The following is a 56,483-nucleotide window of genomic DNA, read 5'->3' as shown; positions in this document are numbered from 1 at the left end:
ACTTTGAGCATTCCTGTTTCATTCTCTACACCCACTTATTCACAGTAATATGTTTTCTAGAAAAACTCCAGTTTTCAAGATGGATGAGGTTTAAAACCCTCAAGCAAAAGTTTAAGCTGGTAATTATCTCAAATGTCGATGACGATCTCTTTGCTTTCTCGGCAAAGCATTTGGAGGTTGAATTTGACCAGATAATCACAGCAGAACAGGCAAAAAGCTACAAACCCTCCTTAAACAACTTCAGACTGGCTATTGAGAGAATCGCTTTGCCGCTAGAGCAGATATTACACGTTGCTGCTAGTGTATATCACGATATCGTTACAGCTAAATCTCTGGGACTATCAACAGTCTGGGTAAACCGTCGAGCAGAGCAAAAAGGAGTTAGCGCCACAGGATCAGCACTAAGTCAACCTGACTTAGAAGTGCCTGATTTAAAGACTCTCGCTGCTTTGAGTTACCCGAAACAATACTGAGCAATAAGTGCTGAATGCCTAGCATTGTTTCGATGAGGATTTGTTGTTACAAAACGAAATAGGGATTGCAAGATAGATTGATTCTGCCTTACTCTGGAAAAACTACTACGTCAGTTTGACGCCACGTTCGTCCTTGTTTTAAGGGCGACGCGCAAGGGACGGGTGACCGAGACTGCGTCTCGTAGAGAAGCCGAAGCCTTGACTTTTGACTTTTGCTGATGCTCGTACCAACGCTCTGCTTCTGGCTCCCCAGGATCAGTGCCTGCTGATAAACTTGTTCAATAAAACACTTTGATAGCCTAAAACGATGAAAGCATCTGCTAATTTCGACTTTGAAGACGAGAAATTCAATGCACCGCCTTCTCAAGTCATCCCCTGGTGTCAGATGATTAATCCTCGGTATGGCACAGATGGTATGCAATCCCACGGTTTGGCGATTAAACTGGATAATGCCAATGCTGTCGGCTTTGTACCAGATGATAATTGGCAGCAAGTGGAGCATGAATTTAGCTCTGGAGTTGAAACGGTCTTTATTACCACTAGTCCACACTTGGTTATAGTGCGTCGCGGGCCATTGTCTGTCAAAGACCGGGAAAGTGGTCTAAAACTGGGTACGCTCAAAGAAAATTATGATGCTTTTTTAGCCGACAAACTTAAATTTAAAACCTTTACTCGCTATCTAATTTTTATAGTGGGTGAGAATAAAAAGTTTTTACATGAATCACCACTACAACTAACTCTTAGTGGTGCTGCCGGAGCGAGTTTCAGCAAAACCTACTGCGAATATCAACAAGGCAAAGTAGTTAGTGGATTCGTTGCTGAACTAGAAAAGGCTTATGCTGTTTACCGCAAGCAACCGTTGACACCAAAAGGTCCTTTGTTCCACGCTCACGGGATTTTTTGCCCGATAATTGAGTGTGAAGAAAGAGGTATTGAACCAAATACAGTTCTGGTAGCTTCAACTGTAGAATACAAACATCCCACGGTAGGAACTTTAACACAATATTTAATTGCTTCGGATTCTCTTGAGTCTGCAATGATTTGCAAGACTTTTGAAGAATACAAAGATTTTGGGAAGGAACCTGTAAAATCAGAAACGTCTAAATTGGCAATGGCAGGAGTTTCCAACTCTTACGTTTATGCTGATGAAGATGATTTTGCTTATCCACCCTATTAGGGAGAGTGAGGAGTGAGGAGTGATGAGTTTTGAATTAATAACTCCTAACTCCTGTACAGACGCGATTAATGAGCCAGCGCGTTGCGGGGGTTCCCCCCGTTGTAGCGACTGGCGTCGCGTCTCTACTCCTAACTTTATTCCTTGAGCAGCAAATAATATAGTGAACCATTGCCGCCTGTGATGCCAGCGCGATCGCCTGCTAGTTTACCAGACCCCATGAAATAATCCACCCGGCCCGGGCCTTTGATGGCGCTTCCTGTATCCTGGTCTAGCACAAAGCGGCTGACAGTACGCCTCTCTAGTTTGCCACCACTGACAGGATAGGGAAATGAGTTATGAATCAGGGCTAGCGCTCCCGGTGGCATGAGAGACTTATCTGTAGCAATAGAACGTTCTGCTGTCACTGGCACATGAATACAGCCTGTAGCTGCGGTACCACCAGTTTCTTGAAAGAAAATAAATCGTTTCCAGCGTGGCAGATAATTGCTCAACTCCTGCGGCCGTCGCCGGAAGAAAGCAGTCATCCGTGGCAGTGTCAATCCATCTAGTGGCAGTTTGCCATCTTTGGCTAGTTCTTTGCCGATACTAGTCCACGGGTAATCAGTTCCACCTGCATAGCCAACTGACGTTGTTTTGCCATTAGTTAACTTAATTTGGGCAGAACCTTGGATATGTACCATGTATGCGTCAAAGCGATCGCGAAACCAAAGCAGTTCTAAACCGTGCAACTTGCTTTTATTCCCTTTTAAACCATCCTTCCCTTCCAAATCAATTCGTTTTGGGTGGGGTTTAGGCCATTGGCTGAAATCAGGTGGTAGCCTATAAAGAGGATACTTATATATTGAAGTCCTGACACGGCTAGCGGTGTAAACAGGCTCATAGTAAGCAGTAAACTTAACAGTACCCTTGCCATCATTGCCCACAGACTGGTAGAAGACAAACTCACGGCGGACAGCGGCTTGTAGTTGCGCTGCTGACTTAGAACCGATAACCAGTTCGCGGAAACGTAGCAAACTCGTGCGGACGCGATCAAGGGTAATTTCCTTAACTGGATAATTTTGATATGCTGCGATCGCGTCATTCTTTGTTAAGTAAAGCAGACTGTTGTCAATGGAAGCCAACAACGCATTGCGGTCGCCTGTTTTACCTGTTTGACCCCAAATTTGGTCATCCCAACCCAGGCAAGTCTGCCGGAGCGTACAATCGGTTCCAATAGCAATTGGTTTTAGCGGTGGCGTTACCTCAGGAGTAGTTGGTATTGGCAAAGGTGGGAGATCAGGAGTAATCGGTATTGGCAACGGCAATAAGTTAGGAACCTGAGCAACAGCCGACCAGAGAGGGTTTACAACGGCAATTCCCAAACTTAAGGAAAGCAAAGCAAGGGTTTTTCTTATCATTTAGTTGAATCTCTCAACACTGGAACTAAAAATGGGTTCTACGCGGATTGCCACGATCCGAGCGGGTCTTACTACCATATACTCCCCTTGAATATTTTTAATCGGCACGCTAATAAAGTCATTAGAAGCAGACTTTGGTACAAGTTCGCCGCTATACCACTTCTGAAACTCTTGAATAGTAGGAAAACGTACTTCTTCCCGGTGACCACTTTCCAGTAGGAGGTATACAGCATATTCATTTGCAGTTCTAGCCATAAGGTTGAATCATTTCAAAAACATTCAACCCATTGTTAACCACGTAACCCCCGAATGAAAAGGGTAAGCATACGGGAGCAGAGGGGCAAGAGAGAACAAATGCCAAGTGCCCAATTGGCTCAATGACTCTTCACTCTAGACGGCTAATTTTTTAACCAGTTCCTTAAAAAGTGTAAGTTTACGTTAGCTCTTGTTTGACACTCTCCTCTTGCTAGAGAGGGGATTCTAATTTCATCTAGCTACATGCTGAACCAGGCTTTCGCTTTTTTCGAGTAGAGGTTGCTAGTCCATTAGCGTTACTTTGGATGTGCCCCATCCTAGCGATGCCGCGATTAAGAATATTCACATCTCTATGCAAACTACACCCATAACTGTGCTTATGGGTGTAGTTTGCATAGAGGGCTGTTTACTCTTTAGCACCTTGGATGAGATCAGTCAGTTCCGGATATTTGCAAGATAGTTTAGCTGATTAATTCACCCATTTGTGGGAGGTAATTCACAAGCCAATAAGTGTACTTTGATTATAAGCATACCAACACAAGATGGTTTGAATCAGCATTCATCCAACAAATCTATCAATCATGTTGAACCTGATATTCACCCGATGTATAAAAATAAAACCCTTTGTGGTTTCAACAGCTTTTTTCCTAGCTGTACAGACTTCTGCCAATGCTGAACAACCCTTCCCTAGTCTTACTCCAGCACAAGCTCAACATTTATCCCGTGACTTGGTTCCATATAATTCTCAAGATTTTTTTAGGCAAGGAAAAGACTCGATTGAGAGAGAAATTAAAATCCTTAGCCAAAGGCAACTGCGCTCAATTAAACCTGTTCTTAAAATTGATTTAGTACCGCCGATAAAAATACCACAGACCCAGCAAAACCCTAACATTTTATCTAAGTAATAATTATTATTCTATAGGACTTTTATTTTATTTTTGAAATAACTCCGTAATCTGAAGAGTGCGGAAATCGAAAGTAATGTGTCGAATAAACCACTTTTTCCATCCACTTTAAAAGAGAGAAGCAACAGCGATGTCTTTTGATTTTTTGATTGGCTGACTCTTGCTCGTGACTATTTACTGCGAATATCGCTAGTTTGGGCTACATTTGGACTTGATTTTTGTCTAAGAGGTTGTTTGAAAAGTCTATCGTTGTACCGATATCTCCCTAGTCCCCCTTTTTAAGGGGAGAAAACCTTCTCAAAGTCCTCCTTTTTAAGGAGGATTTCAAGTTTTGGATACCTCAACCACCATTTTTCAAACATCCTCTAAGTCCTGCTAACCCTTCTTAAGAAGTTGATGTTGGGCAACCTCGCTAGGAGGCTAGGTTTTGGCTAAAAAGCTAGGGTTTTTGCCGGATAAAGAAAACTTAGTTGTTCATTTTGGATAAAGTCGAAATCAAAGATTCCAACTGAAAAGCCATGTTTACAAGGATAGAATTTTAACAGTTTGTAGGTTGATCAGAATTGGTACTTGGGTTTTGCAGTTCATCAAAGTGAATAAAATAGCGATCGCTTGTGGAATTTGAGCGAACTTTCGATGTGCATTTGTGACAACCAATAGATGATTATTGTCAGGTCATCTGCTGGTTATGATATTATGTTATTTAACTGTTCCATTACCGCCTCAATTATTCAGGAGTGCCTTTGTACACTACCCTTTTAGGCTGTTATTTGACAAAAGGTTTCAGGGCACACAGGGAAATAATTGGCTAGAAGCTCTGCCCCTGCTAGAGCAAGTTAAGTAAATCGCAAATTTTTTTTCAAAAGAGCAAATGCTAAAAAATTATAAGAAAAGATACTTTTTTTTGCTCAACTATTTAAACTAGCAAGTTTGCATATATTGTCTTTATTTATGAAAACGTAAGCGCATCTAATTTTGTGCTGAAAAGTACAGATGATTGTACTGAAGTAAGTAGTTAAACAGAATCAATCATATAACATCATTGTTTGCAATGAATGCAAATATTTTTGTTCACCTACTTATGAAGGTAACGCATTTAATTTGAACATAAAATGTGTTAGGTGGTGATTCATGTCTATTACGGCAATGACCATACAATCCAAATTTTGTCAATACGTAAATTTCAACAATGGCTTGGGAGAACTATGAAAAGAAAAAGTCTAATCAGAATTTTATTCGTGTTATTTGGAATAATACTCTTTAACGTTTTACTTCTGGGCTATCCCACCCGGACATTGACGAATGAAGCAAATAACCCCAACAGCATCACCATCAGTAGCAATATACCTAAAGATATTTTCTCTGATGGTACTCCCGCATCAAAGGCCACTCTGAGGCAGGCTGCCATCTTTGCCTGGAAAGAGTTCATTGCCCTCAATTGGCCCGCTGACCCCGACTTGCGGGCAAACCGAAACCAAATTTACCTTTCGGTTCAGATGACAAGCCCCTTGTATGGGAAACGCTGCGAAATAAGATAGAAATCTATCCAGGGAATAGCAACCAAGCCAACCAACCTTTCTATAATGGCTCTCCCTCTAGAGGTGGACCGCATTACTATTACGATCCTGCAAAGGTTCTGACCACAGATGGTCAGATATATAGCTGCAATGGCGCTGCCCCACAAAGAAATGCTTTCGTTAACTTAGATGAAGCGGACGAAATTGGACTGAATCGCATGTACGCTGGCAAAGCTCCTACAAATTACCCAGGACAGCAATTTTTATACCTGGCCAAAGCGAACGAGCAAGAGTACGACTATGTCAAAAATCTAAAATGGAATACTTTTGATAGTCGTGTTCCAAACAAGAATACCTCCTTTTCTCAAGCTACACAAAACACCATAAATAAAATCCAGAAGTCGAAGGAATATCCAATCCCAAACCCGACTAATCCTACCTTTGTCTCCTTGCCATACAACACGCTCGAGGTCAAGAGTGCTTGGCGTCACTTAAACACAGATGAAGATACTAGCAAGTTCCACGTTGCCCCTGTGCGCTTCTACAAAAACCAATCGTCTACTAAGGGACAGGGTAACTATTGCTTTATACAATCTGAAAAAGACTGGGGCATGGGAGCTTTGCACATTATCCAAAAGACACCATCGGCTCCCTACTTCATCTTCGCCACCTTTAGTCAAGCTGACAATATTACCAAAAAAGATGGTACTTCTGTTGAGGACGTAAATGGTCAGTTGAAAAATCCCAGCATTATTAAAAGTAACCCGTTTGACCCCAAAATCTTTAGCGATACACCCAAGCCTCGAAATCCTGATCCGAACGCAATATACGAGACAGCTGCCACCGGGATGGATGATGTAAAACAAACACAAAAATTTGATCCATTGAAGCCTCCAGGCGCACCGGAAAATCATCTTCCAAACGATCTACGCCTCTATTATGAGAATATCCTTGGCGCGTCGGCGCTGCCTCAAGTGCCAATCAGCATTAACAGGCGCGCCAACCCAATTCCTGATCAGATCATTGCAGTCAATCAATATGCCCACTCCGTGATTTCAAACTATATTCATGCTCATGGTCTTTCCTCATCTCCTTGGCTCAACTACAAGCTGGTGAATATCCAGTGGGTTCCTCTGACTAAGGATGCGAATGCTCCTGGTAAGCCCTACACTGGTTCGGATGTCGCCAACTACTACCTAGCTAACGAGGTGGTAGAGACTGATTTAAACTTGCAGTTATTCAGTGGACAGTTCAAGAACACAAATGAGAATTTAATTACCGACTTTGCTTATAAAAATCAGATCCCAGGATTTGCTTTCGGTCCCAAAAATCAGTATGCGAATGTCGTCCACCAAGGTAAACAATTTAACATGGGAGGCTGCATGGGTTGTCATGGCAATGCAACAAATAAAGGCGCAGACTTCAGTTTTATCCTGTTAGATGGACCTGTACCATTTAGCTTCCCAGAAGTGGGTGGAGATGCCCTTCCTAACCAACTAAGGTTTATACGACAACAATCGAAGCGACCTCAGTTGCGGTAAAAGTAGTGAGCCTGCCATGAGGGGCGGTTAGGGTAGTCCAACTATAGTTCACAGCATTCAGGGAAAAAATGGCATCTAAACCACACCCTCAGGCATCAGAATCATTATGCTCTGCTTTCTATTAACAGAGTTTTTGTGTTTTGAACAAACTTTACAACACAAATTTACAATCTTAATCGTCTAATAAACTCATCAACGCTTGAATTTCAACATCTTGCGGCTCTGATAATTGAGACTGTAACTTTAATAATTCATTCTGTAATGCTTCTGCTACATAGAGCATATTAGATTCTTGTGCAATTTTTAGCTGATTTTCTTTAATTTTGATTTGTTTAAGCAAGTTGTTTTCAACATGAATTGAATTGTAATGTTGAGCAATCATAGCTTTACATTTCTTATTAATCTCTAGAGTGCAATTAAATTTACCACCTATGTATTATTCCACACTTCTCTCATTTTTTAAATATCTGGTGATTTAACCTCCATTACTCGTAGTGTTTCCGGGGATAGCGTTTATTCTTGCCTGAGTAGTTTAGTTTCTATTTTTTCGGGTCTTTGAGGTATTAAATCAGACGCTCAATGCTATTTTGCTAAATCCTCGTAAGGAGCGGATTTTTAACGAAAAATCCTCAAACAAGAAAACTGCATAGGTTTTTTCACAGATCCAATCTTAATAGTTTGGAAATATTGGCTTAATACACCATGTCCATATTTTTACAGGCTTTTAGAAAAATAGAAATCATGATATAAGATTGGTTGACTTAGGCGAAATTTTAGATAACATACATTAACTTGTCTGTTACTTCACGGAGTCTTGTTGATATGTTAAACAATTTTTTTTATGGTATGAACTTAAAGTTTATAAAGAGAAACATTTTTCCCTTAGTAAAAATTATATCTACAGTGCTTATAACAAGCGCAATTGGATTAGAATCGTGGAATATTTATGCATTCCTAACTAATAGGAATGTACCAAGCAGCCTTAATCCAATTTTTTGGATTGAGCGTTTTGCCATGACAAGCCATTTTATCGAAAGCATTATAGCAGCTTTTTATGCACATTCAGGAAAAAAGATGCCAATACAATATGCTACTTATACTTTTTTTGTAGGCACAATTGGGTTGTTAGAACTGTTTGATCAAGAGAATGACTAAGCTGCTACGCCTTGAAGGCATGGGTTTTTGGATGAGGTTAGTTAGTAGGGTGCGATCGCGATCGCATGACGCACCCTACGTAAGAAAGTTATAGGTTATTAAATCCACGCAACTGGGCAAAACTCAGTTGCGGCGGTTTCTCAATGTAGGTGAGTGCTGAATCTGACACTCAGAAGGGAGTATAGTTTGTATAGTTAGCTTTTTGCTGAAATTTGAGTTTGACACTAAGGAATTAAAAAATGTCTACTGATACTGACATAGTTGCTTACATTCAAGAAAGCGAATTTGACGCTGTTTTAACTGAAAGTGAAGAGAAAGTCGTTGTTGTTGATTTTACTGCTACTTGGTGTGGCCCCTGTCGCCTGATCAGTCCGTTAATGGATCAACTCGCCCAGGAATACAAAGGTCGCGCCAAAGTCGTTAAGGTAGACGTTGACAGCAACAAGCCGATTTTCAAAAAATTTGGTCTTCGCAGTATTCCAGCGGTTTTAATTTTCAAAGATGGTACTTTAGCAGAAACCATTGTGGGAGTTTCTCCTTACGAAGACTTCAGCAGCGCTGTTCAAAAGCTTCTTGAGGGTGTTTCAACTTAATTCATAATTCTTAATTAAAAAGGGTTTATACCCGATGCCTAATAACGGCAGTGACGTTTTAGGTAGAGTTTAAATTGCTTGAAGTTCCGAGCCTCCAAAGCCGACCCTCGGACTTCTCACCACTTGAAGCACAATTATAAATTTTTAAACATTTCCTTTTCGCCTATAATGTGCTTGGAGTAAACCAGTAGGATATTGTATTGAGTTAATCAGCTCCAATTTCTCTTCAGGACTAGACGGTGGGAAAAGGTGTATACCGCCACCTAAAATAATTGGAATAGTTGAAATAATATATTCGTCAATCAAGCTGTGCTGAAGAAACGAATTGATTAATGCTCCGCCACCAACTAGCCAGATGTTTTCAAAACCTTGAGCTTCTAGATTTGCTAACGCTTGTTCTACTGTGTCAGAAACAAACACAATGTCCTCGCGGTCAGATTTGAGATAGCGCTGTGTGAAAACGAAGGATTTTTTCTCCGGATAAGGCCATTCATCGAAACTAAGCCCTACCTCATATGTCTTGCTACCCAAGACAATAGCATCAATCGATTCAAAGAAAGCTGTGTAGCCGTAGTCTTCTCCTTCTGTATCTAGGATTGATAGCCAATCAATTTCTCCATCACTGCGAGCAATGTAGCCGTCCAAACTAGCTGCGATATATAGTATAACTTTCGTCATTGTGCTTGGTGAATTTGGTAGTTTTCACTCAACTGGTACGAGCGTTCGTAGGCTTATTCCTTCTCAGGTATTTTAGCCTCTGATGGTTCTGGACGATATTTTAATTGAACACATCACAAAGAGCGATGTCTACGACGGGCTACGCCTACGCTCACCCACTTACTTACGTTTTTTGATTGTGCGATTTAAACCGACCTACAAGAAATTCTCGCTTAGATAAATGCTTTGTATCGCGTTTGGTGACTCGCTCTCGCCACATCTGGAAACTAGATTCCTTCATTTGGCGCCTCATTAAGGCAATTACCTGTTTCTCCAGCAGCCCAAACTGAGCCTCAATGGCATCAAAAGATGTTCTATCTTCCCATGCCATTTCAATAATGCGATCAATAGTTTGTGAATCGAAGTTAGGTAGCTTCATTCTTTTTGCTGGCAATTGATAAATTCGAGCTATATATATTTTACTTTTCATTTTGAAGAACCATTGTCTGCTACACCCAGTTGCAGGGCATAGAGGTTGGCATAGACACCTTGCTGATTGATCAGTTCGGCGTGAGTACCCTGCTCTACAATTTGTCCCTGCTGAATTACTAATACCTGATCTGCCTGAGTAACTGTACTGAGGCGGTGGGCAATCACGAAGCTGGTACGACCTTGCAGCAAGCGGGCGATCGCACTTTGTACTAGCGCTTCTGTGCGGGTATCGATGCTGCTGGTTGCTTCATCAAGAATCAGAATTTGCGGGTTGATCAACACCGCACGAGCAATACTGATTAGTTGTCGCTGTCCTTGGCTCAGGGGAGCGCCTCGTTCACCCAATTGAGTTGTATAGCCCTGTGGCAGTGAGGTAATGAACTCATGCACATTTGCCATCTGTGCAGCCGCTTCGATATCAGCTTGGGTAGTGTAAGGAGCGCCAAAAGCAATGTTTTCGGCGACGGTGCCGCTGAACAGAATATTGTCTTGCAGGACGATGCCAATTTGACGCCGCAGACTTGCTTGAGTAACACTACGCACATCAATATCATCAATTTTCACTGCACCGCCAGATACATCGTAGAAGCGCAAAATCAAGTTAATGATTGTACTTTTTCCCGAACCGGTCGGCCCTACTAACGCAACCATCTGCCCTGGATCAGCGTGCAAATTCACCCCTTTGAGAACCAGTTGATCTGGGTTGTAACCAAACTTGACATTCTCGAATGTCACCTCACCCTGAATAGGTGGCATTTCTGTTGCATCGGGTGCGTCTTTGAGTTCTGACGGTTCATCTAGCAATAGAAAGATCCGATCTAATCCGGCGAAGGCAGATTGAGCTTGGGTGTAAAACTGGCTGAGAATCTGGATAGGGCGGAAAAACTGCTGGACGTAAAGTAAAAAGGATGTCACTACACCCACTGTTGCAGCTTTGGTGACTGCAAGATAGCCACCATAAGCTAGCACGCCTGCGGTTGCTAGTGTGTTGAGAAAATCGATGGAGGGCAAAAAGGCCGAAGTAATTATCACAGCTTGGACGTTGGCATCTCTATTGGCGGCGTTAAGAATGTCAAATTCTGCGATGTTCATCTGTACACGATTAAATGCCTGTGCTTCTCGCACGCTGACAATATCTTCTTCCAACTTGGCGGAAAGCTCCCCAATAGTTTGTCGGGTAACGCGAAACCTGGCTCTTGCCCAACGTGCAAACAAGCTTGTGGTAAAAATCATCAGTGGCACAACCAGGTTGCTCAACAAACCGAGTTGCAGGTTGATTGAGAGCATAGCAATGATTATGCCGACCAAACTGAAAGTGTTGCCTAGCATTTGGGCGATCGTTAATCCAAATGCCTGATTTACAGTATTAACATCATTCAGCAGGCGGCTCATTAAATCACCTGCTTCGCTGCGGTCAAAAAAGCTAAGTGGCAGACTTTGGATTTTAATGAAAATGTCTTGCCTCAGTTGAGCCAGCAATCGCTGCATAATCCAGCCGACTCGAATAATTTGACCCCGAATTGCCAAGACACCAAGCCCATAGTTCAACGCTAGTAGCCCTAATAACATTAGCAGTCCTTGCAAATTCCCTTGTGCAATCAGGTGATCAATCGACCAGCCGATAAAAAACGGCCCAATTGCCTGAGTTACGGCACCAATAAATACTAATGTCAGCGCGATGGGAATTTCTTTGCGATAGAGTAGAACGTATTGCAAAAAGCGTCGCAGGGTGGAGAGTTGCTGACTTGTTTTTTCTTCAGATGCAACAACGGGAACTGTGCCTCTCATAAAAATTTTGGATTTTAGATTTTGGTGTTAGCGAAGCGGTAGCGAGTCTTCGAGCGTCAGCAGGGCGGTGAGCCAGGCGCGAAGGGCGGGTTTCCTGACTTGTTGCCTTGGCGCTAGCCTCTCCCAAAAGAAGAGGCTAGCGCCAAGGGAGATGCGACTGGCTGTCTTCTCTTCTCGACGAGAGGCTGTCCCCTAAGCGTAGCTATGCCGCAGGCTTTATGAGACGCCCAAGGGACGTAGCGGTAGCGAGTATTTGAGGGTCACTCTTAAGGGTGTTCTCCCAAAGGGAGAGGCTAGCACCTGCCGTAGGATGCCCGTAGGGCTGTAGGGGGTTTTCCCCATGAGCGACTGCTGTTAGCACAGCGTAAAGTCTTCTCTACGAGAGGCTGCACCAACGGCATAGCTTCTTTTCGAGAGTTATCAAGCGTTACTTGAAGAGATTAAAAGTCTTTATTATAATTTACGATTTGGTTACTTTTGAAGTTGCTTTCCCAGGATAAAACTTTCTCGAAATAAACATTAATTAATGCCCTGTTGTTCCATTGCCCGTTGTACGCCTGCGTCTTCGCAAAGTTGCTGATAGAAGCGGTAGAGGTTGGGATAATCGGACAGCGGTTTGGGTAAAGAGTTGCCCCAGCGCGTCATCGCAAACGCATAAGGGTCAGCGATCGTGCGACGGTTACCGACCAAATGAGTTTTGCCATCTAAATGCTTATCTAAATGCTGATAGACGCGATCAATCAGCCGATAAGACGCTTCCTTGACGGTCTGTCGAATTGTCTCGCTACCATCAGTTGTGTAACGCTGCGGAACAAAGAACGGAGCAAAGGCTGGATGGACATCGCCTGTGAGAAATGCCAACCAGCGATCAAGTTCGTAAGCATCTTGCAGAGTACCATCGTCGCCAAGCTTGGCATTTGGGTATTTGTGAGCCAGATATTTCAGCAGTGCATCCGCTTGATTCATCACGCTACCGTCGCCATCGATCATCGCTGGAACTTGTCCTAAGGGATTGATCTGGAGATACTCTGGGTCGCTTGGCTTAACTTTCTGCAACTCGTAGGGTTCACCGAGCCACTCGAGAACAATGTGAGGCGCAAGAGCGCAAGTTCCTGGAGCGTAAAACAGTTTAATCATGATGTTCCTCTTTTGCCAGAGCAATCGTATTATTTTTTAGCACTTGCTGATTCATACTCTGAACTTTTAAGAAAAGTCCAGCCTGATGATCAATCAGCAGCATGGCTGCATTATCGGGAGTTAACGCTTCATAGAAGGCATTTTGGCTATCTGGTGTAATCATGGGAATTCCTTGGATCAATTGGACTTTTTGGACTTTGTAATTATTTTTAGTGATTCAACTCAGCAGCAGCACTACCCTAAAGGTATAGATTTTTCATCGTTTAATATCAATAAAGACCTATGGTTTTGGCACTGTTCAGAAGCCCATCTTCTAACGGCACAGTTTAAAGTAAAAGTGCGATCGGGCTTGGTGTATCGTGAGTTGCAGCCTGCTTCATCAGAAGTTGCGTTGGCGATTGTATGGCGAAAGAATAGCGAATCTTCGGTATTGCAAGCTTTCTTAAGTGTTGTTAGAAAAATTGCTGCATTATCAAGACCGTAAGCCTATGATCAAAATTTTCAGCCAGACTAATTATGCTAATTTGGGATGATTTTTCTCCTTCGGCTTTACCTGAGATTCCAAAATCACACCGTAGAGCGGGCTAGTTTGCATCAATTCCTCATGAGTGCCTTGTGCCACCAATCGTCCTTTATCTATGAGAAAAATCCGATCAGCATTCTTGACGGTGCTAATGCGTTGAGCTACTACAAAAGTTGTACAAACTTTTTGGCGCATTAAGCCATCTAGTTCGGCTTGAATCTGAGCAGCGGTTTTGGCGTCCACAGCCGAGGTACTATCGTCCAAAATCAGAATGCAGTAATCGGTCAGTAAGGTACGAGCGATCGCAATTCGTTGTTTTTGTCCACCAGACAAGCCCACGCCCCGTTCACCCACAATCGTCTCATAGCGATCAGGCAGACTAGTAATAAAATCGTGGATTTGTGCGGTTTTTGCAACCTCAATCACCTGCTCTAGGGTTGCATCGGGTTTTGCATAGGCAATATTTTCGCGGATTGTACCAGAGAAGAGGGTGGTTTCCTGAAATACAATGCCAATACGTGATCTGAGGCTTTTTAGTGTGAAACTTGTTACATCCCGTCCGTCAATGCGAACCGCTCCCCCTGTGACATCGTAAAAGCGAGGAATTAAGTTCATAATTGTGCTTTTTCCGGAAGCAGTCATCCCTAGAACGGCGATCAGTTCGTTAGGCTTGGTTTCAAAGGAAACCTCTTTGAGAGTTTCGGTTGTCGCTCCTGGATAGCGAAAGGAAACATTTTCAAAGGTGATTCTACCACAGCAGTTGTCAAATGGTATAGCACCGGGGCGATCACGAATTTCTATCTCCGCATCTACAACTTCATAAACTCGTTCGGCAGAAGCAGCTGATTGAGCGATCGCCGGGGCAGCAAATCCAATCAACAAAATAGGTTGCAAAATCAACGCTAGGTAAGAGTTAAACGCCACCAGTTCGCCAATGGAAAATCTGCGCCCAATTACCTGTGCTCCCCCGTAGCCGAAAACTGCCAGTGTTACCAAATTACTCAGCAAAAAGATCAACGGGAAGGTATTACGAATGGCGCTAATGGTCTTCATGTTTGCCTTGATTAGGGCATCATTCATGGTCGTGTAACGCGACCTTTCGGTTGATTCCCGCACAAAGGCTTTCACCACCCGTATTCCTAGCAAGTTCTCTTGCAATACAGCATTGAGGTCGCTCAGTTGCTCTTGTATTTGCCGAAAAAGTTTGTTATTTCGGGTAATGAATCGCGCCATCACCCATCCGGCTAGGGGTACTACTGTCAGCGTAATCAGCGCCAGTCGCCAGTTCATCACTAGCAAAATCACCGAAATACTCACCAATGTCACAACTGAACCGACGACCTGAATCAAGCTAGTACCAACAAAGGTACGGATCTGCTCAATGTCGCTGGTGACACGGGTTAACAGTTGGGAAGTCGGCGCCTGGTCATGATAGCTGAAACTAAGATTTTGAATCTGGCTGAAAATTTTGTTTCGCAGGTCATAGGCTACACCCTGAGATACGGCTTCTGCTAAATAGCTTTGTCCAAAGTTAAATATACCACGAGCGATCGCCGCGACTACCATCCAGGCGGCGCTGTATAGCACAATTTGGAGGTTTTGTTTGATGATCCCCTGATCAATTCCCCACCGAAATAGTTGCGGGGTAACTGTGTTTGCGATCGTCAACAACAATAGGCTGACCAATGCTCCCAGCGAAGTCCATCGGTAAGTGCTTAAACTTTTAAGCACGCGCTGGGTTGACTGTATCGACGAAGTTTCCTGGAGTTCTGGTTGCTGAACCAATGGTATTTACCCTTGTATCTTTGGAAAATTATCTCGTACTTTGATGTAAAAAACCAATTGAAAGATATAGCAGTCATATTTGATTTTTGAAATATACGTAGGGTGTGTTAGATGAAAGTACGCCACCGTCCAAAGGCTTTGGTGCGTTACGGATTTTGTCCTAACGCACCCTACATATACTTAGATTTTTTCAAAAATCAAATCGGATTCGGGAAGTAATGTACCAGCAATTGCTCAAGTCGAAGTGGTGAAGGAAGAGAGTAAAGAGAACAGGATTGCTAAAAAAAGGGTGTACTATCTGGCTGCTATTCCTGACTTTGGTCTTATACCAATTCTCTAAAAGCTTGCACTAAATAATTACCTCTATCTTCCTTGGCGTTCTTGGCGTTCTTGGCGGTTCGTTTTTCAAGATTAAGTGCATCTTCATGGAGAATTGGTATTAAAGGATGTTTTAAAAGTCCTCTTATAGGTATCAAAACGTTTTAGATCCTCCTAAGTCCACCCCACGTGCTTCTCCAAAGGGAGACGCGCAAGGGACAAATCGGCAGAGCCGCCCTTAAAAAGGGGGACTTTGATTCAGGTTCTCCCCAATTTATCGGGGGGTTAGGGGGGATCAATAAGTGCCTAAAATCACAGCCAAATACTTTTAAACATCCTCTTAGAGTCTTTCAGAGTAATCTGAAATTTTTGAAAGTCCATCTAAATCTGCTTTTAATTTTTGTCAAAAATAAAATAGGAGTCTTATATTTATGATGATGCTAAAAAATCAGTTTTACTTAGCTTGTATATCAATTAAATGTACATAAAACGCGGTTTAGGCTCAGGAACTGGACGCCCTAAATCCTTAGCTGTTTCTGTCCATTCCTGCATAACTAATTCTACATTATGTAGGGCTTCTTGATAAGTATCGCCGTCAGCAGCACAGCCTGATAATTCTGGCACTTCAGCAATAAAGGCTTGATCTAATTCACTCCAGTAGAGAATAATTTCATACCGAAACATCATTTTTAGTTCCTAGCTTATACTTGAGAATCACTGCCCGAACTTGTTTAATTTGATAGCTTTTGGCTTTTCCTCTCTTATGTTGCAGGTTTAATATTTCCTCAACACCGACTTTGATAAAAATACGATGATCGCCACGAATCCGTTCATCAAAGCCTAGTTTATATAAAAGTTGCCACAGTTGAGCGAAAGGGATGTCTGTATCAGAAGTCCCAGAGAGAATTTTTTCTAAGAGTTTGTCTTGCTGACTCACGTTTTCCTGACTGTCTTAATATTTCTATAGTCTCATATTTATTTAAAATCAGGGTATACAAAAGCAAAAAAAGAGATTTGCTCCTGAGTCAGAGCATCCCAGATGACAATGGCTAGTCCAGTTATCAGGGCAAATTGTAGGCTTGGATACTGCTCCACTGTTTTACTTGATTACAGAAAATACTCATTATTTGGATGTTACAGATGCTTTCTTTGAAGCAATGTTTTGCAGTGAGTTTAGTGTTGTGACATCAGTTTTGACTATCGTGGAGGTGTATTATTTTTCTTGACGAATGATGTTCATTGACAATTGTTACCGGAAAAGGCAACTGGGTAAGCTTGTTGAATCCAGTTTCCGCCAGTGATGAGAAAGAGGGTAAAGGGAAACCACATAATTATTCTGTTGCGAATTCATAAATGGTCTTACCCATCATCCCTGCATTCCTTGCCAGAGGCAAGAAATACAGGGTCATAGTGTTTACTCAAATTTACAAGTGATATAGGCAACTACAGAGGGCAAATTGTTGAGATTGCTTATATCATAGGCTGAAGTATAAATCCGTCTCAGTTAATGTTGAATATTGAGTAAAAAATATTACGCGAATATGAAAAACAAAATTTTAGGTGTAGCCGCATTTTTAACCACGATTAGTTTAACAACAACCGTACAAGCAGCAAATTCTGAACATGTTAAACAGTTATTGGCAACCAAACAATGTCAAAACTGCGATTTGACCAGTGCAGGTTTAGTGATGGCTGACTTATCTGGAGCCAATTTGAGCGGTGCTAATCTCACAGGTGCTAACCTCAGCCGTGCAAACTTGAGCGGCGCAGATTTGCGGGGTGCAAACTTGAGTGGTGCTAGTTTATTTGGTGTTAACCTGAGCGAAACTAAATTTCGTGGGGCAAATTTAGCGGGTGCTGATTTGAGAAATACCTATCTAGCAAATGCAGAACTGACTGGTGCTTACCTGAATGGCGCTAACTTCCAGGGTGCAGTTGGTATACCATTACAAATTGCTTCACCAGAAGAATTTTATGCTTGGGGTGTAGCAGAAGCGCAAAAAGGCAACCAACAGCAAGCAATCAGTTATTTTAATCAAGCGATCGCTATTAAACCAGAATATGCGGGTGCTTATTTAGCTCGCGGTGTCGCCCGTTACCAAATACTAGATAGAGAAGGTGCATTCCAAGATGCCCAAGTTGCTGAAAAATTGTTTACATCTCAAAACAACAGCCCTGGAACGCTAACAGCCCAAGCTTTTATTAAAGAGCTGCAAACACCCGTCAATGAGAAGGTAAGCGCTGGTAGACCCAGTTTCGTTGACTTTTTGGGAAGTCTTGGCTCAGTCTTGCTCCAGTTCTTACCTTTTTGAGTGCTTTCTTTTTGAAGAGGACAGTTGATAGAATCCCCAGTGACTAGCAATCAGGTAGTTAGTGGTTTGTCAAAGATGTCACTCGGTTAGCTGTGGCAGAGTTTGCCGATGCCGGACAAAACCTCAACTTAAAAATAGTCGATTTGGCAGCAAAGTCCGATGTTATTAATACTTAGTTTCGCGTGAAATTTCGCGCACAGGACGGTTTTTCTGCCTACAAAACTGAATATGAAGGGGATATTCCTAACGAACTTGTGACTCGTGACTACAACCGTTTTACTCTCGCTTTGGGTAAGCTCAAAATTCCTGACGAAGCCCTACGCCCTGGTGTCAACGTTAATATTGAAGTCGTAGCGACTCGTTCTTTGGGAATACGTTCTGCAAAGCAAACTATTAGCTGGCAGGGTGCAGTCCATAAGCCTAAATAAAATTTAGGAGGATTTTTTCCCATCTGAAACCATTTGCGAGAGAATATAGGCTGCGAAATCTAGTAACTGATCCAGCAAAAAGCCAATGATACCGATGTATAAGATTACCTGGATTATGTAATCGGCATTGCCAGCTTTATAAGCTTCCCAAAGGGTAAAACCAAGTCCTTTTGGCCCTGTTAACATTTCTGTAGCAATAACTATAAACCAGGCTACCCAAATGCTAACTTTCAAAGCATGAAATATATGAAATATAGCTACTCGAAAGTTATTGTTCTGTCTCTGAAAATGCCGCATACCTATTGCTGTATTAATGATCATCGTCCAGAGAGTTCCGATAAAAACTACTATAATAGCAGCCGTGTCGCTCTCTTGAAACGCGATTAGGGCAATAGGTAGCAAAGCTATAGGAGGGATACTATGTGGTATCTGAAATATCAGCCTAAATAGCTGATAAATCATACTATTCATGCCTATTAAATATCCTATGAAACTACCCAATACAGCGGCTGGAATGTAACCTACAAATAACCGTTGTAGGCTAGCTAAAATGTCTAAAAACATATTATTCTCTCTGCCTCAGTTCTCATTGAGAATATCTGGGAAATACTGCGGCAACAACACCAAATAGAAAATCGAAAAGTGTATTTAATTACACGTTATCTTTGAATAATACAAGATTTTTTATATCTTCTCCTCCTTGATGGCTAATCAAAAAAATAGGTATTGTTACGACGTGTTAGTAGTACAAAGAAGAGGTAAAATTTGGCTTTACTAAACTTTATCAGAAAAACAAATCCTGATTAGCAAATTAAATACAATTTCTATAATTTCTTTGATTAATAATTGTATTAAATATAAATATTTAGAAGTTTTAATACTAAGTAAATAGATAGCTTGTTATTAGCAATACAGATAATAAACCTCGTTTACGTTGAAACCCGTAGTTTTTCCTCATCTTCTTCAAGATGATTTTTCACCCACAAGCGATGCCTACGGCGGGCTACATCTATGCTAATTTCAAAGGAATTAATATTATTTAGATTTTTTTGAATTGATATTTTTTCAATACAACAAAAACGCAAAAACAACTATGCGTCTTTGCGTCTCTGCGTAAGATTATTTTCTAACTCAATATCAAACCATCTCTGATGATGCTTGCACCATTTGCTGCGGCTGTGGCTGGAACATGAACAACGAGTACACCACATCTCGGCGAATGTTAACCATCATATCCAAGAAGAGTTCGTAACCCTCGCTCTTATACTCAATCAGTGGGTCTTTTTGACCGTAACCACGCAGCCCCACCGATTCGCGCAAGGCATCCATTTGTTGCAGGTGTTCCCGCCACAGGGTATCAATGCGTTGCAAGATAAAAAAGCGTTCAGCTTGGCGCATAAGTCCGGGTTGAACTTGGTCAATCTGCGCTTCTTTGAGATCGTAAGCAATTCGCACCTGTTCGTGCAGGAAGACTTTAATCTCACTGACTGACATATCTTCTAATTGACTAGGTTGCAAATCTGCTAGCAGATAGACGAATTCTTTGACTTTCTCAACCAACTTTTCTAACTCCCACTCTTCCGAGGGCAAGTCTATGTTGATGTAGTAGTCAACGATGTCATCCATCGTTTTTTCAGCGTACTTAATCACCTGTTCTTTCAAATCTTGACCTTCTAACACCCGGCGGCGTTCGGCATAAATAGCACGACGTTGATTGTTCATCACCTCGTCATACTCAAACACCTGCTTACGGATGTCGTAGTAATAGGTTTCAACTTTTTTCTGGGCGCCTTCCAAACTGCGGGTAAGCATCCCAGATTCGATGGGCATATCTTCTTCCACTTGGAAAGCATTCATTAACCCTGCAACGCGATCGCCACCAAAAATCCGCAGTAGGTTATCCTCTAAACTGAGGAAGAATCTCGTGCTTCCAGGGTCGCCTTGTCGTCCTGCACGTCCCCGCAACTGGTTGTCAATCCGCCGCGATTCGTGGCGTTCTGTACCAATTACGTGCAAACCGCCAATTTCCACTACCTCATTGTGTTCGCGGGTAGTAAATTGTTCGTATTCTTGCTTAATGCGGTTGTATACTGACCGCAATTTCTGAATCACGGGGTCATCAATGGGAGCTTTTTCTGCGGCTATAGCTACCTTGTCTTCGGCTTCCAGTTCCGGTAAACTGCGATCGCCATACTCACGCACTGCAATTTCTACTGCTTCTTTGAGCAGTTTTTCTGTTTCTTTCGTCAATTGGGTGGGGAAAATTTCTGGCGAAGCCCGCCAAGTTTTAACTTTTTTGCCAGGGACGAAGCCTTGACCACCGCCGTGTCCTGTAGGCAATCCGGCTGGTCTTTGAACGCCAAAGGTGTCTTCATCTTCTGGCATGACGATCCGGGGCATGAAGTATTCCCGCAGCTTCAGACGCGCCATATATTCGGAGTTACCACCTAGGATGATATCTGTTCCTCTACCAGCCATGTTAGTAGCAATAGTAACAGCACCTTTGCGTCCGGCTTGGGCGACGATTTCCGCCTCACGCTCGACGTTTTCTGGTCGGGCGTTGAGTAATTCGTGGGGAATCTCTAGCTGCTTCAGCAGTCGGCTGAGAAGTTCAGATTTTTCCACACTAGTGGTTCCCACTAACACAGGTCTACCAAGTTCGTGCATTTCGGCACATTCTCTAGCGATCGCCCCCCACTTGCCTGCTTCTGTCTTAAAGACCATATCAGACATATCTTCGCGTCTTCTGGCTTGATTCGTGGGAATTACCGCGACTTCCAGTTTGTAAATTTTTTCAAATTCTGGTTCTTCCGTTTTTGCCGTTCCGGTCATTCCACCGAGTTTTGGATATAGCAAAAACATATTTTGATAAGTAATTGTCGCTAGAGTTTGAGTTTCTGGCTGTATTTCTACGTGTTCTTTGGCTTCAATAGCCTGGTGTAATCCATCACTCCAGCGTCGTCCCGGTAGCACCCGACCGGTAAATTCATCAACAATTACCACTTCCCCATTGCGGACGATGTAATTTACGTCCTTCAAGAAAAGTTCTTTGGCTTTAATCGCATTGAAAACAAAATGCGCCCAAGGATCTTCAGGGTCAAATAAATCTGTGACTCCCAAAAGATTTTCGGCTTCAGCAAAACCTTCATCTGTCAATAGCACGTTACGAGCTTTTTCATCCACCTCGTAATGCTCGTCTTTTTTGAGTGTGAATGCTATTTCAGAGGCTTGCAGATACTTTTCTGTAGGTCTTTCCACCTGCCCAGAAATAATCAGCGGTGTCCGCGCCTCATCAACTAAAATCGAGTCTACCTCGTCAATTACGCAATAATTGAACGGGCGTTGCACTACATCTGCCATTGATGTCGCCATGTTATCCCGCAGGTAGTCAAACCCTACCTCGCTGTTGGTAACATAGGTAATATCGCAGTCGTAATTTTTCTGGCGTTCGCTGGGAGTCATGCTTGCCTGGATTAGCCCCACACTCAGCCCCAAGAATCGATGCACCTGTCCCATCCATTCCGCATCCCGACGAGCCAGGTAATCGTTCACAGTGACGACGTGTACACCTTTACCAGTCAGAGCATTTAAATAACTCGGTAAGGTGGCGACCAATGTTTTACCCTCACCGGTTTTCATTTCGGCAATTTGCCCTATGTGCAAAATAATCCCGCCAAGGAGTTGGACATCAAAGTGCCGCAAGCCTAAGACTCGCCGTCCTGCTTCCCGGACAACTGCGTAAGCTTCTGGCAAAATGTCATCCAGAGTTTCGCCTTTGGCAAGCCGTTGTTTAAATTCGGCGGTTTTACCTTTTAACTCATCATCAGAAAGAGTCTTAATTTCTTCCTCTAAAAGGTTAATTTCAGTAACAGAAGGTTGGTATTTTTTAAGCTTACGAGCGTTGGGGTCGCCCAACAAAAGTTTTAACATGGCAGGTTATAGAACTGAATCAAGGGGGATGGGGATTAAAGGTTCGGCATTGATTATAAACATTTAACCCAACCCAACCATCTTGGTCGTGGATGGGTGTGAAATGAGAATTAACTCAAAAACAGGAGAAAAATTAGCCAATCATTTAGTAAACTGATTGGTTTTAACTCTTATCTTATATTTACTCTTTCTTCATAGTATCATTTTGCCCCCAGATGGGGCCAGAGAGGGAGTGGGAGAATAGAGTCTACTCTTCACTTCCATTCTGCTGTGAGGCGGCGGAAATTGTAATCACTAGCACTGGGATGACAGCTGACACAGCTGCCAAGCTGGACGGGACGTGGTAATTTAACTCCTGGATGCAAAGCTTTGAAATAACGTGAGTTGTTGACGCGATAGGGTGTTTCTTCGTCGTCTAACTGAACACGGGAGAAAGTCGAAAGATATTTCCACACTAAGATGCGCTGCGGATCGACTAAAGGCTTTATTTGTGCGCCGTAGTGCTGTGAGTCTTGCAGGAGATTTTTCCAAGTTTGGGTGGGCAAAACGGCTGGTGGTAAGCCGATGTGGCATGTGGAACAGTTTTCTAAATACAGTTCTTGCCCCAGTTGGTACTGTGCGGGCACTACGTCAACAGTGCCAATTTCAGCGGTAGGAGTAGCACTTTGGGCGTTAGTTGCCAAGGCTAGAAGCCAGCCCATAGCTAGGCTCCAGGTTACAATTACCAAAAGTAAACCGAAAAATTGGCGTTTAAATTGGCTCTCGGCGCTTTGCTGTAGCGCTTGGCGATCGCTGTAAGGCGATCGCTTTTGGCCATCACGGGTTTTGCGCTTAACAAAAATTGACATTCCTCACATTCCCAGAAATTTAGAAGTGGCGCTTGTGCTAATCATAGGACTTACGCAGTCTTAGCAGTGTTTCAGATTTTGCGTAAGTCTTTTTAGTAATGTGGCGATGCCTATTAACAAGCGGCTCTGCGTTTATGCATCTTTTACATTAATAACAGTGGCGCACCACTGACTGTGCAAGGAAAAATCTCTTGGTAGTTTTAACCTTCCTGACTAAAAAAATCAGCCACAATATTTAAGATTTGATTTGCACCAATATCTTCTTGGTCAGACTTGGAATAAATCGTTAGTAGTAAAATATTTGTAGGTGACTCGACTTGATAAATCAATCGGTATCCAGCACTCTTACCTTTTTGGATACTACTGTTGCGAACTCTCACCTTATAAATAATATAATCCTTACCAATGCCCCCAATGCGTAGGCGTAGCCCGCCGTAGGCATCATCGACAATATTTCCTTGTTGTAATTGCTCGATAATCGGTTGAACATCAGAGCGAATGTTCCGAAATCTCTTTGAAAGGTCGCCCAGGTTTTGTTTATATTCAGGAGTTAAATCGATGAATACCGATGGCTGTTCATTGGGCATCAATTCCCTCCCACATTTGAGATAGTGGCAGGCGTTGACCCATTTTTGCTTGCTGCAAGGCTCTCCTCAAGCTGGCTTTAATCTCTTCAACGGGTGTATCATCAAGGTCATCCTCTTCTACTTCTGCCTGCTCTGGAATCAACACAATCACCCGAACCTGATGAGGATAAGTCGTTTCCTGAATTGGCTGATCTAGAACCAGATTTCCCTGAGGATCAATCCTGCCAGTAACTTCGATCGCTTTCATCTGTTGTTCATCTCATGTTGTAAGAGATCCTAACATCTGAAATCTAAGCAGGATAGGGAAATTTAATTTTAACCAGTTCAACGAGCGCACCAATGACGATGGAGCTGAGTGCGATCGCAAATGCTTTGCAACAAATATTCTTCCATATACAAGAAACGTTTAAGTATTTCCTGCAAATATATCACCAGTTGTAGCAAAAGTTTAATGCTTTGCAACAAATACTCTTCCATGTATAAGAAACGCTTAAGTATTTACTGCAAAAATATAAGTCATTGCAACAAACGCTTAAAGCTTTGCAACAATTACTTCTCCATGTATAAGAAACCTTTAAGTATTTCTTGCAAATATATAAGTCGTTGCCACAAATGCTTAAAGCTTTGCAACAATTACTCTTCCATGTATAAGAAACGTTTAAGTCATTGCAACAATTGTTGTAACAAACTTATAATTTGATTTGCTACTGCAAATTCTCAAATAATCTTATCCATATTTGGTATTTCTTAATTGAGTCGAACAACTGTTCGGTTTTGCAACCTACCAAGCTATCCGACTCGGTTTGATATTGGGAGGTTGTCGCCTTCCTCGCTGGTTCAGGTCTGGACTTCCTGGTGTACGCTCGATAAATTCCCACTTATCAACTCTGAGAATGGGGAGTACTCACGCCACAGCCACCGCCACCACGCGAAAACCAACATTGCTGCTACGATTCGCGTGCGCGTCCCTATCGCGATTGGCAGAACGGCAATCCCCAGCGTCGTCGTGCCAACTACCGCCACGCAGCAGTTTTATGTTATTATCTTTACCAGTCAGCCACGCACTACTATCTTTTGGCGCACCCTGGTAATTGTCATTATATACATCTTTACACCATTCGTATAGATTACCATGCATATCGTATAAACCGAAAGAGTTTGCTGGAAATATTCCTACATTTGTTGTTTCTTTACCCTCGAAATTTACTAACTTAGTGGTAATAGTTTCGCCAAAATAGAATGAGGTCTTGGTTCCAGCACGACAAGCATATTCCCATTCTGCTTCGCTAGGTAATCGGTAGGTTTTTGGTGTTTTCTTGCTCAACTTTTCACAAAATTTTACTGCATCATCCCAACTAACCTGTTCTACAGGTCGTTTCTCACCTTTGAAGTAGGAAGGATTAATACCCATAATTGCTTGATACTGCGCCTGGGTAATTTCATATTTACCCATGAAGAACCCAGGCACTTTTACCTGATGCTGTGGACTTTCATCTTTATCTCTCCCTGCTTCTCCTTCCGGTGAACCCATTATAAAAGTTCCCCCTGGTATCTGTACCATTTCCAGGGTGACACCATTCCCTAAATCTTCAACAAAGTGTTTTGCTTCACGGGTACTGCCGTTGGTGATATTTCCCTGGGAATTTGTTGTTGTATTGGTGTCGCTTTTGCTATTATCACCAGACGACCAAAAATGTGGTATTGCAATTGTTAAACTCAACCCAGCAACTGCAAACCCAGCAGTTTGAATTACACGTCGTCGTGACCAGTTAGGTAATATTAGGTTTTTTGATGAGGAAGCAGGTGTTGAAGGTGTTGAAATAGTAGATGTTGGAAATTGTCCCGCACCAGAAGTTTGAGTATTATTAACAGGAGATGGTGAGATTGGCTTGGAAGGTGTTTGAGAAGGTTTACTTATAGGTGTATTTGTAACTGACTTAGATTGTTGTGGAATTGTTTGCTGAGGTAAATCAGGATTTGCAGAACTACTTCGCAACCATTCAATTCTTTGTAAACCTCTCACTGCGTCCATATCTTGCCCTGAAGCCGCAGCTAATACCCGAATCCATAATTGCTCTGCTAAATCTAAATTCCTATTTACTTCTGCTTGGTAAGCATCATTTTTTAACGTGGCAATATCCGTTAGAGTTGCATATCGTGGCACAAGTATTAGGTGAGATTTATTCACAGGTTCAGCAATCACATAAGGCGTTTGCCTTGTTTTCTTATACTGGCGAACCAGTTCAGGCACGCGAAACTTGAGATATTGATCCAATCGTTCAACAGTAGCGCACTTACCTTGAATTCCCAACCCTTCTAGTAATGCAGTGGTAAAAGCACCTTGTTGTAAAGCTTCAATTTCATAAGAATACTCCTGGGGAATACAAGAAAAAATGCTGATAACTCCTTGCTGACGTGCTTCTTGTGCAGTTTGTCGCCCAATCCCTTCACCTGTTTTTTTGCCTTCATTGCGACAAGCATCTAGAATCAAGACAACATTATCAGCACCGCAGCGACGCAGGCGTTCAGTGACAAAGTTAATCGCAATTGCTGTGTTTTCAATATCCTCTGGATCGCCATCACAGGGCATGAGATAATCACGGTCAGCGTATCTTATCCCATGACCACTGAAGAAAAACCAGAAATTATCCCCTGCTCCCATAAAGGGATTGTCAAATAACTGCCGCAAGATTCGCAGTAAGTTAGTACGAGTTGGGCGAGTCGATTTTCCAGCAACATCAGGGGAATCATCCGAGAAGAAGAATATCCGCTCAAATCCGGCTTCATTGCCCAGAAACTCCTGCATTAACTGTGCATCCCGCTTGGCATAGTTTAGCGGTTGCAGATAATCATACTGGTTAATTCCGATCGCGATCGCCCAATTTTTTGCCATCTCACTGTGATTCTTGACGCTTGAACTTCAGCTTAATCGCTCCTTTACTTCCAGCTTTAGCACCACTGCCAATTAATTTAATTTCTCCTTCGGCACTAATTTCCACCGACAGCTCAATTTCATCTAATTGCATCCTGGAGTTGACTTTTGCTTGCTGTTGGGCTTGACTAAACAAACTTCCCACTACTTTGAGAAAGTTAGTCATATTTTGCTCTAATTTTTGAGCGTTAACTTTAACGGCATCTCCTACCCCTTTGCTACCAATATTTTCCCTGATAGCTTCGTCTCCCCAATTATGTATATTCGTACTGCCGCCTTTAGCACCATCAGGAATCGATATTTGCGGCGTTTCATCGGTAACAATCCAAATGCCGTCTGGAGGTGTTTCTGACATATTACTTTAAATATTTAGATGGAATTTTCCTATAAATTATAGATACAACGGTAGAGATAGCGATTCCGATTACTAAGAAATTTCACTGAACATCTTAGACATCTCCTTTGCAAACCTCTGCGCTTCCCTTTGCGTCTCTCTGCGTTAAAAAATTTTCTTTACTCAGGAATTGCGTAGGCAAAGCCCATCGTAGACATCGCACTCAAATTATCTCAGATTGGGTGCGATCGCTTTCTCATAAGTAGTCCAATCAAAAATCTGAATTTCTCTAATCCAGTCTTAAGTACAATTATTTGATAACTTTCAGTGCGTTTACAACCCCATGAGCAAACCCGCCGATGTCAGCACCAAACGCTTAATCAGCCTTGCACCTGATAACTGGGTAAAATGGGTAACACAAATTCCTGATATTGTTGCTGGCGAAATTCTCAACTCAGAATTTCAGTGGATAAGTCGAGAAAGTGATGTTTTAATCCGTGTCGAAAGTTCCCAGTATGGAAAATTTCTTGTTCTTAATGAATTACAACTGCGCTATAAACCAGAAATGCCGCGTAGAATGCGTGCCTATGCAGCACTTGCAGAAGAAAAATATAATTTGCCAACGTATCCAGTACTAATTAATATCCTCAAGGCAAGTGACGCTCAAATACCGACAAGTTATGCATTAAATATTGCTGGTTTACGTGCTATTCAAGATTACCGTGTCATTAACCTGTGGGAAGTTGATGTCGAGATTGCTTTTCAACAACCCTTACCATCCTTACTGCCGTTTGTACCCATTCTCAAAGGAGGTGATAATGAGTCTACCTACAATTCGGGACGCATTGCGAATCTTGCGTGCAGATGAACAATTGAATCAACTAGAAACAGTATTAGGATTTTTTGCTACGTTTGTATTAGATAGTGCAATAGTTCAGCAAATTTTGAGGTGGGATATGGCACTTTTAGAGCAGTCGCCTTGGTATCAAGAAATTTTTAGCAAAGGGGAAGCACACGGAGAAGCACGCGGAGAACTGCGAGGAAGAAAGGAAGAGTTATATTCAGGGATTGAATTGGCATTAGAAATTAAGTTTGGCAATCAAGGTTTAGAATTGATGCCGATAATCTCTCAAATTACGGATTTGCAGAAATTAAAAACAATTCAAAAGGCAATTAAAACTGTAAATACAGTCAATGAATTACAGCAAATTTTGTCAACTAACTTTACATGAAAGACCAAAAACATAACCCCTCTCCGCCACCGGAAAGGGGTTAATCACTGCCAAAACTCAGCACTACATTGTACAGACGCGATTCATCGCGTCTCCATTCAACACTATCTAATAAGCGTCTTGCAACTCATAAAAATCAGGCGAGATGTAATCCTTCCGCAAAGGCCAACCTACCCAATCTTCCGGCATCAAAAGCCGCTTGAGATTTGGGTGTCCTTCGTAGATAATCCCGAACATATCGTAAGACTCGCGCTCTTGCCAATCTGCGGTCTTCCAAATCCAGTACACAGAAGGCACTACGGGATTTTCCCGTGGTAAGAACACCTTAACTCGAACTTCTTCGGGGCGATCGCTATTATCACTCACTTTAATCAAGTGATACATACTCACTAATTCTTGTCCTGGGCCAAGGTCAATGCCACCTTGACACTGGAGATAATTAAACCCATAAGCATAAAGGGCTGTAGCAGTAGGAAGCAAGAAATCTGCCGCCACCTTAATTATCTCTACACCATTCTTGTCTGGTGCTAAAAACTCATGGTCAAAGCCATTTTCTGTCAACCACTGGGAAACTTTACCCGCTTGTACCAATGACTCTTCTTTCGCTGCTGGTACTGGTTTAGATTCTTCTTCGTCTGCTGGTACTGCTTGAGATTCTTCTTCAGCCACGGGTTTGTTCCTCCTTTTGTGCCTTTGCTGTCAGTAGTGCAGGTGGTATTGGCATACCAATCGCTTCCGTCAATTCCTTCGGTGGTACAGAGCGAGTATCTGACTGCAAATACTTACCAGTTAAGATTTCCTCTACTGGCTTCAAATTATGAGTCGTGCTGTAGTAGCGGTGAGTTTGTTTAATTTTACCCCGCTCTTGCATCGATTCATTGGAGATTTTCTTCCGCAGCTTAATGATTGCGTCGATAATTGCTTCTGGACGAGGAGGACAACCAGGTAAGTACACATCCACAGGAATCAGTTTATCGACTCCGCGCACTGCCGTAGGGGAATCAACGCTGAACATTCCGCCAGTAATTGTGCAAGCTCCCATCGCAATTACATACTTCGGCTCTGGCATTTGTTCGTAAAGACGCACCAATTGCGGAGCCATTTTCATCGTAATAGTCCCTGCCGTAATAATTAAATCGGCTTGGCGGGGGCTAGAACGGGGAATTAGCCCAAAACGGTCAAAGTCAAATCGGGAACCAATTAAAGCTGCAAACTCAATAAAGCAGCAAGCAGTACCAAATAACAACGGCCACAAACTAGAAAGCCGCGCCCAGTCGTAGAGATCGTCAACCGTCGTCAAAATGACGTTTTCTGAAAGGTCTTGAGTGATTGTAGTCCGTTCAATGGGGTTGATGATTCGTTCTTTGCCCTGGGTTGTTAAGTTAGAATTCAAGACCATTCCAAAGCTCCTTTACGCCATGCGTAAACTAAAGCGACTACAAGAATTGCAATAAAGACTAGCGCTTCAATAAAAGCCAATAGCCCCAAACGGTGGAAAGCTACCGCCCAAGGATACAAGAACACAGTCTCCACATCAAAGACGACGAAGACTAGAGCAAACATGTAGTAGCGGATGTTGAACTGAATCCAGGCTCCCCCGATGGGTTCCATCCCAGATTCATAAGTGGTGCGACGTTCTGGGACGTAACCACTGGGTCGTAGGAGCTTGGAAGCTGAGAGCGCTAAGGCTGGTACTAGGCTACAGATAATAAAGAAGCCTAGAAGGTACTCGTAACCGCTGAGGACAAACACAATGAGTATCTACCGCTTATGGAGTATTTTAAGTAGGGAGTGGGGAGTAGGGAGTGGAGACTAAAGACTAGGGACTGGGTACTGGGTACTGGGTACTAGGAAATCCTTTTGAATCTCCGATCCCTTATCCTTAATACCAAATTTTTTATTTTTAATCCCCAGTCCGCAATCCCTCAACTGCGTAACTTTCTTTTACATTATATCTGTTTGGTTTTTCTGAAATCTGGGAAACAGACCCACTTCAGGTATTTGATTCGCTTTTGCTAGTGATAGAAAAGTCTAACAATTATGTCATAATTTTTAACGTATATTTAAGATTTCTTCTCTGCGAGGCCTTAGCCATGAGCGAACCAGCTGTTGAGACTCCGGTGTTAGACCGCTACGAGTGTCGCGCCTGCGGTTATATTTACGAACCTGAGAAGGGAGATGACAAGCATGATATTCCTTCCGGGACACTCTTTGCAGAACTGCCCATGAATTGGCACTGTCCAGTTTGTTCTGCTAAAAAGACCGCTTTTGCCAACATTGGCCCTGCCGGTACTGCATCCGGCTTCAAAGAAAATCTCGGTTATGGTTTGGGTGTCAACAACCTAACGCCAGCCCAAAAGAATATCTTAATTTTTGGTGCTTTGGCTCTTGGTTTCTTGTTTTTTATTAGTCTCTACGGCTTACAATGACAGCCCTTAAGCAATTCCAATAACGCTCTCTACGAGAGGTTTTACACTGCGCTAATAAAATTCAAAATGAAAAACGTAGGATTTTCCAGCATCCTAGCTGCCAACTCCGACAAAAATTTAGAAATAACTAAGAAATACTGATGCATTCAATTGTTAAAGGTTGGCAACGAATATTTGCCTTGTTAATAGTAGTCGTGATGTGCATAGGTTGTAGCCAAGTCCCCTCTGTTAGCTACAACCCTTGGAAAGTCATTTCTGTGCCAACAGACTCGAATTTATTGGATATTGCTTTTACTGATAACCTTGAGCATGGCTACTTAGTAGGTAGCAATGCCACCCTATTGGAAACCAATGACGGTGGTAATACCTGGAAACCAATAATACTGCAACTGGAAGAGCAAAAGTATCGCTTTGACTCAGTAAGTTTTGCAGGTAAAGAAGGCTGGATTGCTGGAGAGCCTGGACTGTTACTACACACTAGCGATGAAGGTGCTTCTTGGTCGCGTATTCCCCTGAGCGAAAAGCTACCAGGTAGCCCGATCGCAGTTAAGGCGCTAGCAGACAATACAGCTGAAATGGCTACTAATGTTGGAGCCATATATAAGACCACAGACGGCGGCAAAAACTGGAAAGCCCAGGTGGAATCAGCAGTGGGTGTGGTGCGTAACTTAGAGCGTTCTGCTGATGGTAAATATGTTGCAGTTTCGGCTAAGGGTAGTTTCTACTCAACTTGGGAACCAGGGCAAGATGCTTGGGTACCCCATAACCGCAATAGTTCTCGGCGGGTAGAAAACATGGGCTTTGGTGAAAATGGGCAATTGTGGTTGTTAGCTAGAGGAGGTCAAGTTCAGTTTAGCGACGAAACTAAACCTGACGAGTGGCAAAAGGCACAATATCCAGAGTTATCTACCAGTTGGGGTTTACTGGATTTGGCATATCGCACACCCAATGAAATTTGGGTAGGTGGCGGTAGCGGTAATTTGTTACGCAGTGCCGACGGTGGCAAAACCTGGGAAAAAGACCGTGAGATAGAAGAAATTGCGGCTAATTTATACAAGATTGTGTTCTTAGAGCCAGAGCGGGGATTTATAATTGGCGATCGCGGCAGTTTGCTCAAATATATACCAAACCCTGAAACAACTTCCCCAGAAGCAGCTTAATGGGGACTGGGGACTAGGGACTAGGTAAGAGTTTTTCTAATCCCCAATCCCCATTACCCCTTATCCCCAGAGGGGGCCCCGAGTTCCCCAATACCTAATTTCTGAGAAGAACGTTGCAACTTGTAACTCTTTCTTAACTTTGTAGGATAATAAACTCAATAACACTCAATTTATAAGGTAGGGATCTAAATGTCAGGTACCACTGGAGAACGTCCGTTTTCGGACATTATTACTAGCGTTCGTTACTGGGTAATTCACAGCATCACCATCCCGGCATTGTTTATTGCCGGTTGGCTATTTGTGCAAACTGGACTGGCTTATGATGCTTTTGGCACACCTCGTCCCAATGAGTATTTCACACCAGCACGGCAGGAAGTGCCAATTGTGAAGAACCGTTTTGAAGCTAAAAAACAAGTTGAACAATTTATTGGAAAGTAGTTTGAGATCATGACTAGCGGCAACAATATCAATCAACCAGTTACCTATCCAATTTTTACCGTTAGATGGCTGGCAGTTCACACTTTAGGTGTACCAACTGTATTCTTTTTAGGCGCGATCGCCGCAATGCAATTTATTCAACGTTAGGAGTAATTATGGTAGAAAGATCCCCCAATCCCAATAATCAGCCGGTTGAACTAAACCGGACTTCGCTATACCTGGGATTATTAATGATTTTCGTTCTGGGTATTCTGTTTTCTAGTTACTTCTTTAACTAACTGGAACTACTGTTGTTAATCTTTGTTTATTGTGCGTGTGTTGATTTGTTGTTAAGGGAGGAGAGAAGCTGTGTCTGGAAGTGGGAGAATTCCCCTGTGGGTCGTCGCTACGATTGCAGGGTTAGGTATAATTACAGTCTTGGGCATTTTCTTTTATGGTGCCTATGCCGGACTCGGTTCTTCAATTTAACATTAGTTTGAACCGAACATTATAAGTTAGAATTTTCTAGCATTTGTTGAGAAATCAACGTTAAAAAAACCGCCTGTCTCTACAAGATGGGCGGCATTAATTTTGGTCAATAGTCATTTGTCCTTTGTTATACCCTGCGGGTTCGCCCTTGGCGTTCTCGAAGAGTAGCCGCTGGCGCGTCTATGTCATTTGTTTTTTTTGCAAATGACTAATGACTAATGACTACATCAGTATCAGTTAATATCGCTGATATCGTCGCTTTCAATGTATAAAAATAGAAATGCGAAGACTACACCTGGCAAAACCCAACCAATTATGGGAACGAGGATAGAAGACAAGTACGAAGTACTAGCCAAGATAGAAGGCAAAAAAGAAACTGCCATAGTAAGGGTTCCTATCAAATCACATTACAATTCAAAATGAGCTTACTGCAAATTCTGCCAGATTTTTGAAATTCTTTCATATTTTTAACACAGGCAATATTGGGAGATGGAGAGTAGAGGGAGACAACAGAGAGATTTGTTGAATAATTCTCCCTTGTCTGGCTGGTCACTAAGTTACTATTTTTACTCGCTACTCGCAATCACATACCCAGGAGTTCATCTAGCTGCAAGCTTGGCAAGTCTGGAGGAATCACAGTTCGCACTATTGTGACTTTGTGACTTTCTTGTTGGGTTGTTGGATCAAGTGCGATCGCTTCCAAGCGAATTTCCAAACAGCCAAAGGGAATGTTTAATTGCGTCATCACTTCCAACCCTCCCAGTGCATTAGGTAGTAAATTTGTCAATAGATGGGGTTCATCTAGTAACCAGCGAGTTTGATAGTCTTCAAGCCATAACTTGACAACAACTTCCGGAGGTACTTCAGGCAGTACTACGTGCACCATGATAGACTTGCCAGCGATTAGTTCGCCTTCTGGCACATGCATCTGAGGAATTGGCAAAGGCTCAATGGCTGCCGTAATTACAGGTAAGGAAGGGGATAAATTTAATAGTGGTTGCTCCTCTTCTTCAAAGGGGTAACTCCTAGTTGCATCGGCTTCCAGTTCACTAGATGTATCATCGACAACGATTTCTTGCGCCAACCAAGCTGAGGCTATATTTATTTTTATCGGCGGAGGGGGGGGCGGTAGTTGTGTTAACAATGGCGGTGAGAGTGTTGGTTCTAATACTTTTTCTAATTGCGTATTTTCTTTTATCCCCAGATCCACTTCCTTGGCTGTGTCTACATCTTCCCCAAAATTCCCTAGATCGGAAGCCAACCCTGGGACTTCTTCCCATGTCCCCTGTTCCTTGCGCGTCTTTGTCAGCAGAAGTTCTGAAGAGTCCAAACCTTCACTCAAATTCTTATCCGTGTTGGCATCTAGGTTTAACGGCAAGTTGATATCAACATTTGCATTTTCTGGACTTAGAGAAAGCGACGTCTGCGGCGCCGGAACATAATTATCGTAGTCTTCAGGTTGCAGATCATTAATGGATTCAGGCAAAGAGTATCCTTGGCTCTCCATCCACTTCCTGAGTAAAGGAGATGAGTAAAGGTTACTTGTTGTAATTAATTGTGTATTTAGCTGGGCTTCTACTTCAGGAACAAATTCTTCTTGGAATTGTGTATTTTGCTGGATTTCTACTTCAGGAACAGATTCTTCTTGGAATTGTGCATCACCTACTACTAATTCAGGTGTTTCATCTTCAGCTACAGTTGCGTCTAACTGTAGTAAGTCTTCAGCCGCTGGAAGTTGCAATGCATCTGGGGAGACATTGCTTTTTACTTCCTCTACATCACCTGGCAAAGCTTGTAGCCGTCTCAAGTATGGAAAAGTAGCGTCGAGTTTTGGCATTCGACGTTGCCTGATGACCAATTGCTCCAAGTTGATAGCAGGTATAGTAGTATCCTTTTCTAGAAGCACCTGCTGTGTAGAGGGTTTTGCAACAACATCTGTGGGAGTGTTGGCATCAGGTTGAACAGGAGGCAGTTTTGGCAATTGAGGCGAAGTAGTTGAATTCTTGAGCTGAGATGTGCGTAAGGTGGCTTCTCGCAGAACTTGCAGATTAATTTGCGGTGGTAAAGGTGTGTTTGGGGATGGATTGAGTATCTGAGACTGGTCTGTTTTTGGAATCTTGACCAGATTGAATAGTTTCAAGTCTAGCCCTATAGCTGCCTCTGGTTCTGTGAAAGCAGCAGATGAGTCCGATGGTGTTATGGGGTCATTTAAGGATGTATTAGGTTTTGCTGCGGCTGTGATTGCCAGTAATTCCGTTACATCTGCTGTAATGGTGAAGGACTGGCTGGCTAACCGGATAACTTCACCAACATCGGCGAATCTACCATACAAACTGATATCTGCCAAAATTAACTTGGATTCACAGTCAGCAGGAATATCAATTGAAGTATTGATGGTGAAGGGCAAGTCCTGGTCTGATAAGGGTTGCCGTACCTGGGTGAAGATTTTCGAGTTCTTGGGCGATCGCATTTCAATTCCTAGTTCAAGCGCCCGCAGGCTTTTCGGAGATAATGTTTCAGCCTGATCTAGATTTGTCTTTTCTTTGAGTTCTATGTGCCCATTGATTTTAAGAGCTTGTCCCCAACGAGCAATATAAGTATCCTGACCTAAAGTTAGCAGTAATGGTGGCGGTGGTTGTGTTGCTGGAGAATCTGTAACCTTTTCGTCTTTTGGCAAGAGTTCAGAAGCAGGTAAAGTTAAATCTATTAAATTTTGTAAAATCTGCTCTGCCGTCTCACCTTTGAGCCACACAGGACTCACAGGCTCATCGATAACTATATCTTTTTCCGTTTCATCTAGCAGAACAGTGGTAGTAGGGTTCCTATCTGTAGCAATTGCCACTTTTGTGGAAACAGCGATCGCTTTATCTAATGTTTTCACGTGGGCTGACGTCGCCTCGCTTTCCTCAGAGTAGTGGGATTGAGGGCAATACGCTTGGGATAAGCCTTTTTTCTCTCCTCCTGCTTGCCCTGCTCCCTCTACTTTCCCTGCTCTCCCTGCTCCCTCTGCTTCCCCTGCTTTCTCTGTTCCTTGCTGGGACAATACTTGAAATTGGACACTGTGCTGCCAAGATTTACCAAGCAGCTCCGACATCAAATCGCCGGAACAGCGCAACTCCCAAACTCCCGGCTGGAAGTAGGTAAAGGGAATGACCGCCATTAAGCCTTCTGAGTCAGTGCGACGCGATCGCTTGAAAACTCGCCGCGTTGGTTGAACTTCCTGGGTTGAAGAGTGAGTTACCCGCACTTCCACGTCTGTATTAGGAAGGTTTGAACGAGCCAAAATTCTATACTGCCCTTCCAAAATTTCCAAATTTGGCGATTCTAGGATATGCCACGAGCGAGCGCCTTGTTTCTGTATTAGAAATTGCCAGTGTTCCATTATAAGTGATGCCCAGACCGACGAGCCGCCCAGTGATATTGTGTATTACCTTGCTTGCAAGTTTACCTCAGTATTTTGTAAATGCATTACTTAAATGGCTATCAAGTTAACTCAATTTTACTTACTTGAATTTTTGCACTTTAACTAATCGCATTAAGGGAATTTCAATGGGTCGCCGTGTTGCTTGTGCGTAAAGCTTTTGTTGTTTTCTGAATATTAGTTTGACACTCTCCAGTGCTAAATTAACAGGGATGCAATGAATACCATTGGCTGTCTCTGCTCTACTTAGTGCGAATAAGTTTGTATTATTTTTTACTAAAATATCCAATCCACAATAGACACAACGTACAATAGATTAAGATTCACTTGACAATTTTTATTAAATTGTGATTGCCCACATTTTTGCTACAAAGAGGTAGATGTGGCTCTTAAGTGTTCTCTGCGATCGCCCACGCCGGGCGCAAAGCGCCATCGCAAATCACAACACTTAATAAAAGCAAAACGCGCCCAACCTAACTAAAGCGGTTCAAAGAGCCGCTACAAAGCGTGTCTCACCTAGGTGAAATGTGGGTGACAATAAGTATTTACAGGAGGGATTTGATGCTAGTCATTTTAATGGACGAGCAAATCCTTGCCCCTGAGCAAGTTTGCCAGTCTTGTTTACTCGCTGACGGGAGCGGTCAACCCCGTTGGCGGGGGGGTCAACTGCGCTGTGGTCAAGCCATTCGCAAACTTACTCAACAGCAGCCAGACCAGTATGAGTGTATGATGGGCTTTCGCATCGCTTATATAGAATAGTTGAATTTGTCAGCAAGACCAAGCAACTGCGTTATCCTAAGCTCAAGTAACTATAGAAATTTAACCAGAGGAGAACGCATAATGTCTTGGCGCGGGTCTACTACAGTTTCAGATCGAATTTTTGCTTCCTTGCCTTATTTGCTGCCCCTAGTTGATGGTTTAGTCTTTGGCAGCTTTTTGTTAAAGCAGTTTCCAGCACTAGGAGTTCTGCTTTTACCGCTGCAACCAGTGCTAATAATTTACGGTAGTTTAGGACAATTTGGACAAATAATTGTGTTCTTTGCCTTGTTCCTATTAGTGGTAAGAAACGAAAAAATCAGTCATTTCATTCGTTTCAACACAATGCAGGCGATTCTTTTGGACATAGTTATATTTTTGTGTTCCATACTGGTGCGAGTTTTAGGACAGGTTCCTGGAACTGGCTTTGCAATAGAAACAGTAGCTAACACCATCTTTTTAGGCGTTGTAGCAGCAGTTGGATATTCTGCCGTCCAGTCTCTACTGGGACGTTATGCGGAAATTCCGGCGATTTCCGATGCAGTATATATGCAAGTGCGTTAGAAGTTAACGGGCCACTATGGTGTTTTCCAGGCGACCAATACCTTCAATTTCTACACGGACGCGATCGCCTGGATGCAATGGACTTACACCCTCCGGCGTACCTGTAAGCACCAAATCACCAGGTAGTAGCGTCATCACCTGACTGATATAGGAAACTAAAACATCGGGGGCAAACACCATCCGATCGATACAGCTAGATTGAACTGGATTAGCGTTGTCATTCACAAAAGTCTGCAATCTCGCTCCTGGATTTAATTCCCGCACAATCCAAGGGCCCAAGGGACAGAAGGTATCAAAACCTTTAGCTCGCGTCCATTGACCATCCCGTTTTTGTAAATCCCGCGCTGTTACGTCATTGGCGATGGTGTAGCCCCAAATTTTGGTTTGGGCTACCTCTGGTGTACATTCAAAGGCGTAATCGCCAATCACTAATGCTAACTCTCCTTCGTAGTCAACTCGTTGCGACTGGGGAGGATACTTAATTTCTCTCTCAGACGGAATGATCGACGTGGGCGGCTTGAGAAAAATAAGTGGCTCATAAGGTACTGGAGTTCCCATTTCGGCTGCATGGTCTGCATAATTCTTACCCACCGCGACAATTTTTGAAGGAGCGCAGGGAGCCAGAATTTGGTAATTTTCTGGTGTCAAAGTTAAATCAGTGGGTTGTCCTTGTAACCAAGGCGGAGCATCTAGCACCTGCACATTGAGGGATAGTTGTAGTAAACCATAGTAAATCTGTCCTTCTTGATTTTGAATTCGCACATAACGCTGCGCCATAACCTTGATGAATATCCTTTTATCTGCTTTTTTGTTGCTGTGAACGGGTAGCAATCCTCAGTTAGCTTTTTCGCTAACCGATTGACCTTTGAGCCTGAAAGCGATCGCTAAACAAATATCCGGGTCGCCTCCCGATCTAGTTTTCATTAGGGACATCCAAAAAATCCAAACTTCGGCGATTTGGCTAATGATTCAAATTGAAAACTGGTAAGATTATAGTTCCTTGTTGCTTCAGATGTTGATTAATACTGGCATTTTAAATTAAAACTAGGTATAAATTAACATCAGCAGCCACTTTTGCCCATAAGGAAATTGAAAAATATGACTACAAGTTACGAAACAATGTACATCCTCCGTCCTGACCTGGGAGAGGAACAGGTAGAGCAAGCAATTACTAAATATCAGAATTTGCTTCGTGAACAAGGGGCTGAGGATATCCAAATTCAAAATCGTGGTAAGCGTCGTCTGGCTTATGAAATCAAAAAACACCGTGATGGCATTTACATTCAGTTAAACTACACTGCGCCTGCAACTGCGATCGCCCCGTTTGAACGCGCCATGCGCCTGAGTGAAGAAGTGATTCGCTATCTGACAATTAAGCAGGAAATCGAACAAGAAAAACCTGCTAAAGTGGCTGCAACAGTTTGAGAAACTAGGGATTGGGGAACTCGGGGCCCCCTCTGGGGATAAGGGGTAATGGGGATTGGGGACTAGGGAAGAAACTTAATACCCAATGCTCAATTCCCAATACTTCTCTACCTTGCGTTCGCTCAGTACAAATGCCCAATGCCCTTCAAGAAAATTTTGTCTTTTTCTTTTTTCGTGACTTACTTGGGAATACTAAATTAACAAATACTTGCCAAAGGTAGTACTTCCGCAGTTATACCTAAAAGTGGACAAGATTCTGAATGGGAGCTGTAAGCTACTGTGAGCCAATCTGATACACCCAATATTCAAGTTCTCTCTACGGAAGTATCGCAGCTACGCCAAGAGTTGCAACTTCGCGATCAATTAGTCCAACAACTATCTCAAGAACTCTTCCGCCTGGTAAAGGGTAACACTAGTTTTATGCCTCAGCAGCCAGAGCTTGAGCGCGATTTGACCCAGTTACAGGCTTTACAAGAACAACTCCAAGCTGTGGAGCAGCAGGTGGCGTTCTACCAAGAGCAAATTACAACTCGTGACTCCGAAATTTACCAATTGCGACACTCAGTCCAAGAACTTACCGATCGCAGTCGGATGTTGGAACAAGTAGTACAAGAGTTGCCTCAAATTTACCGTCGGAAGTTTGAGGAGCGGATGACGCCAGTGAGAGAAAAGGTAGCAATACTACAACGGGAAAACCGCCACCTACAGGCAGAACTGCAAAGTGTGAGTTACCGTTTGGCACTCAAAACCCGCAATGCCAGTCACAGCAGCATTGATTTGCCAAATTTTCCCCGTCCAGCATCCGAACAAACTAATATTTCGACTCCCCAGAAAGCCTAAAGTTACCATCATGGTAGAATCGAAGAGTTAAAAAATTGGTGTGGCAAAGGATCTTAGACACATCCAAACTGCTAGGGCTGCCAATATACTGCCGTGGTATTCAAGCAAATACTTTGCTGGCTAACGTTACCGACATCGATAGTAACAACCTGAAAGTGACTGGTGTCACTGTCAAATAACAATCCCATCGACTTTTAGTCGTGCAAGTGTCTAGAACTTACGCACTGTACAAACTAACTCTAATGTGTATTATGCATGTCCGTTTCAGTTGCTACTCACAAGGCTGATTTGGTCGCATATTTACTGTGTTGGGTGTTAGATATGGCTCAAAAAGCCGAAATTTTGTATAGTACATATGTATGATGCGTAAGTCCTAGTGTCAATAACAGGTCACTGAGTTAAGATTCTGGATGGCAATGCGATCGCTGACAAAAATCTTTGCAACACATGAATCTGCTGTAGGGGCGTACATTTGTACGCCCCTACTAATGTATCTGTAGGAATTTCGTGAAATGGTATGACTTTTCACAGGATATGGAATCAGAAAAATGATGCGTGCAATTTCAGTATTAAAGCGGAAACAACATGAATTCACTTACTGAAATTCCGCAATTGCCACTAAGACAAGTGCTATTCGGCAGTGTAGTCTTTAACTAGAAAAACAGTATCAGGCAGTTGCTAGACAAAATGCCAACTATTGCTACTAAACTTTTATAATATTTTGTTGTTCTTATGACTCCAAAACATACCAAAATTAAATTTCCCCTTTGGCAGTATCTGAACCAGGCTTTATTTAGTCGCAATCCTAAATTAGTATTGAATCCCCAACGCTTTGCATTGATCTGGCGTCTTCAACTTTTAGAACGCTGTTGGATTAAAGAATGTGACGCTAAAGGGCCTCAACAGCATTAGATGTCTGAAAAGCTGCTGCACTCAAATAAAAGCTGGCACACTAAGCCTCGTCTACAGAACGAGGCTTTTTGCCGTCAAGTAAAGCACTGACAGTCATGTCTCCCATGACATTAATCGCGGTGCGGCAGCGATCTAGAAACCAGTCTACAGTAACTAGCAAAGCGATGTACTGGGTAGGTAAGCCTACAGAAGTGAACACCAGTGTCATCGTTACCAATCCAGCATTGGGAATATTCGCCGCACCTACTGATGCAAAAATAGAGGTAAGGATGACAATTAACTGCTGTCCTAGACTTAGATGTTGCCCAATCAGTTGAGAAATATACAACGCAGACATTGCTTCATAGAGAGCAGTACCATCATTATTGAAATTTGCCCCTACTAATGCCCCCAAGGCAGCAGAAGATTCCCTTAAACCGACTTTTGTTTGCAAAACCTCAAAGGTTACGGGCATTGCCGCCGCAGAGGAAGAAGTTGAGAAAGCTGTCAAAAACGCATCAGAACCGCCAGCTAGGAATTTTAGCGGGTGTACCCAAGAACCAAATTTTACTCTGGTGAGGTAGTAGCACGCCTGCAATACCAGTGCTAACAGCACCGCCACAATAAATGCACCCAAAGATTTAAATGGTGTAAATCCCTGCATAGCAACAGTTTTAGCAACAATCCCAAAAACTGCCAAAGGCACTAAGGCAATTACCCAGTTGAGGACACGGACTACCGCTTCAAACAAAATCCCGATGACATCTTCTATCGGCTGGTATCCTTTTTTCCCTTGGGCAATTTGTTCAGATTTTAATCCCCGCAGGACGATGCCAAAACTCAGGGCAATAACAATTAATTGGATGACATTATTATCAACTAATGGCTTGAGGACAGCTTCCGGTACAGCATCTTTGAGTATTCCCCAAGGGTCAAGATTCTGAGGAGTTATTTGTGTATTTGTTAATGTGGCTACATTGCCCCAAGTCCCCGGATGCAAGACATTCGCTACCAAAAGTCCCACTAAAATAGCTACGGTAGTGTTAGTTAAAAGTAGCACTGCTAGGCGCCGACCTGCTGTACCAGGGATGTTGGTAGTCATCAAAGTATGCAGCACCGCTACCAGAATCAGGGGTGTAGCCAAGGCACGGAGAGCCTTTAACACCAATTCAGCCGGAATTGCTAAATTGTTGATTAAGGCGGCATTGCTTGGATTAGGATTCCCCGCACCAAGGGCAATTCCGACGCTGACGGCGGCTACTAAGGCGATGACAATTTGCAATGTGAGAGGGATACGCTGCCACCAAGGGCTAGCTTTGGTTGCAGGCGAAGTAGTGCTCTCTGTTGGACTCATGCTTGGTGCTGGTAATTGATGTAACTATTAAAACTTCACTTTCGGAAGTGAAAATTTCGCAAACAAGTTAATCTAAGATCCCGTTGCTTTGCAAAATCCGGCTGAAAGGGTATGCGACTGGGTAGACCCCTAGATAATCAGCTGATTAGCGTTGAAACTGTATACTATCAGTAGCTCTAATGCTTGCAGTAGTTGTATTTCTTCTCTGGCAGAGGCTACGCAAACATTTTGAATTTTGAATTTTGAATTACTTATGTCCTTTGTTCCTTTACATATTCACAGTGACTATAGTCTACTCGATGGGGCAAGTCAGCTACCAGAGTTGGTGGATCAAGTGATCGCACTGGGGATGAAAGCGATCGCCCTTACTGATCATGGCGTCATGTATGGCGCGATTGAATTGATCAAAATCTGCCGTAGTCAAAATATTAAGCCGATTATCGGCAATGAAATGTATGTAATTAACGGCGATATCGAGAAACAAGAACGCCGTCCGAAATATCATCAAGTTGTTTTAGCTAAAAATACCAAAGGTTATAAAAATTTAGTTAAATTAACCACAATTTCTCACCTCAAAGGTGTTCAAGGCAAAGGAATTTTTTCTCGTCCTTGTATTAATAAAGATTTATTAAAAGAATATCATGAAGGTTTAATTGTTACCAGTGCTTGCTTGGGTGGAGAAGTCCCCCAAGCGATTCTTAGCGGTAGACCAGATGCAGCCCGGAAAGTTGCTCAGTGGTATAAAGATGTATTGGGTGATGATTATTATCTAGAAATTCAAGACCACGGTTCTCAAGAAGACCGAATTGTTAATGTTGAAATAGTCAAAATTGCGCGGGAGCTAGGTATTAAAATTGTTGCTACTAATGATTCGCATTTTATTTCTTGTTTTGACGTTGAAGCCCACGACGCTTTGCTCTGTATTCAAACTGGTAAGCTAATTATTGAAGATAAGCGGATGCGTTATAGCGGCACAGAGTATCTGAAATCTGGTGAGGAAATGCAGCAGCTATTTCGTGACCATTTACCAGATGATGTGATTGCAGAAGCTGTAGCCACCACTGAAGAAGTGGCCGATAAAGTTGAGCCTTATCATATTATGGGTGAGCCTCAGATTCCTACTCCCCCAATTCCCTCTGGTCATACTGCTGACACTTACGCTGAAGACGTTGCATGGAGCGGACTTTTAGAACGGTTAAATCGTAAATCTCGCCAGGAAGTCGATTCAGTCTATAAAGAAAGATTGGAATACGAACTGAAAATGATTCAGCAAATGGGTTTTTCCAAATACTTTTTAGTTGTATGGGACTACATCAAATTTGCTAGAGATAATAATATTCCTGTAGGCCCCGGTCGGGGTTCTGCGGCTGGTTCATTAGTTGCCTATGCGATGCGAATTACTAATATTGACCCTGTACATCATGGGCTACTATTTGAGCGTTTCTTGAACCCAGAACGGAAATCCATGCCTGATATTGATACGGATTTCTGTATTGAGCAAAGGGATAAAGTTATTGAATATGTAACTGATAAATACGGTGCAGATAAAGTTGCCCAAATTATTACTTTTAACCGCTTAACTTCTAAAGCAGTTTTGAAAGATGTCGCCAGAGTATTGAATATTCCCTACGGGGAAGCTGACAAAATGGCAAAATTAATTCCTGTGGTGCGGGGTAAACCAACGAAACTCAAAGTGATGATTTCTAATCAAACCCCAGAACCACAGTTTAAAGATAAATATGATAAAGAACCGCATGTTCGCCATTGGCTTGATATGGCAATGCGAATTGAAGGAACTAACAAAACTTTTGGTGTTCATGCAGCAGGTGTGGTAATTTCTGCCGATCCACTTGATGAAATTGTGCCGCTACAGAAGAATAATGACGGTTCCGTGATTACCCAGTATTTCATGGAAGACCTGGAATCAATGGGTTTGTTGAAAATGGATTTTCTAGGTTTACGGAATCTGACGCTGATTCAAAAAACCCTTGATTTAATTCAAGAAACTAAAGGATATCGTGTTGATCCTGATGAAATCACCCGCCAGGAAAGAAAAGCACAGAAGATATTAGCTAAAGGTGAACATAGCACTTTGCCAAAAGATGTACAAAAAACTTATGAACTATTAGAAGCAGGTGAGTTAGAAGGGATATTTCAATTAGAATCCTCTGGGATGCGTCAGATAGTGCGAGATTTGAGACCTTCTAATATAGAAGATATTTCTTCAATTTTGGCACTTTATCGACCTGGGCCATTAGATGCGAAACTGATTCCTAAGTTTATTGACCGCAAACATGGTCGAGAACAGATTGATTATCAACACCAAATTCTAGAATCAGTATTAGACGAAACTTATGGAATTATGGTCTATCAAGAGCAAATCATGAAAATTGCTCAGGATATGGCTGGATATTCCTTAGGACAAGCTGACTTGCTGCGCCGTGCAATGGGTAAAAAGAAAGTTTCTGAAATGCAAAAGCAGCGAGAAAAATTCGTGGATGGCGCAGCTAAAAATGGCGTTCAGAAAAAAGTTGCGGATGAATTATTTGAGCAAATGTTGAAGTTTGCTGAATATTGTTTAAGTTATGATACGGAAATATTGACAGTAGAATATGGATTACTACCGATTGGGGAAATTGTAGAAAAACGCATTGAATGTACTGTGTACAGCGTTGATAATAATGGAAATATTTATACGCAACCTGTGGTACAGTGGCACGATCGCGGACAACAAGAGGTGTTTGAGTATTGTTTAGAAGATGGTTCATTGATTCGGGCAACAAAAGATCATAAATTTATGACTGTTGATGGTCAAATGTTGCCAATTGATGAAATATTTGAACGGGAATTGGATTTGATGCGGGTAGAGGGTTTACCGGAATAAGAATAAGGGAAACAGGAGGAGCAGGGCGATCGCTCAACAATGTTAGCAGTTATTAAAAAAGAGTTATTGAGCTACATGCATAATGCCCAATTTTCAAGCTAGTAACCAACGCATAAAACCTTTACCAACTTGCCCCAGTATAAAACTAAAAACCCATTGTAATAATGGCCCAAGTAATGACAAAAATAGCAAAAATAAGAAATCACTGCGACTAAAAATACTAGGAGTGAGACAAGTTAGTCCCCACGCCAGCCAATTTCGATATTGAGACTTAATAAAAGTCCATCTCGGAAGTTGATTAACAAGCCAATAGCGAATAGTAGCAAATATAAAAGATATTACTAGCCCAGCAAGTATTGATAATAGTAATTGTACTAAATGTAATTTCCAAGCTAAAAAAGTAGCAGGGAACAACGAAGCTAGCTCCCAAGCTAATAGATTTAATTTAGTCCGAAGATAGCTTAGTATTTGCTCAATAAGCCAATAATGCACATAAACAATATTTAAACACTCAGGATTTTGGAGAAAACTACTCCTAATTTTGTGAATTATGTCGCCATAAAATAAGACATTGCTTTGTAAAACAATATCTTGTTCTTTCCAAAAATATAAAGCTGATGTATCTTCTCTATAATAAGAATTAAAAGTAAGTCCATACTGTAATATCGATTTTTTTTGTAATGATTTACTCCAAAATAATTTAATAAAACTTACTATAAAAGTATTATCAAAAATTTGAAAGTATTTTTTAGGAATTACTAATTTTTTGTATTGCACAGTATTATTGCTAAAGCAAATGTTATCACTAAAGTAGTTGTAGTACCAAAGATAAGCTAGTAATTTTGGCGGAATGTACAGAGAGCAGCCTATTTTTCGCGCTTGCTCAATTTGTCTTAAAACTGCTTGATTTAGATAAAAACTATACTGTGCTGGCTCAACCTTAATTTCAAGTTCAATAGGAATGCCTTGAGGGATTTGCACAAAGAAAGAGAGTTGAAGATCAGCTTGATGATCTGTGTGTGTTTTATAAGCTTTCATTTCGGGATAATTTTGCGATACTTTGTACAATACCAATCAGAAAATCTAGTGTTCCACGCCACTGTTTTTCTCCGGCAACTATCCCTTCATTATGTATTTTGAGGATTAAATCTCTATCTCCTTCAGCTAATTCAAATAGCTTTTTATGGTAACGGCTAATAATATCTCCATCTAACTGCATAACAGTTTGAGCATAAATAATATCAATATCTACGCTGGTAATCTCACCACCATCAAGTGCAGCTTTAAGTTCAGCCATTTTACGTAAGGTACGAATAAATCTACCATTATTCAAAAGGTTTTCAATCTCTTGCCACCTTTGTTGCAATTTTTTATTATCTTCTTTATCTGCAACAGGAGTTGGAGCAGGCAATATTGGTTGAGCTAGTTTTATGTATATCGGATCATCTTCAATAATATTTGATTTATGTTCCACCTTATATTTAAGACGCTCCTGATATTGTGTTATCCTGGGGTCTTCACTATTCTCAGTACTTTGTTCAAGGAGAATGTAAAAATATTCTCTTTCTAATTGTGAAAATAGACTTGTATAACGGTCGCGTAGCTCTTGAGCTTGAGCTTTTTCTGCTTCTGTTAAATTTTTTGGATTTGGAATTTTTTTGACATCAAAGTAGTCTTTGTCATTTATTGAATAAATCTCTTGATATGCTTGCCAAGCATTAAACTTTGCGCCAGTAATTTGCTCCACAACCATCGTATTTACTTCTAAAGCTGTAATATCATCAACTAATCCCTCTACAGACGAGACTAATTTCTCTAACAAATCTTTGGCTTGCTTTTGAATATTATTAGACATAGGGATAAATTCTTAATTTTAAGTAAATAGAAAAGCAAAGTAACCTACAGATCATGCTAAGTCGCTGTAGGTATTTTAGTGTGACTGTTAATAGATAACGTTTATTGGGGACGGGATAATGATTGTTGTGAAGTTTTACGAGATTTTATAATTTCTATAAAAAATCCATACAACTTCTGCAAACTTTCTATATTTTTTTGCATAATCTCCCGACTTTCTTTGATTTGACTTAGATGAAATTCGCGAAGTTCTGTATATGGGCCACTACCAATAAATTGACTACCGACTTCATTGTTTATATCACCATCAATTAGATTGATTATGGTATATATTCGATTACCTGGTTTAGCAATTTGTTGCCCTTGTGGTTGTTCCAACTGAGTAGAGGACTCTGGAACCCAAGTAGTAATTTCTAACTCAACAACTTCAACTATCGCGGTTTGAATAGCATCAATAACGTCATTAATATTGAATCCTTCTCCCTTAGTATTCAACTGATTAACTTTTCTTTTAAATTCACTACTTGGCTTACTAATTTGACTATTATTTTCCTCATTTTCGCTAGCTTGACCATTACTTTCTATGTTTTCGTTAGCAGAAGTTTTCACCATGACATTTTGGAGGTTACAGATTTAAATATAAACAAAACACAATTTTAGGTTATGTCAAAATTTTCAGGGCTTTTACTTAATAAAAGTAACTAAAGTCAAAACAACTTAATAATTTAAAAAAAAATTTTTGAAGAAAAGTAAAGTTATGATTTCTCAAAGTCAAATTTATCTGATACAAAGGATAACACCATTTTAGATTTTGGAGCCACTGTATTGCGGTAAGTTCAGCACTACGGTAGAGGTTCTCCCCGTTGTCCTAAGTGGCGTGATTCTGAAAGAATTATTTAATTAGCTTTTGGGCCTTTCGTTACAATCGGTATAAATTAGCTCCTACTTATAGACAAAGAAACCTAAAGTATATCTCAGAGTCAAAACAAAATTTCGTATAAAAACAGTTAAGTATATAAAATTTATTTATTTTAGTCAACCTGTTTTCTATTTGACCTAGCAAAGTCTAGAAGTGCAAGTACTGGCCGACTTTTCCTATGCCACTATGTATACAATGATGTGACTATGCTGAGAAAGACAAAAAAAATATGTTATTATCTCGTCAAACTTTTGCTACACCTATAGTAGCTTGTGTATGTATATTAGGAGTTGGCTTACTTCAATTTCCTCAAATGCAAAAACTGCTAATTAGCAAACAAATTGCCTCCTTAGAAACTTTAAATAAAGACATTAAAACAGAAAATATTCGTCTTAATTTTCTTAAAAAAATACCTAGTTTTGGTTATGATAATTTCATTGCAGATTTGGTATATCTCAATTTCTTACAGTACTTCGGAGATGATGAAGCTAGGGATAAAACAGGTTATAGTTTAAGTCCAGAATATTTTGAAGTCATTCTAGAACGTGACCCGCGATTTTTAGCAGCGTATCGGAGTCTTTCCGTCAGTACTTCATTGTATGCTGCTATGCCAGAACGCGCGATCGCATTGTCAGAGAAAGGCTTAAAATCACTATCTCCCTCGGTTCCCGAAAAGTCTTATTACGTGTGGCGTTATAAAGGAGTTGATGAGTTATTATTTTTAGGCAACGCTCAAGCTGCCCAAAAATCTTTTGCAACGGCGGCAAAGTGGGCTAGTAAATTTTCAGATGCAGAGAGTCAGCTTATCGCTCATACTTCCCAAAGAACTGCTGAATTTTTAAATCGAAATCCTAACAGTAAATATGCTCAAATTGCTACCTGGGCAATAGTTTTAAATAATCAAGTTGATCAGAGAACTCGGAAACGAGCAATTAGGGAAATCGAAGCTTTGGGAGGAAAAGTAATTACAACTACTGAAGGTACTCATAAAATTGTATTTCCCCCAAAAGATTAAATTATTAGTCATAAGAGTTTCTTAGAAGTGAAGTCAAGAATAATATAAACTAATGGGTTAAAAATTTATCATGCATGATTGAGTAGGAGAATATTAATGTCAATACAATTGGTAGAATCTGACTTTCAAATATTAGGGTGTTTTCCTGTTATGTCCCAGTTGCGCCCTCACCTTGAGCAGGCTAATTTTGTAGAACAAGTTCGATATCAAATCAAAGAAGGATATCAACTTGCATTTTTGGAAGTAGAGAATCAAACTGTGGCAATCGCTGGATTTCGCATTTATACGTGTTTAGCATCAGGGAAGCTTTTATATATTGATGATTTAGTTGTTGATGAGTTGAATCGGTCACATAGCTATGGTCAACAGTTATTTCGTTGGCTAATTGAATATGCAAGAAATCATAACTGTGAACACCTGAGTCTAGATTCTGGTGTTCAGCGATTTGCAGCTCACAGGTTTTATTTAATGCAGCGCATGAGCATTACAAGTCATCACTTTTCAATAGAGTTGTAGCTACAATAAATCTGATTGTGACAAATAATATTTTTTGGTATAATGGTAAATTAATTAACTCTCAAACCCTAGAATTAGACATTAACAATCCGGGGTTACTTTATGGGGCGACTATTTTTACAACGTTGCGGGTTTATCAAAACTCGCTAGATAGTAATTTAACCAATTGGCAAGCACACTGCGATCGCCTACTTTCCTCATTACAAACTTTTGGTTGGCAGCAACCCGATTGGAATCGTCTGCGTCAAGGTGCTCAAATTCTTCTGGCACATTTCCCCGTTCTCAGAATTACCCTCTTTCCTGATGGACGGGAATGGATAACTGGCAGATTATTACCAGAGGATTTGACAGAAAAACAAAAAACTGGCGTTGTGTGTGCCGTTGCTAGTTCAGAATTTTATCGCTCTCTCCCCTCCCATAAAACTGGAAACTATTTGAGTGCTTGGTTGGCAAAAACTAGCTTAGATGCTCAAGAAGCAATATTAGTCGATGCCCAAGGAAATTGGCTAGAAACCAGTACAGGCAACCTTTGGGGATGGTACGATCGCAGTTGGTGGACGCCGCCAATAAAGGCAGGAATTTTGCCGGGAATTGTGCGCTCGCAACTTGTAAACTGGTTGCAAAACCACCAGCAGCCAATTCAGGAAGAAACTTGGAGCGGGGAGCTAGTCCAGAGATTTGAAGCGATCGCCTACACTAATAGTGTGGTAGAAGTTATTCCCATTCATACCGTTCATCAGCCCACAGGGTCGCTAGAATATAATCCCTACCATCCTAGTTTTCAGCAAATAAGGGAGCTTTTTGTAGCATGAGAGCTACGCCACTTTGTTACACTTAAGATAAGTTAACATAATTCTTAATAATCACCTCTTTGAACAGAGACGCTAGGCGATGGCGCAAAGCGCACGCTGAGAGCTAACGGGTGAAAAATACAGGAGGATAGACCTTAGTGAATAAAAGATGGAGAAATGCAGGGCTGTACGCGCTGCTGTTTATTGTCGTCATTGCGCTGGGAACAGCATTTTTTGACAAACAACCTCAAAGCAGAGAGACATGGCGATATAGTCGGTTTATTCAAGAAGTTCAACAAGGCAAAGTAGAAAAAGTCAGTTTGAGTGCAGACCGCTCTACAGCACTGGTTACAGCCAAATATGACGGAAATAAACGGGTTGTGACCTTAGTCAACGATCCAGACCTGATCAATACTCTGACTTCAAAAGGCGTTGATATTTCTGTTTTGCCCCAAACCGATGAAGGATTTTGGTTTAAGGCACTGAGCAGCTTATTTTTTCCTGTATTGCTTTTGGTTGGCTTATTCTTCTTGCTACGTCGCGCTCAAAGTGGTCCAGGTAGCCAAGCGATGAACTTTGGCAAATCTAAAGCCAGAGTGCAAATGGAACCACAAACTCAGGTGACATTTGGCGATGTTGCTGGTATTGACCAAGCCAAGTTGGAATTAAACGAAGTCGTAGACTTTCTAAAAAACGCCGATCGCTTTACCGCAGTTGGTGCAAAAATTCCTAAAGGTGTGCTATTAGTTGGCCCTCCTGGTACAGGTAAAACCCTCCTAGCTCGTGCCGTAGCAGGCGAGGCAGGTGTACCCTTCTTCTCGATCTCCGGTTCGGAATTTGTGGAAATGTTCGTAGGTGTGGGTGCATCCCGCGTCCGCGATTTATTTGAGCAAGCTAAGACCAATGCTCCCTGTATCGTCTTCATCGATGAAATTGACGCCGTAGGTCGTCAGCGGGGTGCAGGTTTAGGTGGTGGTAACGATGAGCGGGAACAAACCCTCAACCAGTTGCTCACAGAAATGGACGGCTTTGAAGGCAACACTGGCATCATCATTATTGCCGCTACCAACCGTCCCGATGTCCTAGATGCAGCACTGTTGCGTCCTGGTCGCTTTGACCGTCAAGTTGTAGTAGACCGTCCCGACTATTCTGGACGCAGCGAAATCCTCAAGGTACATGCCCGTGGTAAGACCTTGGCGAAAGATGTGGACTTGGATAAAATTGCTCGTCGTACCCCTGGATTTACTGGTGCAGATTTATCCAACCTGCTGAATGAAGCCGCAATTCTGGCAGCACGCCGAAATTTGACTGAAATTTCGATGGATGAAATCAACGACGCCATTGATCGCGTATTAGCAGGACCAGAGAAGAAAGACCGGGTAATGAGCGAAAAGCGCAAAACCTTGGTGGCATATCATGAAGCTGGTCACGCTTTGGTCGGTGCTTTGATGCCAGACTACGATCCTGTGCAGAAGATTAGCATCATCCCTCGCGGTCGTGCAGGTGGTTTAACTTGGTTTACCCCCAGCGAAGACCGGATGGACACTGGTTTGTACAGCCGCGCTTATCTGGAAAATCAGATGGCAGTGGCTTTGGGTGGTCGGATTGCTGAAGAATTAATCTTTGGTGAAGAAGAAGTTACCACTGGTGCTTCTAACGACTTGCAACAGGTAGCACGGGTTGCGCGTCAGATGATCACCAGATTTGGTATGAGCGATCGCTTGGGTCCAGTCGCTCTTGGTCGTCAGCAAGGTAATATGTTCCTTGGACGAGATATCATGTCAGAACGCGATTTCTCTGAAGAAACCGCCGCCGCCATTGATGAAGAAGTCCGCAAACTTGTGGATGTAGCCTATACACGCGCTAAAGAAGTGTTAGTGGGCAACCGTCACATTCTAGATCAGCTAGCGCAAATGTTGGTTGATAAAGAAACGGTAGATGCTGAAGAGTTGCAAGAAATTCTATCGAATAACGATGTGAAAACCGCTGCGTTTGCCTAATTTCATGAGTAGTTAACAGTTAGGAGTTAAGAAAAATTCCTAACTTCCAACTCCTAACTCCTAACTTTTAAAATCCGGGGTAATTCTATGATTTTCCAGAGTTGCCCCATTTTTTAATAGCAATTCTCCAAAATCCTACTAGACATAAATCTCTGCGTCCCTGCGTCCCTGCGTCATTCATTATAAGTTCCTTGTCAAAAGCCCAGCCATGAAGACCGGGCTTTTAATCCGAAATGGGGTTATATTCCCCGAAGGTTAGTTATAGAGTTTCAGTATAAATCGGTAGTCTGATAGAGACTACCACTTGAGCACAATCAATTCCGGAAAATTAGAAAAATTTTTTAGATACCTCAAATCAAAGAAGCTATAACTCTGACTTCAAAAGCAAAAAGATACAATCTAGCTACAATTTAACAAGTCTGGATTGTGAAAAAATCCCCGAACCCATCATGTTAGAGTACAATCCATTAGCTTGCTTGCCTGACTCTGAGGAACTGCCCGATAACGATACCCGTGTGGATAATGAACTATAAGATTTGATTCCTAGTTGTACTTAAAGCCGTACTGGCGATAGCATGGGCAGATCGAATGGACTGGTTTTTCTCTTATGACTAGCTGTTTACTATGACCCAATCTACCAGCCATCATGCCAGATGCATTTTTAGGCGATCAATCAAATAGATAACTTTCTGAATCTTTATAAGACTAGTACGCCACGACGTAAATAGAGCAACCATTTAAAATCCCTAAAAAGCCCATTCCATAATACTTTTGAATGAGTGACTTCCGCCTTGCAGTACTAGCCTCAAGAGGGACTCGATACTCAACCAGTTGCCGATCTTAAACTCTGGATGTCGGTTTCAAAAATAGCCACGCCACAAAGAACGTAGCCGCTGTGAATAGTTGCGTCAAATCCAAAGCAGATAGATAGCCATCTGCAAATGAAGCAATACTGCGATCGGTAATGCCAAATACCCAGCATGACAGTCCAAATAGCCAAATCCCATTCTTGAGATTTCCGACGAATTCCTTAGAGTTTGATGGTTGCTGGTCGTTCATGAGCTTCTGCTTTGTTGATGAAGAATTTGGTGATTGATGAGAAATACCTGCCATTGGGAATTTTTTCTGACTCCTGACGCTGAATTTACACTTCTCTATAAATAATATTAATAAATATTTCATTAGCTTGACTTCAGTAACCAAAGGTACATCTAATAATCTTGACATTCCCCCTTTGGTTCTGTCACGTCTGATAGAGGGCAATGCGTTGAGTTCTCAGGATTACAGGGTCGCCTTTGAATGCTGAGATTACATTATCTTTAAATAACTATATAAATATTTATTTGAATTAAATCAAAAATACTCCATAGGATAGATGCGTTTTAGAAAATACGTCGTGGAGGCGCACATCTGTACATTGGTGTCAACTTACAGCTATTTTCAGGTAAATAGACCACGCCCCACAGGCACAGCAATGCTGTGCCCCTACGACAGATGTGGTTCAAATACATGAAAACTCCTGTAAGGGACCTCGGATTGCATGAAAGGTGAACGAGAATAGTCTGTATTGCGGTGCCGCTAGTCTTGAGGCAGAGCCTCCCATTAGGCATTCCCAGTCTATGACTGGGAACCAGACAAAGGAGACAATCTCTAAAAGCTGGTTCTAGACTGACTTTCAGCTTAAGTTGACACCTATGACATCTGTATGCCCCTACTGCGCTATGAGCTAGATTTCTGGGTCAACCAAGCGGGTAGTAGGACGACTCTGATACAAATCTTGAACTACTTGCCCAGCAGAAACTATAGCTACAAGGGCAATGACTCCAACAGGTAACAAACCTTTGCCTAAGATGGCGATCGCTAGCAGCACAACTGCACCCCCAAGTCGATACTGGGAACGGATTTTGCAATAACGGATCACTCCAAATCTGTGGAGAATACCGACAGCCAGAGAGCATAATGCTACTGAACTACAGATGAGCCATCGCTGGGAATCGGATAGTGGTAAAGTTGGGTTACTCAACAAGATTTGTTCTACGCCAACTCCAGCAGCAGCAAACCCAATCACTAGCAGTAAATGAGTGTAGAGCCAGAGATTGACAACACCAACTCTTCCATGTGTTCGCGCCATCTCAATAGGTGTGCCACCCAGGTTATCAAAATAGACCCACCACCAGCTAAAAGCGATAATTAGACCAAACACGGCGGAAATTACAGTTAAAGTATCCCATTTCTGCTCAGAAACACCATTAACCACCGCGATAATTGCTTCGCCTAAAACAATAATGGTAAACAGCCCGAAACGTTCGGGTAAGTGGGAAGCGTGGGGGAGTAACCCTAGTTGGAACTTGCGTGCTGTTAGGGGTGTAGCAAAGTCAATAATGATTCCCAATGTCCAAAATCCGAACCGCCAAGGAATGGGTACAGATGCTGATATTAGCCATAAAGAGGCTGCGATCGCAAAACCAATAGCATAGCGAGTAGTCAAAGGACGTGCGGAGGGGATATGTCTTCCAGCACGGACGTACTCTATTACAAGCACAGCCCGACCGAGAGCATAGGAAATAGCAAAACCAGGGGAACTCTCACCCAAACCGTGGTGGATATTAATCGCCATTGCTGCTGCTGTCAGCATTTGTATACCAATCAGCAGCCGATGTCCCACATCATCGCTGTCAAAGCGGTTGGCGTAGAATGTAGTGCCAATCCATGACCACCAAACTGGTATAAATAAAACTACAAACCCAAATAATCCTGATAGAGAGATATCCTCATTGAGATTGTGGGCGAGTTGAGAAACTGCAACTACAAAAACCAAATCATAAAACAGTTCCAGCCAAGTGGCGCGTCGTTCTTCTTCAGTGTCTTCACTAATGCGTAACCTTGGCGGTTGGAGAAAATTTGCCATAGTGCTAATTGCTAATTACGAATCGCTAATTGTTTTTTACCATTAGCTGTCATCCATTAGCGAGTGCGTATATGTTTCTGCGTAAATTCTTAAAAACCTGCTGAAAATTCGGTAACTTTGGCATTGTCCCAATCTCCTTGAATGTACTGTTAACCCATGCTGGTGAGTTGTTGAACGGTAGGCAGTTCTACATGAATATACTCAGGAGTTTGTTGGGGCATAAATTATTTTGACAAGTCTTGTAGAATGATTTTAATGAATCCACTCTATCTGTTTTCGAGTAATAATACTTAATTTGTGTTTTTTTGGTATAGAAACTTCTAGTTAGAAGCAATTGACTAATAACTGATGATATGCTGTCTAATAATGCTGGGTTAGGTCTTTGAACCTGCCGGAAGATGCCTAAAAGTGTCTTATCCCAAGGGGGCTGCTTTTCCAACTGTGATAAAATCCAGGTATGGAATAAACAATAAAGATCCACCTTACTAGGAGTTTCTTTATACCTATTAGAAATAATAGGTAGTGGTTATACTCTACACCATCGTAGAGGAGACAGGTTGAGGGAGTGTCTAGCGTTCTCTGTCCGCCTAAGCAGTAAGCACTTCCAAATAATTAAATCACTACAAAATAAAACTATGTCCAAGGATTTGGACGATTTACTCACTGAATACTTTCAGCCGGAGAAGCTAAAGGCTGCGTTTAAAGCTTACGAACAACAAAAAACGGACTTCTTCCAGCAGGGTGAGCCAAAAGTTCAGATGGGGGTGGACGGTATTTCTTACCAAACCTTTAAAAAAGAACTTGATTTACGTTGTCAGCTTCTATCAAATAGATTATTTAAAGGTACATATCAGTTTTATACTTTTCGAGAAATAGAAATTCCTAAGCCGTCTGGTGGAAAGCGAGTTCTATCGATTGCGACTATACGCGATGTTATTGTCCAAAAAGTATTGTATGATGCTATTTACAAAGAAATAGAAAAAGATTTTAAAGCCACATCTAGACTAGATAAAGTATCTTGTGCATATAGAAAGGGAAAGTCCGCACCCTATGCAGCAAGCTTGATTCATCATTATATTAAACAAGGTTTTATATTTGCCTTAGATGCTGATATAGTAAAATTTTTCGATAGGCTGTCTCACGAATATCTTTTTGAAATTATAGAGAGAAAGTTTGGTCAAGATACTTTAACTAATAAATTATTAATACGGTTTATAAAAGCTGGTGGACTTCCACATAAAAATCAACGTTGCAAAACATACGGATACCGTTTTTTTCATCATCATAAGCCTATTTTAAATAATCAAAGAATTATAAGAACTCAGGGTATCCCTCAAGGCGGTGTACTTTCGGGAATGCTAGCAAATTTATATTTACATGAATTTGATTGTTGGGTTATCAATGATTTATCGAAAAAATATTCTCTAAGATACGTCCGTTATGCCGATGATATGGTCAGTGCGACACGATGTCGCATGTTCTGAGTGAGGAGGTGACTTCTCTAAGTTAGTGTCCAAACTTATCCTCAATCTCT

The 56,483-nt window shown here is 41.9% G+C and carries 59 protein-coding genes and 2 pseudogenes; 29 read left to right on the top strand and 32 right to left on the bottom strand.

All coding sequences use genetic code 11. The features are described 5' to 3' along the window. From V7L29_RS30770 to V7L29_RS30760, 3 genes are all read left to right on the top strand, one after another. The coding region (locus V7L29_RS30770; protein ID WP_334737869.1) for an HAD hydrolase-like protein at positions 1–473 on the top strand (473 nt) is incomplete at its 5' end. A gap of 307 nt (positions 474–780) precedes the next feature. Continuing rightward, positions 781–1,650 (top strand): DUF5895 domain-containing protein, encoded by an 870-nt coding sequence (locus V7L29_RS30765; protein WP_334693650.1) that lies wholly within the window; start codon positions 781–783, stop codon positions 1,648–1,650. Positions 1,651–1,672: 22 nt separating this feature from the next. After that, complete coding sequence (locus tag V7L29_RS30760; RefSeq protein ID WP_334737868.1) at positions 1,673–1,795, top strand: hypothetical protein; 123 nt, start codon at positions 1,673–1,675, stop codon at positions 1,793–1,795. Here V7L29_RS30760 and mltA read toward each other — a convergent pair. Then, on the bottom strand, positions 1,785–3,044 hold the full coding sequence (mltA, locus tag V7L29_RS30755) for a murein transglycosylase A (protein ID WP_334693653.1): 1,260 nt from the start codon (positions 3,042–3,044) through the stop codon (positions 1,785–1,787). The genes V7L29_RS30760 and mltA overlap by 11 nt on opposite strands. Before the next feature lie 3 nt (positions 3,045–3,047). Then, positions 3,048–3,302, bottom strand: coding sequence for a hypothetical protein (locus tag V7L29_RS30750; RefSeq protein WP_334737867.1), 255 nt, complete (start codon positions 3,300–3,302; stop codon positions 3,048–3,050). Positions 3,303–3,883: 581 nt separating this feature from the next. Between V7L29_RS30750 and V7L29_RS30745 the strand changes: the two genes are divergently transcribed. After that, the gene (locus V7L29_RS30745) at positions 3,884–4,207 is read left to right on the top strand and encodes a hypothetical protein (RefSeq protein ID WP_334737866.1); all 324 of its coding nucleotides are present in this window, start codon (positions 3,884–3,886) and stop codon (positions 4,205–4,207) included. Between the two features lie 1,279 nt (positions 4,208–5,486). Here the strand turns inward: V7L29_RS30745 and V7L29_RS30740 are convergent. Then, on the bottom strand, positions 5,487–5,636 hold the full coding sequence (locus V7L29_RS30740) for a hypothetical protein (protein ID WP_334737865.1): 150 nt from the start codon (positions 5,634–5,636) through the stop codon (positions 5,487–5,489). 306 nt (positions 5,637–5,942) lie between these two features. Here V7L29_RS30740 and V7L29_RS30735 point away from each other — a divergent pair, with 306 nt between their 5' ends. Further along, positions 5,943–7,265, top strand: coding sequence for a hypothetical protein (locus V7L29_RS30735; RefSeq protein ID WP_334737864.1), 1,323 nt, complete (start codon positions 5,943–5,945; stop codon positions 7,263–7,265). A gap of 172 nt (positions 7,266–7,437) precedes the next feature. Here V7L29_RS30735 and V7L29_RS30730 read toward each other — a convergent pair whose 3' ends face one another. Further along, positions 7,438–7,647, bottom strand: coding sequence for a hypothetical protein (locus V7L29_RS30730; protein ID WP_334688178.1), 210 nt, complete (start codon positions 7,645–7,647; stop codon positions 7,438–7,440). Positions 7,648–8,111: 464 nt separating this feature from the next. On the opposite strand from V7L29_RS30730, the gene V7L29_RS30725 reads away from it, so the two are divergent. Next, complete coding sequence (locus tag V7L29_RS30725; protein WP_334688182.1) at positions 8,112–8,420, top strand: hypothetical protein; 309 nt, start codon at positions 8,112–8,114, stop codon at positions 8,418–8,420. 239 nt (positions 8,421–8,659) lie between these two features. Next, positions 8,660–9,013 carry a thioredoxin gene (gene trxA, locus V7L29_RS30720; protein ID WP_334688177.1) on the top strand — a complete coding sequence of 118 codons (354 nt, stop codon included), beginning with the start codon at positions 8,660–8,662 and terminating at the stop codon, positions 9,011–9,013. A 144-nt stretch (positions 9,014–9,157) separates the two neighbouring features. Here the strand turns inward: trxA and V7L29_RS30715 are convergent, their stop codons facing one another. The 5 genes from V7L29_RS30715 to V7L29_RS30695 all read right to left on the bottom strand — a co-directional run bounded on the left by V7L29_RS30715 (position 9,158) and on the right by V7L29_RS30695 (position 13,250). Beyond that, positions 9,158–9,691, bottom strand: coding sequence for a dihydrofolate reductase family protein (locus V7L29_RS30715; RefSeq protein WP_334737863.1), 534 nt, complete (start codon positions 9,689–9,691; stop codon positions 9,158–9,160). A gap of 163 nt (positions 9,692–9,854) precedes the next feature. Further along, positions 9,855–10,109, bottom strand: coding sequence for a TIGR03643 family protein (locus tag V7L29_RS30710; RefSeq protein ID WP_334688175.1), 255 nt, complete (start codon positions 10,107–10,109; stop codon positions 9,855–9,857). A 47-nt stretch (positions 10,110–10,156) separates the two neighbouring features. Further along, a complete protein-coding gene (locus tag V7L29_RS30705) occupies positions 10,157–11,950 on the bottom strand; it encodes an ABC transporter ATP-binding protein (RefSeq protein WP_334737862.1) in 1,794 nt (597 codons plus the stop codon). A 519-nt stretch (positions 11,951–12,469) separates the two neighbouring features. Further along, on the bottom strand, positions 12,470–13,087 hold the full coding sequence (locus V7L29_RS30700; protein ID WP_334688173.1) for a glutathione S-transferase family protein: 618 nt from the start codon (positions 13,085–13,087) through the stop codon (positions 12,470–12,472). Beyond that, positions 13,080–13,250: a hypothetical protein gene (locus V7L29_RS30695; RefSeq protein ID WP_334688172.1), complete on the bottom strand. Its 171-nt coding sequence runs from the start codon at positions 13,248–13,250 to the stop codon at positions 13,080–13,082. The genes V7L29_RS30700 and V7L29_RS30695 overlap by 8 nt, the downstream gene beginning before the upstream one ends. A gap of 9 nt (positions 13,251–13,259) precedes the next feature. Between V7L29_RS30695 and V7L29_RS30690 the strand changes: the two genes are divergently transcribed. Next, on the top strand, positions 13,260–13,571 hold the full coding sequence (locus V7L29_RS30690; protein WP_334737861.1) for a hypothetical protein: 312 nt from the start codon (positions 13,260–13,262) through the stop codon (positions 13,569–13,571). A 30-nt stretch (positions 13,572–13,601) separates the two neighbouring features. Here the strand turns inward: V7L29_RS30690 and V7L29_RS30685 are convergent, their stop codons facing one another. From V7L29_RS30685 to V7L29_RS30670, 4 genes are all read right to left on the bottom strand, one after another. Continuing rightward, positions 13,602–15,395 carry an ABC transporter ATP-binding protein gene (locus V7L29_RS30685; RefSeq protein ID WP_334737860.1) on the bottom strand — a complete coding sequence of 598 codons (1,794 nt, stop codon included), beginning with the start codon at positions 15,393–15,395 and terminating at the stop codon, positions 13,602–13,604. A 323-nt stretch (positions 15,396–15,718) separates the two neighbouring features. Continuing rightward, positions 15,719–15,871: a hypothetical protein gene (locus V7L29_RS30680; RefSeq protein ID WP_334737859.1), complete on the bottom strand. Its 153-nt coding sequence runs from the start codon at positions 15,869–15,871 to the stop codon at positions 15,719–15,721. Between the two features lie 316 nt (positions 15,872–16,187). Continuing rightward, positions 16,188–16,400: a type II toxin-antitoxin system HicB family antitoxin gene (locus V7L29_RS30675; RefSeq protein WP_334688169.1), complete on the bottom strand. Its 213-nt coding sequence runs from the start codon at positions 16,398–16,400 to the stop codon at positions 16,188–16,190. After that, positions 16,384–16,650 carry a type II toxin-antitoxin system HicA family toxin gene (locus V7L29_RS30670; protein ID WP_334688168.1) on the bottom strand — a complete coding sequence of 89 codons (267 nt, stop codon included), beginning with the start codon at positions 16,648–16,650 and terminating at the stop codon, positions 16,384–16,386. The genes V7L29_RS30675 and V7L29_RS30670 overlap by 17 nt, the downstream gene beginning before the upstream one ends. Before the next feature lie 604 nt (positions 16,651–17,254). Here V7L29_RS30670 and V7L29_RS30665 point away from each other — a divergent pair. Both V7L29_RS30665 and V7L29_RS30660 read left to right on the top strand, forming a co-directional pair. Then, on the top strand, positions 17,255–18,025 hold the full coding sequence (locus V7L29_RS30665) for a pentapeptide repeat-containing protein (protein WP_334688167.1): 771 nt from the start codon (positions 17,255–17,257) through the stop codon (positions 18,023–18,025). Positions 18,026–18,096: 71 nt separating this feature from the next. Continuing rightward, positions 18,097–18,453, top strand: a pseudogene (locus V7L29_RS30660) (collagen-like protein); the annotation flags it as partial. 3 nt (positions 18,454–18,456) lie between these two features. Here V7L29_RS30660 and V7L29_RS30655 read toward each other — a convergent pair. The 7 genes from V7L29_RS30655 to V7L29_RS30625 form a co-directional block, all read right to left on the bottom strand. Beyond that, positions 18,457–19,017 carry a nitrate transporter gene (locus V7L29_RS30655; RefSeq protein ID WP_334688166.1) on the bottom strand — a complete coding sequence of 187 codons (561 nt, stop codon included), beginning with the start codon at positions 19,015–19,017 and terminating at the stop codon, positions 18,457–18,459. Positions 19,018–19,590: 573 nt separating this feature from the next. Beyond that, positions 19,591–22,383, bottom strand: coding sequence for a preprotein translocase subunit SecA (gene secA / locus V7L29_RS30650; RefSeq protein ID WP_334688165.1), 2,793 nt, complete (start codon positions 22,381–22,383; stop codon positions 19,591–19,593). Between the two features lie 254 nt (positions 22,384–22,637). Further along, positions 22,638–23,231 carry a cytochrome C gene (locus V7L29_RS30645; RefSeq protein ID WP_334688164.1) on the bottom strand — a complete coding sequence of 198 codons (594 nt, stop codon included), beginning with the start codon at positions 23,229–23,231 and terminating at the stop codon, positions 22,638–22,640. Positions 23,232–23,431: 200 nt separating this feature from the next. Continuing rightward, on the bottom strand, positions 23,432–23,818 hold the full coding sequence (locus V7L29_RS30640) for a type II toxin-antitoxin system RelE/ParE family toxin (protein WP_334737858.1): 387 nt from the start codon (positions 23,816–23,818) through the stop codon (positions 23,432–23,434). Continuing rightward, positions 23,808–24,065 carry a type II toxin-antitoxin system RelN family antitoxin gene (locus V7L29_RS30635; RefSeq protein ID WP_334737857.1) on the bottom strand — a complete coding sequence of 86 codons (258 nt, stop codon included), beginning with the start codon at positions 24,063–24,065 and terminating at the stop codon, positions 23,808–23,810. Before V7L29_RS30635 ends, V7L29_RS30640 begins: the two co-directional genes overlap by 11 nt. Before the next feature lie 657 nt (positions 24,066–24,722). Continuing rightward, positions 24,723–26,711 (bottom strand): SUMF1/EgtB/PvdO family nonheme iron enzyme, encoded by a 1,989-nt coding sequence (locus V7L29_RS30630; RefSeq protein ID WP_334737856.1) that lies wholly within the window; start codon positions 26,709–26,711, stop codon positions 24,723–24,725. Position 26,712: 1 nt separating this feature from the next. After that, on the bottom strand, positions 26,713–27,105 hold the full coding sequence (locus V7L29_RS30625) for a Pepco domain-containing protein (protein WP_334737855.1): 393 nt from the start codon (positions 27,103–27,105) through the stop codon (positions 26,713–26,715). A gap of 322 nt (positions 27,106–27,427) precedes the next feature. Here V7L29_RS30625 and V7L29_RS30620 point away from each other — a divergent pair. Further along, a pseudogene (locus tag V7L29_RS30620) lies at positions 27,428–28,316 on the top strand (Rpn family recombination-promoting nuclease/putative transposase). Positions 28,317–28,424: 108 nt separating this feature from the next. On the opposite strand, the gene V7L29_RS30615 reads toward V7L29_RS30620, so the two are convergent. Genes V7L29_RS30615 through ndhC form a run of 3 tightly spaced genes read right to left on the bottom strand, consistent with a single transcriptional unit; the run spans position 28,425 to position 30,068 of the window. After that, positions 28,425–28,985, bottom strand: coding sequence for an NAD(P)H-quinone oxidoreductase subunit J (locus V7L29_RS30615; protein ID WP_334737854.1), 561 nt, complete (start codon positions 28,983–28,985; stop codon positions 28,425–28,427). Continuing rightward, complete coding sequence (gene ndhK, locus V7L29_RS30610; RefSeq protein WP_334691560.1) at positions 28,978–29,715, bottom strand: photosynthetic/respiratory NAD(P)H-quinone oxidoreductase subunit K; 738 nt, start codon at positions 29,713–29,715, stop codon at positions 28,978–28,980. The genes V7L29_RS30615 and ndhK overlap by 8 nt, the downstream gene beginning before the upstream one ends. Continuing rightward, positions 29,706–30,068 (bottom strand): photosynthetic/respiratory NAD(P)H-quinone oxidoreductase subunit C, encoded by a 363-nt coding sequence (ndhC, locus tag V7L29_RS30605; protein ID WP_334691559.1) that lies wholly within the window; start codon positions 30,066–30,068, stop codon positions 29,706–29,708. Before ndhC ends, ndhK begins: the two co-directional genes overlap by 10 nt. 341 nt (positions 30,069–30,409) lie before the next feature. Here ndhC and V7L29_RS30600 point away from each other — a divergent pair, with 341 nt between their 5' ends. From V7L29_RS30600 to V7L29_RS30575, 6 genes are all read left to right on the top strand, one after another. Continuing rightward, positions 30,410–30,745: a rubredoxin gene (locus V7L29_RS30600; RefSeq protein WP_334691558.1), complete on the top strand. Its 336-nt coding sequence runs from the start codon at positions 30,410–30,412 to the stop codon at positions 30,743–30,745. 140 nt (positions 30,746–30,885) lie between these two features. Then, positions 30,886–31,905, top strand: a complete 1,020-nt coding sequence (locus V7L29_RS30595) for a photosynthesis system II assembly factor Ycf48 (protein ID WP_334737853.1) — start codon at positions 30,886–30,888, stop codon at positions 31,903–31,905. A gap of 189 nt (positions 31,906–32,094) precedes the next feature. Beyond that, entirely contained in the window at positions 32,095–32,343 is a 249-nt protein-coding gene (gene psbE, locus V7L29_RS30590) for a cytochrome b559 subunit alpha (RefSeq protein ID WP_069071322.1), read from the top strand. 9 nt (positions 32,344–32,352) lie between these two features. After that, positions 32,353–32,490: a cytochrome b559 subunit beta gene (psbF, locus tag V7L29_RS30585; protein WP_015115279.1), complete on the top strand. Its 138-nt coding sequence runs from the start codon at positions 32,353–32,355 to the stop codon at positions 32,488–32,490. Between the two features lie 8 nt (positions 32,491–32,498). After that, complete coding sequence (locus tag V7L29_RS30580; RefSeq protein WP_322670285.1) at positions 32,499–32,621, top strand: photosystem II reaction center protein L; 123 nt, start codon at positions 32,499–32,501, stop codon at positions 32,619–32,621. Between the two features lie 70 nt (positions 32,622–32,691). Then, positions 32,692–32,811 (top strand): photosystem II reaction center protein J, encoded by a 120-nt coding sequence (locus V7L29_RS30575; protein ID WP_012411803.1) that lies wholly within the window; start codon positions 32,692–32,694, stop codon positions 32,809–32,811. Between the two features lie 233 nt (positions 32,812–33,044). On the opposite strand, the gene psaI is transcribed toward V7L29_RS30575, so the two are convergent. Both psaI and V7L29_RS30565 read right to left on the bottom strand, forming a co-directional pair. Beyond that, positions 33,045–33,194 carry a photosystem I reaction center subunit VIII gene (gene psaI, locus V7L29_RS30570; RefSeq protein ID WP_334691556.1) on the bottom strand — a complete coding sequence of 50 codons (150 nt, stop codon included), beginning with the start codon at positions 33,192–33,194 and terminating at the stop codon, positions 33,045–33,047. Positions 33,195–33,394: 200 nt separating this feature from the next. Further along, positions 33,395–36,193, bottom strand: a complete 2,799-nt coding sequence (locus V7L29_RS30565; RefSeq protein ID WP_334737852.1) for a hypothetical protein — start codon at positions 36,191–36,193, stop codon at positions 33,395–33,397. 600 nt (positions 36,194–36,793) lie between these two features. Here V7L29_RS30565 and V7L29_RS30560 point away from each other — a divergent pair. Further along, complete coding sequence (locus V7L29_RS30560) at positions 36,794–36,991, top strand: hypothetical protein (RefSeq protein ID WP_334691554.1); 198 nt, start codon at positions 36,794–36,796, stop codon at positions 36,989–36,991. 81 nt (positions 36,992–37,072) lie between these two features. Beyond that, positions 37,073–37,552, top strand: coding sequence for a Tic20 family protein (locus V7L29_RS30555; protein ID WP_334691553.1), 480 nt, complete (start codon positions 37,073–37,075; stop codon positions 37,550–37,552). A gap of 3 nt (positions 37,553–37,555) precedes the next feature. Here V7L29_RS30555 and V7L29_RS30550 read toward each other — a convergent pair whose 3' ends face one another. Continuing rightward, complete coding sequence (locus V7L29_RS30550) at positions 37,556–38,329, bottom strand: fumarylacetoacetate hydrolase family protein (RefSeq protein WP_334737851.1); 774 nt, start codon at positions 38,327–38,329, stop codon at positions 37,556–37,558. 321 nt (positions 38,330–38,650) lie between these two features. On the opposite strand from V7L29_RS30550, the gene rpsF reads away from it, so the two are divergent. The 4 genes from rpsF to V7L29_RS30530 all read left to right on the top strand — a co-directional run bounded on the left by rpsF (position 38,651) and on the right by V7L29_RS30530 (position 40,729). Beyond that, the gene (gene rpsF / locus V7L29_RS30545) at positions 38,651–38,977 is read left to right on the top strand and encodes a 30S ribosomal protein S6 (protein WP_334691551.1); all 327 of its coding nucleotides are present in this window, start codon (positions 38,651–38,653) and stop codon (positions 38,975–38,977) included. 279 nt (positions 38,978–39,256) lie between these two features. Then, positions 39,257–39,817 carry an Npun_F5560 family protein gene (locus V7L29_RS30540; RefSeq protein ID WP_334691550.1) on the top strand — a complete coding sequence of 187 codons (561 nt, stop codon included), beginning with the start codon at positions 39,257–39,259 and terminating at the stop codon, positions 39,815–39,817. Positions 39,818–39,852: 35 nt separating this feature from the next. Then, positions 39,853–39,996 carry a hypothetical protein gene (locus tag V7L29_RS30535; RefSeq protein WP_334691549.1) on the top strand — a complete coding sequence of 48 codons (144 nt, stop codon included), beginning with the start codon at positions 39,853–39,855 and terminating at the stop codon, positions 39,994–39,996. Between the two features lie 553 nt (positions 39,997–40,549). Then, positions 40,550–40,729, top strand: a complete 180-nt coding sequence (locus V7L29_RS30530; RefSeq protein WP_334737850.1) for a hypothetical protein — start codon at positions 40,550–40,552, stop codon at positions 40,727–40,729. 40 nt (positions 40,730–40,769) lie between these two features. Here V7L29_RS30530 and V7L29_RS30525 read toward each other — a convergent pair whose 3' ends face one another. After that, complete coding sequence (locus V7L29_RS30525) at positions 40,770–42,062, bottom strand: dicarboxylate/amino acid:cation symporter (protein WP_334737849.1); 1,293 nt, start codon at positions 42,060–42,062, stop codon at positions 40,770–40,772. 253 nt (positions 42,063–42,315) lie between these two features. On the opposite strand from V7L29_RS30525, the gene V7L29_RS30520 reads away from it, so the two are divergent. Beyond that, on the top strand, positions 42,316–44,946 hold the full coding sequence (locus tag V7L29_RS30520; protein ID WP_334688206.1) for a DNA polymerase III subunit alpha: 2,631 nt from the start codon (positions 42,316–42,318) through the stop codon (positions 44,944–44,946). Between the two features lie 93 nt (positions 44,947–45,039). Here the strand turns inward: V7L29_RS30520 and V7L29_RS30515 are convergent, their stop codons facing one another. The 3 genes from V7L29_RS30515 to V7L29_RS30505 form a co-directional block, all read right to left on the bottom strand. Further along, positions 45,040–45,984, bottom strand: a complete 945-nt coding sequence (locus tag V7L29_RS30515) for a hypothetical protein (RefSeq protein WP_334737848.1) — start codon at positions 45,982–45,984, stop codon at positions 45,040–45,042. Beyond that, entirely contained in the window at positions 45,971–46,801 is an 831-nt protein-coding gene (locus tag V7L29_RS30510; protein WP_334737847.1) for a hypothetical protein, read from the bottom strand. Before V7L29_RS30510 ends, V7L29_RS30515 begins: the two co-directional genes overlap by 14 nt. 101 nt (positions 46,802–46,902) lie before the next feature. Continuing rightward, complete coding sequence (locus tag V7L29_RS30505; RefSeq protein ID WP_334688203.1) at positions 46,903–47,412, bottom strand: hypothetical protein; 510 nt, start codon at positions 47,410–47,412, stop codon at positions 46,903–46,905. A 536-nt stretch (positions 47,413–47,948) separates the two neighbouring features. Here V7L29_RS30505 and V7L29_RS30500 point away from each other — a divergent pair. From V7L29_RS30500 to ftsH3, 4 genes are all read left to right on the top strand, one after another. Continuing rightward, positions 47,949–48,734 carry a hypothetical protein gene (locus V7L29_RS30500; RefSeq protein WP_334688202.1) on the top strand — a complete coding sequence of 262 codons (786 nt, stop codon included), beginning with the start codon at positions 47,949–47,951 and terminating at the stop codon, positions 48,732–48,734. A gap of 96 nt (positions 48,735–48,830) precedes the next feature. After that, on the top strand, positions 48,831–49,250 hold the full coding sequence (locus tag V7L29_RS30495; protein ID WP_334737846.1) for a GNAT family N-acetyltransferase: 420 nt from the start codon (positions 48,831–48,833) through the stop codon (positions 49,248–49,250). A 17-nt stretch (positions 49,251–49,267) separates the two neighbouring features. After that, positions 49,268–50,062: an aminotransferase class IV gene (locus V7L29_RS30490; RefSeq protein WP_334737845.1), complete on the top strand. Its 795-nt coding sequence runs from the start codon at positions 49,268–49,270 to the stop codon at positions 50,060–50,062. A 137-nt stretch (positions 50,063–50,199) separates the two neighbouring features. Then, the gene (gene ftsH3, locus V7L29_RS30485; RefSeq protein WP_334688199.1) at positions 50,200–52,041 is read left to right on the top strand and encodes an ATP-dependent zinc metalloprotease FtsH3; all 1,842 of its coding nucleotides are present in this window, start codon (positions 50,200–50,202) and stop codon (positions 52,039–52,041) included. Between the two features lie 840 nt (positions 52,042–52,881). Here the strand turns inward: ftsH3 and V7L29_RS30480 are convergent. Together V7L29_RS30480 and V7L29_RS30475 are read right to left on the bottom strand one after the other, a co-directional pair. After that, a complete protein-coding gene (locus tag V7L29_RS30480; RefSeq protein ID WP_334688208.1) occupies positions 52,882–53,100 on the bottom strand; it encodes a hypothetical protein in 219 nt (72 codons plus the stop codon). A 667-nt stretch (positions 53,101–53,767) separates the two neighbouring features. Further along, positions 53,768–54,949 carry a low temperature requirement protein A gene (locus tag V7L29_RS30475; RefSeq protein ID WP_334737844.1) on the bottom strand — a complete coding sequence of 394 codons (1,182 nt, stop codon included), beginning with the start codon at positions 54,947–54,949 and terminating at the stop codon, positions 53,768–53,770. 635 nt (positions 54,950–55,584) lie between these two features. On the opposite strand from V7L29_RS30475, the gene V7L29_RS30470 reads away from it, so the two are divergent. Continuing rightward, positions 55,585–56,433 carry a reverse transcriptase domain-containing protein gene (locus V7L29_RS30470; RefSeq protein ID WP_334737843.1) on the top strand — a complete coding sequence of 283 codons (849 nt, stop codon included), beginning with the start codon at positions 55,585–55,587 and terminating at the stop codon, positions 56,431–56,433. Positions 56,434–56,483 lie beyond the last annotated feature (50 nt).

Source organism: Nostoc sp. (genome assembly GCF_036916575.1).
GTDB lineage: Bacteria > Cyanobacteriota > Cyanobacteriia > Cyanobacteriales > Nostocaceae > Nostoc.
The sequence above is the reverse complement of the archived record's forward strand: the minus strand, read 5'-3'. Positions and strand labels throughout refer to the sequence as shown.

Excerpts from the sequence above, each read along its gene's own strand:
- V7L29_RS30565 (WP_334737852.1), bottom strand. The coding sequence starts at position 36,193 with ATGGAACACTGGCAATTTCTAATACAGAAACAAGGCGCTCGCTCGTGG.
- V7L29_RS30705 (WP_334737862.1), bottom strand. The coding sequence starts at position 11,950 with ATGAGAGGCACAGTTCCCGTTGTTGCATCTGAAGAAAAAACAAGTCAG.
- V7L29_RS30700 (WP_334688173.1), bottom strand. The coding sequence starts at position 13,087 with ATGATTAAACTGTTTTACGCTCCAGGAACTTGCGCTCTTGCGCCTCAC.
- trxA (WP_334688177.1), top strand. The coding sequence starts at position 8,660 with ATGTCTACTGATACTGACATAGTTGCTTACATTCAAGAAAGCGAATTT.
- V7L29_RS30760 (WP_334737868.1), top strand. The coding sequence starts at position 1,673 with ATGAGTTTTGAATTAATAACTCCTAACTCCTGTACAGACGCGATTAAT.
- V7L29_RS30480 (WP_334688208.1), bottom strand. The coding sequence starts at position 53,100 with ATGAACGACCAGCAACCATCAAACTCTAAGGAATTCGTCGGAAATCTC.
- psaI (WP_334691556.1), bottom strand. The coding sequence starts at position 33,194 with ATGGCAGTTTCTTTTTTGCCTTCTATCTTGGCTAGTACTTCGTACTTG.
- V7L29_RS30475 (WP_334737844.1), bottom strand. The coding sequence starts at position 54,949 with ATGGCAAATTTTCTCCAACCGCCAAGGTTACGCATTAGTGAAGACACT.
- ndhK (WP_334691560.1), bottom strand. The coding sequence starts at position 29,715 with ATGGTCTTGAATTCTAACTTAACAACCCAGGGCAAAGAACGAATCATC.
- V7L29_RS30530 (WP_334737850.1), top strand. The coding sequence starts at position 40,550 with ATGACTCCAAAACATACCAAAATTAAATTTCCCCTTTGGCAGTATCTG.
- V7L29_RS30745 (WP_334737866.1), top strand. The coding sequence starts at position 3,884 with ATGTTGAACCTGATATTCACCCGATGTATAAAAATAAAACCCTTTGTG.
- V7L29_RS30730 (WP_334688178.1), bottom strand. The coding sequence starts at position 7,647 with ATGATTGCTCAACATTACAATTCAATTCATGTTGAAAACAACTTGCTT.
- V7L29_RS30635 (WP_334737857.1), bottom strand. The coding sequence starts at position 24,065 with ATGAAAGCGATCGAAGTTACTGGCAGGATTGATCCTCAGGGAAATCTG.
- V7L29_RS30500 (WP_334688202.1), top strand. The coding sequence starts at position 47,949 with ATGTTATTATCTCGTCAAACTTTTGCTACACCTATAGTAGCTTGTGTA.
- V7L29_RS30630 (WP_334737856.1), bottom strand. The coding sequence starts at position 26,711 with ATGGCAAAAAATTGGGCGATCGCGATCGGAATTAACCAGTATGATTAT.
- V7L29_RS30750 (WP_334737867.1), bottom strand. The coding sequence starts at position 3,302 with ATGGCTAGAACTGCAAATGAATATGCTGTATACCTCCTACTGGAAAGT.
- V7L29_RS30595 (WP_334737853.1), top strand. The coding sequence starts at position 30,886 with ATGCATTCAATTGTTAAAGGTTGGCAACGAATATTTGCCTTGTTAATA.
- secA (WP_334688165.1), bottom strand. The coding sequence starts at position 22,383 with ATGTTAAAACTTTTGTTGGGCGACCCCAACGCTCGTAAGCTTAAAAAA.
- V7L29_RS30725 (WP_334688182.1), top strand. The coding sequence starts at position 8,112 with ATGAACTTAAAGTTTATAAAGAGAAACATTTTTCCCTTAGTAAAAATT.
- V7L29_RS30600 (WP_334691558.1), top strand. The coding sequence starts at position 30,410 with ATGAGCGAACCAGCTGTTGAGACTCCGGTGTTAGACCGCTACGAGTGT.
- V7L29_RS30560 (WP_334691554.1), top strand. The coding sequence starts at position 36,794 with ATGCTAGTCATTTTAATGGACGAGCAAATCCTTGCCCCTGAGCAAGTT.
- V7L29_RS30625 (WP_334737855.1), bottom strand. The coding sequence starts at position 27,105 with ATGTCAGAAACACCTCCAGACGGCATTTGGATTGTTACCGATGAAACG.
- V7L29_RS30675 (WP_334688169.1), bottom strand. The coding sequence starts at position 16,400 with ATGATGTTTCGGTATGAAATTATTCTCTACTGGAGTGAATTAGATCAA.
- psbE (WP_069071322.1), top strand. The coding sequence starts at position 32,095 with ATGTCAGGTACCACTGGAGAACGTCCGTTTTCGGACATTATTACTAGC.
- V7L29_RS30510 (WP_334737847.1), bottom strand. The coding sequence starts at position 46,801 with ATGTCTAATAATATTCAAAAGCAAGCCAAAGATTTGTTAGAGAAATTA.
- V7L29_RS30735 (WP_334737864.1), top strand. The coding sequence starts at position 5,943 with ATGTACGCTGGCAAAGCTCCTACAAATTACCCAGGACAGCAATTTTTA.
- V7L29_RS30710 (WP_334688175.1), bottom strand. The coding sequence starts at position 10,109 with ATGAAGCTACCTAACTTCGATTCACAAACTATTGATCGCATTATTGAA.
- V7L29_RS30515 (WP_334737848.1), bottom strand. The coding sequence starts at position 45,984 with ATGAAAGCTTATAAAACACACACAGATCATCAAGCTGATCTTCAACTC.
- psbF (WP_015115279.1), top strand. The coding sequence starts at position 32,353 with ATGACTAGCGGCAACAATATCAATCAACCAGTTACCTATCCAATTTTT.
- V7L29_RS30665 (WP_334688167.1), top strand. The coding sequence starts at position 17,255 with ATGAAAAACAAAATTTTAGGTGTAGCCGCATTTTTAACCACGATTAGT.
- V7L29_RS30715 (WP_334737863.1), bottom strand. The coding sequence starts at position 9,691 with ATGACGAAAGTTATACTATATATCGCAGCTAGTTTGGACGGCTACATT.
- V7L29_RS30525 (WP_334737849.1), bottom strand. The coding sequence starts at position 42,062 with ATGAGTCCAACAGAGAGCACTACTTCGCCTGCAACCAAAGCTAGCCCT.
- V7L29_RS30640 (WP_334737858.1), bottom strand. The coding sequence starts at position 23,818 with ATGCCCAATGAACAGCCATCGGTATTCATCGATTTAACTCCTGAATAT.
- V7L29_RS30520 (WP_334688206.1), top strand. The coding sequence starts at position 42,316 with ATGTCCTTTGTTCCTTTACATATTCACAGTGACTATAGTCTACTCGAT.
- V7L29_RS30495 (WP_334737846.1), top strand. The coding sequence starts at position 48,831 with ATGTCAATACAATTGGTAGAATCTGACTTTCAAATATTAGGGTGTTTT.
- V7L29_RS30695 (WP_334688172.1), bottom strand. The coding sequence starts at position 13,250 with ATGATTACACCAGATAGCCAAAATGCCTTCTATGAAGCGTTAACTCCC.
- V7L29_RS30470 (WP_334737843.1), top strand. The coding sequence starts at position 55,585 with ATGTCCAAGGATTTGGACGATTTACTCACTGAATACTTTCAGCCGGAG.
- V7L29_RS30645 (WP_334688164.1), bottom strand. The coding sequence starts at position 23,231 with ATGTCAATTTTTGTTAAGCGCAAAACCCGTGATGGCCAAAAGCGATCG.
- V7L29_RS30555 (WP_334691553.1), top strand. The coding sequence starts at position 37,073 with ATGTCTTGGCGCGGGTCTACTACAGTTTCAGATCGAATTTTTGCTTCC.
- V7L29_RS30505 (WP_334688203.1), bottom strand. The coding sequence starts at position 47,412 with ATGGTGAAAACTTCTGCTAACGAAAACATAGAAAGTAATGGTCAAGCT.
- V7L29_RS30765 (WP_334693650.1), top strand. The coding sequence starts at position 781 with ATGAAAGCATCTGCTAATTTCGACTTTGAAGACGAGAAATTCAATGCA.
- rpsF (WP_334691551.1), top strand. The coding sequence starts at position 38,651 with ATGACTACAAGTTACGAAACAATGTACATCCTCCGTCCTGACCTGGGA.
- V7L29_RS30580 (WP_322670285.1), top strand. The coding sequence starts at position 32,499 with ATGGTAGAAAGATCCCCCAATCCCAATAATCAGCCGGTTGAACTAAAC.
- V7L29_RS30550 (WP_334737851.1), bottom strand. The coding sequence starts at position 38,329 with ATGGCGCAGCGTTATGTGCGAATTCAAAATCAAGAAGGACAGATTTAC.
- V7L29_RS30655 (WP_334688166.1), bottom strand. The coding sequence starts at position 19,017 with ATGTTTTTAGACATTTTAGCTAGCCTACAACGGTTATTTGTAGGTTAC.
- V7L29_RS30740 (WP_334737865.1), bottom strand. The coding sequence starts at position 5,636 with ATGAACTCTTTCCAGGCAAAGATGGCAGCCTGCCTCAGAGTGGCCTTT.